The organism is Bartonella sp. MR168JLCBS, from assembly GCF_042194175.1.
Map to the genome: position 1 here is coordinate 115,343 of NZ_JBHIMP010000003.1, position 45,127 is coordinate 160,469.

Sequence of the window (45,127 nt, forward strand, 5' to 3'; positions counted from 1 at the left end):
TCTCAACGCTTCCAAGCCCATTTCGCGACGTCATTTATGAAGGGTATAATGGTAAACCCATTGAGTACCACCATCTTTATGCTTATGAAGGGGGCAAGTGTCGGCATTCATCACACACTTTGCTAGCTCTCAATATTGTGACAGCCTTTGGTATGTGAGATGATTTATAAGAGACGTTTTTAGTCCTTTCTTATACAGTTCTTATCCACACGGCTCTTCCTGCTTGCAACATGCAATCGGTTTGGAATGAGAGAATCTTACGATATTCGGGTTTCTTATTCAATATGCGAAATGATGAATTATGTTTATAATCAATCTATTGTTCGACTACAGAATTTATAAAATATTTTTTATTTGTCTATGATGCAATATCAGATATTTTTTCTGCCAAATTGTTTGCTCAATTAATGATTTTCAAAGCAAAGTTTGGTGTGAACACTTTAAGAAAGATCTCTCATCTTTTTTGCTTTAGGGAGAGTTTTAATATAGATGTCAGCATTTATCATACCAGTTGCCTGTCTTGAGGCATTTTTTACAGTTTCGTTTATAAAAGAGTATGAAATAGATAGCCTACAGATAAGATGAAACTCTGAAAAAGACTTTCTATGAGGTTGAGATAAGCAAAAAAATGGTAAATATTTAAAAACAATAAATGCCTAAAGTAAAAAAAGAGCAGGCAAGTTGCATGTGATCTTGTTTCAATTCGTGGATTATTGGAAGTCTTGTTTATGTGCGATACAAGTTTATTTGTAATATAAGCATCCTTTTTATGAAAAAAACAAATACATAGTCTTCACATTTGGTCATGCTAAGGATGAAGGTAAAAACATTATTTGTATAAATTTAAATAGAACGATTGCATTTGACTGTTCTTGATATTGAAAACATTCATAAGTGACATTTTTAGTTTTTTAACGGTTTCACATACTTGCTCGTTTGTAATGTATAGAGGGATGATTTTTGTTGCTTGAATATACAATGGTTTAAGATGAGAGCATTTGAATTTAATATAAAAGGATAATTTTTCATTAGACAAGAGCACATGCTTTCCACGGCGAGAACGCAGATATTTTTGAAAAATTTATAAAGAAGAGCAAATGTGACAAGAGAAAATCATTTGTGCATTGGCATAGTTCAATTCTTATTTATTAAGAGATCAAGCAATTCAGGATGTTTTCATTGGCTTTTTGTTTTTTTTATGAGTGTATCATTTTTGCTACAGATATCTGAAGTTTGGGCTCTATATGAAATGATGTGTTCAAATAAATATTCAGCTATGGAGAGAAAATATGAATATGAAATGGTTAATAACAGCTTCTGCTTTCGCTTTTGTTTCAGTTTCAGCGGCGCAAGCAGCAGATGTTATTGTTCCCCCAAGTCCAACACCTGTTGCTCCCGTTATTGTTGCTCCAACTTTTTCTTGGACAGGTTTCTACCTTGGTGGGCAACTTGGTGGTTTTTCGGGTAAAACGAAAATGGATATTCTCAGTAACGGAAAAAAGATTCCAGCGCCTGATGACCTTTTGCCTAAACTATCTGGTTTCATGGGTGGTCTTTACGCAGGTTCCAACGTTGATCTCGGCAATGGCCTTATTCTAGGTGTTGATACAGATATCATGTGGTCTAATAAAGATGACACGAAGACAGGAAACACATATGTTATTCTTCCAAATCACATAAATTATATTAAGAAGATATTAACAGAATCTGGAATTAGTATTGGTAAAGATGCGCTGGAACCTGGTGCTAAACGAACCCACAGTTTCACTTTTAAAGAAAAGTGGGCTGGTGCGACACGTGTACGTATTGGTTTTGCAGCTGAACGCATTATGCCTTATGTTGCTGGTGGTATCGCCTATACACAGCTTCAAGATAGTGCATCTATTTCAATAACAGGGAAAAATTCAGATAAAGTAATAGCTTCTGGTACCTTGTCTGATGAAACAAAGACCCTTGTTGGTTACACCCTTGGTGCTGGTGTTGATTTAGCAATGACCAATAACGTTATTGTTCGTGCGGAATATCGTTACTCTGATTTTGGTAAAAAGAAATTCTCAAATGATAAATATGAGACATCTTACAAAACCAATGATTTCCGTGTTGGTGTTGCTTACAAATTTTAACAGATGGTAAGTTAAATAACAGAGGCGCTGTCTTTGACAGCGCCTCTGTTATTCTCTGTTGCTATATTATCACGCAATACATAATTTATTGTGGATGTGGAAAGATATTATTCAGATTTTCTTAAAAAATCATAAACAATAATTACATTTAAAATCAATAAGTTATATATATATATATCTTTAGGTTTTTCGTGCAAAACGAAGCTATGGAGTGGTTTTGTCTTGGGCGATTTCTCCATTTTCTGTGACTGTATCATTTTTACTACAGCTTTTCTTTCTGTAATCTTGTAGCACTGTGCTCATAAATAAATTAGGAGCAAAGTTTATGAATATAAAATCTTTAGTAACAACTTCTGTTATCGCTATGGCAGCAGCTTCTGCAGCACAAGCTGCTGATGTTATCATCCCTCGTGAAACAGCCCCAGCAGTCATCTCAGCAGCCCCTTCATTTTCTTGGACAGGCTTTTATATCGGTGGTCAAGTTGGTAACTTTTCAGGTAAAGTTGATGTAGTTGATTCAGAAACAAAAAAGAAAATTACAGATAAAGACTGGACACCTAAGCCTTCTGGTTTCATGGGTGGTATCTATGTAGGTTCCAACGTAGATCTTGGTAATGGCCTCATTCTAGGTGTTGAAACCGATGCAGTCTGGGCAGATCGCGAAGATTCAAAAACGCATTCAGCAGTTATTGGGGATGCAAAGCTTCAAGCTTTTAAAAATGAGCTTACAGCTGCTGAAGCTACATTTGCTTCAGGAAAAAATATTGATAATGTCACGAAGGATGCCAAACGTGTAAAGGGCACCTCTATAAAAGAAAAGTGGTCTGGTGCTACACGTGTTCGCATTGGTTTTGCAGCAGTTGACCGCATTTTGCCTTATTTCGCTGGTGGTATTGCTTATACGCAGCTGCAGGTAGTCAATTCTCTTAAGGCGGAAGGAGCTGATGGTGCCGAAATCGCTTCTGCTAAATTGCGTGATCTATCAAAAACAATGGTTGGTTTCACTGCAGGTGGTGGTATTGACTTTGCAATGACAGACAATGTTCTGTTGCGTGCAGAATATCGTTACTCAGACTACGGTAAAAAAGCATTTGTAAAGGATGGGGATAAAATAGCTTATAAAACCAATGATTTCCGTGTTGGTGTTGCATACAAATTCTAATTTCGTAAAAAACGAAATAAACTTCCAAGAGGCTCTGTCAAAGACAGGGCCTCTATTATTTTCTGTTGTTATATTATTACTCACTCCATATTTATTGGAGATATAAAAATATTTTCATAAATGACAGACAAGAATTACATTCAAAATCGATAAATTAACTTACGAATTCTCGTACGGAGTGAAGTTAATAGCGTTGTAAAGTCATGCAGCGATTTTGTTTTGAGTGCATCCTCCATTTTCTGTGACTGTATCATTTTTACTACAGCTTTTCTTTCTGTAATCTTGTAGCACTGTGCTCATAAATAAATTAGGAGCAAAGTTTATGAATATAAAATCTTTAGTAACAACTTCTGTTATCGCTATAGCAGCAGCTTCTGCAGCACAAGCTGCTGATGTTATCATCCCTCATGAAACAGCCCCAGCAGTCATCGCAGCCCCTTCATTTTCTTGGACAGGCTTTTATATCGGTGGTCAGATTGGTGGTTTTTCAAGTAAAATTGACTTAAAAGATAAAGATACTTCAGTTTTTAAAGACTTATCACCTAAGCTTTCAGGTTTGATTGGCGGTTTTTATGCAGGATCTAACTTTGATCTTGGAAATGGCATTATACTAGGTGTTGAAACAGATATGATCTGGTCTGGCAAAAAGGATGTGCGAGTAGCTTCTGAAACTGTAACTCCTCCAGCTAGTGGAACTGAAACTCCTCCAGCTAGTGGAACTGAAACTCCTCCAGCTAGTGGAACTGAAACTCCTCCAGCTAGTGGAACTGAAACTCCTCCAGCTAGTGGAACTGAAACTGTAAAGAGTTTAAGTATTAGAAATGCAGGTGCACAAGAAGTTGTAGATGTATCAGAAGGTGTTGGTTTTAAACAGAAATGGGCTGGTGCTACGCGAGTACGTATTGGTTTTGCTGCTGCTGACCACATTATGCCTTATGTTGCTGGAGGTGTTGCCTATACACAGCTAGAGGCTGCTCATGGAGAAGTGAAGGTAGGTGATAAAACTTTTGTTTCAGGTTCATCTGATGAAACAGCAACAATGGTTGGTTTCACTATTGGTGGCGGTCTTGATTTTGCTGTGACTGATAATGTCCTGTTGCGTGCAGAATACCGTTACTCGGACTATGGTAAAAAGAAATTTTTTGCAAAAGAAAAAGAATATAATTTCAGAACCAATGACTTCCGTGTTGGTGTAGCTTACAAATTCTAATTTCGTCAACAACGAAATAAGCTTCCAAGAGGCTCTGTCAAAGACAGGGCCTCTATTATTTTCTGTTGTTATATTCCCATATTTATTGGGGGATGAAAAGATATTATTCAGATTTCTTTAAAAAGATTTTCATAAACAACAAGCAATAATTACGCGCTAAATCAATGACTTATACGTACTTGTAACTTACAATTTCTTGCAAAAAGTGAAGTTATGAAATGACTTTATCTTGCGTCATCTTTCGTTTCTTATGATTGTATCATTTTACTACAGCGTTTCTTTCTCTAATCATATAGCACCCTGCTCATAAATAAATGAGGAGAAAAGTTTACGAATATAAAATCTTTAGTCACAATTTCTATTATCGCTATCAGCAGCTTCTGCAGCACAAGCTGCTGATATTATCGTTCCTCGTGAAACAGCCCCAGCAGTTGTTATCACAGCCCCTTCATTTTCTTGGACAGATTTTTATTTCGGTGGTCAAGTTGGCAACTTTTCAAGTCAAAATTGATGTATTTTATTTAGAGACAAAAGAAAAAACTTCAGATAAAGATGGACTACCTAAGCCTTGAGGTTTCATAGGTGGTATTTATTTAGGTTCCAACATAGAACTTGGAAATGTCCTCAATTCTAGGTGTTGAAACCGATGCAGTCTGGATAGACCGAGGAGAAACGAAGACGGTCTCAAAGATTCTTGCGATTGATGAATTTAATGATTTTAATGATGAATTTGAAGATGCTGGTGTTGCATTGGTGTTGTTGTATTGGATGAAAATAAAAAGTTTCAAAAAGGTGACACAGCAGTGTGTCGCATTGGTTTAAAAGCAAAAAGGTCTGGTGAAACACGGGTTCGTGTAGGCTTTTTCGTCGCTGACCGCATTATGCCTTATGTTGCCGATGGTATTGCCTATGCGCAAATACAAGGTGTCGATAAAGTTTCAGAAACAAAAAAGTCGGGCAAAATGGTAAATAAAGTAAAGAAGTTTCTGCTACGATATTTGATAAAACAAAAACGATGGTAGGTTTCACCCTTGGTGGTGGTATAGATTTCTCTATGACAAATCATATTCTGCTTCGTGCGGAATACTGCTACTCAGACTTTGGTAAGAAGGAATTTAAAAAGGGTTACCCTAAACTAGGCTACAAAACCAATGACTTTCATGTAGGTGTAGCTTACAAGTTCTAATTTCATCAAAAGTGCGATTATGAATAAAAAGTATTAATAAAAAATTAAATTTTCAAGAGATCTTGACTTTGACAAAACTGCTGTTTTCTGGGCTTTTATTTATATGACTGTGACATTTTTACTACAGCTTTTCTATCTATAATCTTGTAAGGTCATTTTATAGTTAATTTAGGAGCAAAATTATGAATACAAAATATTTAATAGCAACTTCTGTTGCCGCTTTAATTTCAGCTTCTGCAGCACAAGCTGCTGATGTGATGATCCCTCATGAAGTCGCACCAGCAGTTATCGCAGCAGCACCTTCATTTTCTTGGACGGGTTTTTATCTTGGTGGTCAAGTTGGCAACTTTTCGAGTAAAACTAAAGTAACTATTCCAGGAGCAGATAAAGAGCTTTTCAAAAAAGATAACACACCTAGTCCTTCTGGTTTCATGGGTGGTATTTATGCCGGATCTAACGTAGACCTCGGAAATGGTCTCATTCTCGGTGTTGAAACCGATGCAGTTTGGGCAGACCGTGAAGAATCAAAAAAAGCCCGTGAATTGACGCTTACTGAAAAAGATGCAGCAAATTTTAATGATGCCCTTGAAAAAGCTAAGGTTGAATTAAAAGATCAGCAACAGTTTGAAAACGGTGACAAGGTAACAGAAACGCACAGTTACAAAGAAAAATGGTCTGGTGCGACACGCGTCCGTATCGGTTTTGCTGCTGTTGACCGGATTATGCCTTATGTTGCTGGTGGTATTGCCTATGCGCAGGTACAGGGCATTCAATCCGTTGCAGGAAAAGGAAAGAGAGCTAAAGTTGAGCAGAAAGCTGACGGGGATGAAAATGTGCCAGCTAAGCAAAGCATAGATTTGACTGGTGGTACTTGGGCTGATGACACGAAGACAATGCTTGGTTTCACTATTGGTGGTGGAGTTGACTTTGCAATGACAGACAACGTTCTTTTACGTGCAGAATACCGTTACTCCGATTTTGGTAAAAAGAAGTTTGCAAACGATACACGTGAATTCAATTACAAAACCAATGACTTCCGTGTAGGTGTTGCTTACAAATTCTAATTTCGTAAAAATGAAATTAGAAGCATAAAAAATACTAAGGCCTCGTTTAACGGGGCCTTTATTTTATTAGCTCTCTATTCTATATCTCTTAATCCCTTCTATTTTTATTTGTATCATTTTGTGCTATAAGACTTTAAAGAAAAAAGTTTTATATTATAGAGGGCGAATTGGTGGTATATATGGATTTTATAGCTACTGATTACATAAAATCTTATATCACGGCTATCATTTTACGCCTAAGAGAAAAGTATTCAATTAATCTCAGAAATAGGAAAAGATCATAACCAGTGACTAACTTTATTCTGCATATGCCAGATTAGAGCGAGCATATTGCGTATATCTGTTGGAGTAAGCTTTGGGAAATACAGTCTCATTGGGGAAGAATATGAAGATGTAAAGATAGAAACCAGTTTTCAACTTTATCATCTTCTTTTAATTTAGCTTTACGATTTTCAAAAGTATTTAGGGCAATGTCTTCTAAATAATGAAAATGAAGATGACGCATTGTCTTACGTTTTTGTTTATTGCATTCTTTTTATGGGATCACACTCCTCATGCAAAACAGAACGCCCCAAACGGAATACACTTGTTGTTGTGTATTCACACATTTGTTTTAAAGAAATATTTTCAAAGTACATAAAGCCCACTTCATGTCAGTATCCGTGAGTGATATAAGACGGTAAAACCTCCCAATGAAATAATATAAAATCTATAGAGCACCACTATCTTTACACTCTTAATAAAAAGAGCCAGCTAGCATCATCATACAACTTTGCCAGCCACCAATGTTGTGGACAGACCTTGGCTGTTAAAAGCGTTCATAAGAGGCATTTAAAATTCTTTTAATGTTTTTATCCGCAGACTGTTTCCGCTATCGAGAGATATGGTTTTGATTAATAAAACATGGAACAGGTTTTAAATGATAGAATCCTACAGTATTAGTTTTTTCATTCAATATGAAAACAATAAATTATCCTTATAAATTAAACCGATGTGTCATGATGAAGATATTTACGCAAAGAATCTAAAAGTTTTTTTGTGAGTGTTTGAATAAGTCCTTTGTTTTTCTTAATTTTAGATACAAAATACTATCGCTAAAGCACCAAAAGTAGATCATGTTGATAAATAGATGAAACTTTGATGGCGCTTGGTTTTAAAAAAGGCAACATTTGATTTCACTGTTTGCACAGGCATTGATTTTGCAATAACAGATGATAGTTTATTACATGCAGAATACGGTTATTCAGATTTCGGTAAAAAGAAATTTATAAAGAATATTATCATTAACAGTTATGCAAAAATTTAATGAAAATGAATCCAACTTTAAGACACATAATTCTAGTGTGATTTAGTTTACAAATTTTCATTGAATGCAAAATTAAAAGTTTAAGAAGCTTTATTTTCAAAAAATCTTTATTTTGTTGTGAGTGTGTTATTTTTGCTACAGATCTTTCAAAAAAGATGCTCTATATACATTTCATTTTGGATATTTGGAGAGATTTTATGAATACAAAACGTTTAATAACAGCATCTATTTTTTCTTTAATTTCAACGTCTACAGCGCTAGCTGCTGATGTTATGATTCCTCATCAACCAGCACCATCGACATCTTCTACTATTGTTGCTCCTACTTTTTCATGGACAGGTCTTTATTTAGGTGTCCAAGCTGGTGGTTTTTCGAGCAAATCTGATATGGCTCTTGTTGATCAAGAAAAGAATTTGCCACTAGATAAAGAGTTCTCTCCTAAACTTTCAGGTTTTGTAGGTGGTTTTTATGCAGGTTCTAATATTGATCTCGGTGATAACTTTATTTTTGGTGTCGATACGGATTTAATGATATCTGGTAAAAAACACACAAAGACAATTACCATAGGTGCAGCTGATAACACTACAGTAGAAAATGCAGTCGTAAGATCCCGCAGATCCACAAAACCACAAACGTCTCCAACTTCGCAAGCAGGAGCAGGAACAGGAACACAACAAAAAAACGCCCAAGGATCATCCGCAGGTGCAGGAGGTAAAACAGGAGGGACTCCAGCAGCAGGATCCTCGTCAGAAAAATCTGCTAAACCGCAAGCCGATCAAGTACCAGCTAAGCCAGCTGCAGGTCAACAACCACAAGCAGGAGCAGGAAAATCAAGTCAATCAGTGACAACTGGAAATTCTGGCAATACTAATCCAACATTATCATCACAAACACCATCTTCACCCCCAGCCTCACAAGCAGGAACAGGAGCACAAACACAAACACAAAAAACCGACTCAGCAGTATCTGCAGGTGCAGGAACTGCAACAGGAGGGGCTCCAGCAGCAGGATCCTCGTCAGAAAAATCTGCTGTAACGCAGTCCAGTTCAGCACCAGCTAAATCAGCAAGTGCAGCTCAACAGTCACAATCAGCAGCAGGACAATCAAATCAATCAGCAGCAGAAAGAACAGTACCGAGCGGAGGGACACTTGTACTCGCGAGATCAGGATCATCCTCTGAACCAGCAAAAGCTTCCAATGGAACAAGCGGAGCCCAAGGTCATCATAGTACTCATCATGGTAGCGGAAATGCTAATCCGCATGGTGCATCTCATGGAGGTGGGCATGGCTCTGGCGCTCATGCGCATGGTGCTGGTTCACATGCTTCTCGTTCTCATGGTGGACAGAATATGGCTGGACACGGTGCACAAAGTACACAAGCGGTGGATAAGAACAATTCCAGTGCATATGGTATAGAACAAATGAAAAAGCTGGCTTCTGAACTTGGTCTTGATCAAGAGGATGAAGTTGAAACTTTAAATCATACTTTCAAACAAAATTGGGGTGGTGCTACACGGGTACGTATTGGTTTTGCTGCTGATCGCTTTATGCCTTATCTTGCTGGCGGTATTGCTTATGGGCAGTTCCAAGACACTGTATCAATATCCGTTAAGGATGAGGATGGAAGAGTCGTTTCTTCTAAGAACTTAGCTGATGAAACAAAAACCATGATTGGTTACACACTTGGTGGTGGCGTTGATTTCTCGCTTCTGGATAATGTGATTGTACGTGCAGAATATCGTTACTCTGATTTTGGTAAAAAGAAATTTGCAAAGGAAAAACTTGAAGTTAACTACAAAACCAATGATTTCCGTGTTGGTGTAGCTTATAAATTCTAATTTTTAAAAGAGTAAATTTCTAAAAGGCTCCACTATTAGTGGAGCCTTTATTTTTTAAAAGATCAATTTTTGGTTTCTTTTCTTGTGAATTTCATGATAAAGCCCATAGAGTGTGATGATATATTTTCCTGATCGCTGCTTAATATGAATGATAAGCTCGGCTTTCCCTATAGATAAAAACCAGAGTTGCAGGGTTCAGGGAAGTTATGCAAAAATGAAATCGTAAAAGTGGACAGGAATATTTCACAATGACTGTGAAAAATGAAACAATAGATTATTCAAAAACTCTTTATCTCCCACAGACAAATTTTCCTATGCGTGCAGGGCTTCCGCAAAAAGAGCTTGAATTGATGGCGCGTTGGGAAAATATGGGGCTTTATGCGCAATTGCGCCAACAAGCAAAAGATCGTCCATTTTATATTCTTCATGATGGTCCACCTTATGCAAATGGTCATATTCATATCGGGCATGCTTTAAACAAAGTTCTAAAGGATGTGGTTGTCCGTTCATTCCAAATGCGCGGTTTTAATGCAAATTATGTACCTGGTTGGGATTGCCATGGGCTTCCAATTGAATGGAAAATTGAAGAAAAATATCGAGCACAAGGAAAAAATAAGGATGAGGTACCTCTTCACGAGTTTCGTCAAGAATGCCGTGAATTTGCACAGCATTGGGTAACCGTTCAAAGTGAAGAATTTAAACGCCTTGGTGTCGTGGGAGATTTTAACACGCCTTATACTACAATGGCTTTTCATGCAGAAGCACGCATTGCCAGTGAATTGATAAAATTTGCTATGTCAGATCAGATTTATCGTGGTTCCAAGCCGGTGATGTGGTCTGTTGTAGAGCGTACGGCTTTGGCAGAGGCTGAGATTGAATATCATGATCATGAATCAGAGGTGCTTTGGGTTAAGTTTCCTGTTTTTAAAGCAAATTCTGATGATTTATATGGTGCTTATGTCGTCATTTGGACAACAACACCGTGGACAATTCCTGCTAACCGTGCAGTGAGTTATTCTTCGCAGATTTCTTATGGTATTTACGAAGTTGAAAGTACTGAAAATGATTTTGGTCCTCAAGCTGGGGAAAAACTTCTCTTTGCTGATGCGTTAGCTATGAGTTGTGCAGAAAAAGCCAAACTTGTTTTGAAGCGTTTGCGTGTTATTTCTGCTGAAGAATTGAAAGCTCTTGTTCTTTCTCATCCACTCAAAGGTTTGGCTGGGGGGTATAACTTTAAAATTCCATTGTTTGATGGTTCGCACGTAACAGAGAGTGCTGGTACAGGTTTTGTTCATACAGCGCCAAGCCATGGGCGTGAGGACTTTGAAATTTGGAATGATTATAAGTCCTTACTGGAGCAAACGGGGATTGATTCATCTATACCGTTTCCTGTTGATGATGCAGGGTTCTATACGAAAGATGTTCCAGGTTTGGGACCAGATCGTGAAGGAGGACCTGCACGTATTATAGATGATAATGGAAAAATGGGTGATGCTAATAAAGAGGTCATTAACGCTTTAATTAAAGCAGATCGATTGTTTGCACGGGGGCGTTTAAAGCATTCCTATCCCCATAGTTGGCGTTCAAAAAAACCCGTTATTTTTCGCAATACACCGCAATGGTTTATTTCAATGGATAAAGATTTTGGGGATGGTTCAACTTTACGTAGTCGGGCTTTGGAAGCTGTTTCAAAAACGCGTTTTGTGCCGTCTTCTGGGCAAAACCGCCTAGCTTCTATGATAGAAGATCGTCCTGATTGGGTTCTTTCTCGTCAGCGTTCTTGGGGTGTTCCTATTTGTATTTTTGCGAATGAGGATGGTGTTATTCTAAAAGATGAAGGTGTGAACGAGCGTATTTTACGGGCTTTTGAAGCAGAAGGGGCAGATGCATGGTTTGCTGAAGGAGCACGTGAACGTTTTTTAGGTGAGCGTGCACATGAGCCTTGGGTACAGGTTTATGATATTTTGGATGTTTGGTTTGATTCTGGAGCAAGCCATAGCTTTGTGTTAGAAGATCGGGCTGATTTGAAATGGCCTGCTGATGTTTATTTTGAAGGTTCAGATCAACATCGCGGATGGTTCCAATCTTCTCTTTTGGAAAGCTGTGGTACGCGTGCTTGCTCTCCCTATAAGGCAGTGATCACACATGGTTTTACTTTGGATGAGAATGGTAAGAAAATGTCTAAATCTTTAGGCAATACGGTTGTTCCACAAGAGATCATTAAAACATCTGGAGCTGATATTTTTCGTCTCTGGGTTATGACAACTGATTATTGGGAAGATCAGCGTTTAGGCAAAAAAATCCTTCAAACAAATGTGGATTCATATCGTAAACTACGCAATGCAATTCGTTGGATGCTTGGAACTTTAGCGTATGATGATGGAGAAGAAATATCTTATGGCGCACTGCCGGATCTTGAAAAATTTATATTGCATAGGCTTTTTGAACTTGATCAGTTGATTAATCGCGCTTACGATGAATTTGATTTTAAAAAGATTATGCGTGCATTATTGGATTTTTCAATCATTGAGTTATCGGCATTTTATTTTGATATCCGCAAGGATTCTCTTTATTGTGATGCGCCTTCATCAAAAAAACGCAAGTCTTCCTTGCAGGTTGTCCGTGAGATTTTTGAGCGTATGGTAACATGGCTTGCTCCAATGTTGCCTTTTACTATGGAGGAAGCTTGGTTAGAGCGTTACCCAGAAAGCCAATCGGTGCATTTAGAACAATTTCGCTCTGTACCAGAAGAATGGCAAAATCAATCTTTGTCTGAGCGTTGGAAAAAAATTCGGCAGGTCCGTAAAGTTGTTACAGGTGCTTTAGAGCTTGAACGCGTTGATAAGCGTATTGGATCCTCGTTAGAAGCCGCTCCTGTTGTTTTTATTTCCAATCCGGCTTTACGAGAAGCATTAGAAAATGTGGATATGGCGGAGATCTGTATTACCAGTGAACTCACAATTACGCAGGATACAATACCTTCCGATGCTTTTACTTTGAATGATGTTGAAGGTGTTGGTGTATATCCAGAGAAGGCATTAGGAAAAAAATGTGCTCGATCATGGCGTTATACACAAGATGTTGGGAGTGATCCTGCTTATCCGGATGTATCTGCTCGTGATGCAGCTGCTTTGCGGGAATTGCAGATTCTTGGCAAGATTTAAAATTTTAGATCAAAGGAAAGAAATGCAAGTAAATTTCTCATATTGATGAATATAGTTTTTTGTGGTACGAGAAAGATTCCGTTGTTTTATCTGCAGGGGGGAAATTTGTGTATGGAACGTTCTCTCATAAATAACGGGAATGTTAATTAGCCATATACTTAGGAAATGGAATAGGCAGTGAGAAAACGTGAAATAAAAATATTTCCAATAGGAATTTTAGGGATGTGCTTTGTTTTAACGGGATGCAATTTATCCGCTCCTACCTATGGTACCGATAAACCAGTTTCAATCCAGTTTTTTGAAGATGTTGCTAATATTACTTCATTAACACCAACAAATAACAGCAGCCAGATTGTTATGAAACCTCATCCAAAGCTTGTAATACCAAGCCCTGGTTCGCGCAGATTTTTGCCGGTGCCACAACAAGATAGATCTGTCAATGAAATAGCAGCATCGAAGAAGCATCAAGGAAATACGTCTTTTCCTCACAAAGGATCGTCAGTTAATGGCGCTGGTTCAGAAAACCCTTCACAGTTGAATGCGAAGCAACGACAGGAATATTTACGTCGTCAGAGAGCACAAGTTGGAAGTTCAAAATACCGTCGCTATCTCACTGAACCACCTTTAAGTTATCGCCAACCGGCAAAAACCGCACCTATTGGTCGATAGGGAAAAGACAAAATATTTAAAGTAAAGAATTTTTCTAATTACTTATGATACCAAGCTCTCATTCTCGCGCAGTTATAATGCTGTTGTAGGAGGGGTGTTATTCTCATGAAATAGCAATATGACAACAGCATCGAGAGAGTCCTTATGCGTTTCCTAACACGAAACATTTCTCAAGCTCATTTTACAACATCGCTCATGTGGATAGTATAACGTAAAATCTATTGTGCTCCAATATCTTTATGCTTAGGAAGGAGAAAACTGATACTATCATTTTATTTTCCAAACTCCAATGTTGCGACAATTCTTGCATTTGAGAGCCTTCATAAGAGACATTTTTAGTCTTTTCTAAAACGTTCTTTATCCAGAAGATAATCCCGCTTATGATGTGCAAGAAAGTAACTTTTATTGCTTCAATGTAATTTGAAATGAGAGTATATCTACGATATTTTGGACTTTATATTTTATATACAAAATAATGAATTATTCTTATGAGTGAATGTATTATCTAATAGAAGCAATATTCAGCATTAAAAAAGAGAAAAAATGCTTCGAAATGGCTTTTGCTATATATATATCAGAGGAATTAATAGTCTTTTTTTGAGAAATAGGATAGTTTTTAAAGAGTGAAAATTATGGAAGAAGAATTGTTTTTAGTATCGCTTTTGTATAAAAAAATCTTTAAGTAATTGAGCAGCTTCTTTTTCTTTAAAACCAGAATAAATCTCAGGTTTGTGATGACAGGTTGGTTGCTGATAAAAACGAGGACCATTTTCTATAGCCCCCCCTTTGGGATCATTTGTTGCGTAATAGAGACGTCGTATGCGTGCAAATGAAATGGCAGCAGCACACATAGCACAAGGCTCAAGTGTTACATAAAGATCGCAATCAGGAAGCCTTTCGCTTTGCAATGTTTCGCAAGCCATACGGATTGCGCGCATTTCTGCGTGTCCTGTAGGGTCATATGCAGATTTTATAAAGTTACCAGCGCGTGCAATGATAGCTTTTCCACGTGTAATGACAGCGCCTACGGGAACTTCATCTTTTTTTGCAGCCCATTGCGCTTCTAAAAGGGCTATTTCCATGGGCGTCAAAGTCATCATATTCTTTCTACTGAAGGTATAGAAAATCTAAAGGTTATCTCGATAAGAAATGTGATGGAATGAATAATTTATTACGCTTTTATAATGAAAGGAATACCTCTATTTTTTAAAGTGTTTAAAACAAACGTGCAAGTCAACAAATACATTATTGTCGTTAAAGGATAGAAAATGATAAATGATTATGCTACTTCCTCTTTCAGGATAAGCGGTATGGTGCATGTGAATAATTTTCTGAACATACTGGCAAAGATTGGTTTGAAACGCAAATGAATGAAAATAATGAGAGTGAACGAATTGCTAAAAGGTTAGCGCGTGCTGGTGTTGCTTCGCGTCGAGATGCAGAAATGATGATTGTTGCAGGTCGCATTTCTGTAAATGGTACGGTCGTGACAACGCCTGCTTTTAATGTTAGCCGCTCTGATGTTATTAAAGTTGATGGCAAACCTTTACCTCCTATAGAACGAACGCGTTTATGGCTTTACCATAAGCCAGCAGGCCTTGTCACCACGAACCGTGATCCTGAAGGCAGACCTACAGTATTTAGTAATTTACCAAAAGGAATGCCGCGTGTTCTTTCTGTTGGAAGGCTTGACATTAACACGGAAGGGCTTTTGCTTTTAACTAATGATGGTGGCTTAGCGCGTGTATTAGAGCTTCCTGTAACAGGATGGGTCCGCAAATATCGCGTCCGTGCTCATGGAAGAGTAAAGAAGAGCGCGCTGGATAACCTTAAAAATGGTATTGCGATTAATGGCATTTTTTATGGTTCGATTGAAGCATCAATTGAACGTGAACAAGGATCTAATATATGGCTTTCTGTCGCTTTGCGTGAAGGAAAAAATCGTGAAATAAAGAATGTTTTAGGGGCGTTGGGATTATCAGTTAATCGATTAATACGTGTATCTTATGGTCCATTTCATCTCTCTGATTTAGAAGAAGGAGCCGTGCAAGAGTTAAAAGGGCGGATGTTACGAGATCAGTTGGGGGAGCGTTTGATTATGCAAGCCAATGCAGATTTTGATGCTCCTATTCTTAAGCCATTTTCAAATTCTGCAGTTGTTGCAGAAAAGCAAAGCCAAAAAGATCTTTCTGTTGCAAATGATGGTTGGGTTTTCTCAAGTGAAAGGGCGATACGGCGCCGACCAAGAGATGATTCTGTTGAACATAGTCGTGCACGATTAAGTGCAAAGTCTCATGAGAATGTAAAGAAGGAAAAAAGTGAGGAAGGAAAAGCAGAGCGTTTTCTACCGCGTTCTCGCCGTGCTAATGTTTGGATGGCTCCTGGTGCACGTCCGCAGAGTACACGTAGAAAGCCTTCTTATAGTGAGGAGAAATCGCATGATCATAAGAGCGATTTGGATGGTAGAAAATCCTTTCATCGAGGCAAGGAAAAACTAAAAGAAAGTCCGTCACACAAAGAGAAGAGGGGAAGTTTTGTTCAAAAACGTGGCAAAACATCTTATGACGAGACGCATCCCTCTGGTAAGAAAGATCGCTTTTTCAAGGATAAAGAGAAAATGATAAAAAGTGGACATGAGGAGCATTCTTTTGAGAGAAAGAAAAAGGTAAAATCGTTTGGTGATGCTATGAAAAAATCTAAACCACATAGGGATGGTGCAAAAACTTCGAAGCGATTTGGAGGTTCACGTGCGGATCATAGGCGGTAAATTTGCTGGGCGTGTTTTGTTTTCGCCTGTTAATCAGTCGATTCGCCCAACGAGTGATCGTACACGTGAAAGCCTTTTTAATATTCTTTCTAGCCGTGAAGAACAATTTTGGACCAATAAACGTATTCTTGATCTTTTTGCTGGTACTGGTGCTTTAGGCATCGAAGCACTTTCACGTGGAGCAAAGGCGGCTGTTTTTGTTGAAAACTCGGTTGAGGGACGTGGGTTGCTTCAAAAAAATATAGAAGCCTTTGAATTACAGTCGATAGGACGGATTTTGCGTCGTGATGCGACAAAACTTGGCAATATTGGCACAATGCTTCCATTTGATGTTATCTGCGCTGATCCTCCCTATAGCCGTTGTTTAGGTGAACGTGCTTTCGTAGAAGCTTTGCGAGGAGGGTGGGCAAAAGCTGATACACTCTTCATACTTGAAGAAAAGAAAGATACAATGATTCATTTACCCGACGTCTTTTATCTAGACGATGAGCGTTTTTATGGTGAGACAGCAATACGTCTCTATAAATTACGATCGCTTACATTTTGAGAAAGTTCTTGTTTTTATCCGGTAGGATGAAAAAATGCTTCTTTACAGTTTTCTTCATTTTATATGGTTTTTAAAAGGTTACGGAGAAAGTAAATAAAAGATTCTAATGTTAAAGGAATTGATGAATTTTGATTTCATTATGTTTTTTGTCTGAATCTCTCATTTTTTTGAAGTTTTTTATAGCCCCAAGAGCGAGTCTTTTACAATATACGCCCTTTAATATAGAGGGGCCATCTGTTCTTCTGTCTAGCCAAAAATTGCTTTGAGGTGTAATGCTATTGGACCTAAATTAGCAGTATGTATTGCTGCTAATTTTTGTAAGTTATATGCTGATTTGTTAATTTCAGCTACATTAAAAGTGAAAAGCATTATCAAAGCTTTAGTGTATTATTAGCTTTACTACCGATGAATGTTTTTTCTCCAATAGGATACATATTTCACGACAACAGTTATGATACCTTTTTGTCTAATTTCTTTCGGCTGAACATTAATCATCAACATCTCATTAGCAGCTGAAAGCTTTCAACTATGCAGTCTGCATTTATATCCTAAATAGTACGTAACTTTTATCTTTATTATTGTATGAACTTAAAACAGATATTTTCTATTTAAGGTAGACAATAGTGTTCATTTATACTGAATATTTGTGTGTTTATTTTATTAATATCGCTTGTTGAGTTAATCATTATATATTAAGTAAATCTGAAAGTATTAAGTGTGTTATCGTTATTACATTTTTAAGAATAATTTTTATATTATTCTTAAGCAATAAAACTAAATGATTTCTAAAACAGGGAAGATTATCATGTTTAAATGGATATATAGCGAAGAAATTAACACAGAAGCGAGTGCTGAGCAAATTTGGGCTATATGGGAAGATGTGGCATCATGGCCTTGCTGGGATAGTGAACTTGAGTGGGTAGAACTTTCTGGTCCTTTCAAAAAAGGGGCTACAGGACGCATGAAACCTAAAAAGGGACCTACAGTAACTTTTACACTTGATAAAGTTATAAAAAATGTTTTCTTTTCTGATTATGCTAAACTGCCTCTTACTCACATAAGTTTTGATCATGAATATATTTGTTCAAAAAAATCTGATTCTTCAAATAACAAAATTCGCCATACTGTAACCATGTCTGGTTTACTTTCTCCTTTCTTTGGAATGGTTATTGGGTCAAAAATTAAGTTACACCTTCGTGATGCAATGATTGAAATGAGCAGACGTGCTCTTATTGAAAACAAAATCATCTCGTAAGGGGGTGCATTTATAAAGAAGTTAATACCTTTACAAAGGCGCAGAAATCTTAGCCTTGTTAGAATGAAATCAGTTATGAGTGTATAGCAAATCGATGAGCTATGGTGTGGTTTTTCATTAGTCGTTGAAATCGAGTCAAATCATCTGAGAAAATTAATTTTGCATCAAAGATCTTATAAGAGTCATTGAATTTTATTCAATATATAAAAGCTTATGAGGTGCGCATTTTTACTGAAAATAAAGAAAGTTGTAGAAGCTTCTGCTCTTGTGAATCTGTAGGTCGATATTGTCATGATATTTGCCAGTTTCTAGTATTGCGATAGTTTTTGATTTGAGAGCCTTGATAAAAGGCATTTTGACTTCTTCTTAAATAGTTTTTATCAACATTACCTCTATTCATGATGTGAGAGCGAATAGTTGTGATTTCCTCAACATAAATAAGTTTAAAATGGAGAAAATTTAATGATATTTGATTCTTTTATGCAAATTACAAAACGATCAATTATAATTATAAATCAAAGTGTTTTTTTGATTAAAAGATGATGACGTTCTAAAGAGTACAGCTTTAAAAGGCTCTAAAGGATAAATAAGCTCACTCTTAATTTCCGTAAAATTAATTTCGTATCATTGTATATATTTGGTTTAAATGTTTAAAAAAGCGATTTTTTTAAATGCGTACATATATCCTAGTTTCTGCAAATATTTTTGTATCTGTTAAAACAATTATGAGCGATAAACTTGTCAAAATTAATTGGAAGAATACGCTTATTACAAATTGAATTGAAAGATAGATACAATGTTGAGTTTTATATAAAAGCTTTATTGATTATCGTTTTATGACAGTATTACACTTCTTTATTTTTTAATGGAGGGGAAAGAGTATAGTTCTTAAATCAAAATCTATCTAGTATCTTAGAATTTTTGTTTCAGGAAAAAGAAGTCGGTCAAATTATGCCTGTTTAATAACAAAATAATCGATTAAGGATGACGCATGAAAAAATGAGATGCTCTCGATTAGACGCATTAGAAACGAGAGAGAATGTTATGATTATAACTTATTTCTGATAAATATAAAAAATGAGTTCTTTGTGATACCACGTCCATGAGGGTAAAGAAGTTTATGACTGCTCATTTTGTTGAAACCATAATGAAAGGAAAAATTTTTTATTCCGTTTATGTTTTTTGTTTACAAGATTGCCATCTTATTATGAGAGAGTTTATAGAAGCAAAGAAGTATACACAAATATAAGGCATTTTCTTGATTCTTGCTTGGAAATTAAAGAATGCTATAGGAATAAAGGAAGTTGTTTGACTATCCAGAGGACATAAGGTTTGTGACTTAAGTCGTTTTATGCTTTTCGAATTTTTGAGGATTTTGACTTAAATTCAAGTGTTATTGCTAGGTCGTTTGTTGATTGCCAAGTTTTCGGTTGATTTGATTATCAGTACAGATTGGGTTATCTAAAATGATAAGGGGCAATGAGAAATCTTGAAACTAAAGAAATTTTACGACATATTGCGTCTTTTCATAAAGAAGCTAAAAAGGAAATTATTCGATGCATTAAAAGAAAAAATGCATGAAATGTGCGTAATTTTATGAATAAACATACAAGAGTTATATTCTGATTTATATAAAATTGTCAGAGTGCTTATCAATGTAAATAATAAAATATTTCAGGGAGTCTATAATGACTGACAAAAACCAGATTGAGAAAGCTGTTTCACTGGTTGAAGCAGCAAGGCGTTCTGGGGCAGATGCTGCTGATGCCGTTATTGTTCATGCTCATTCTACCAGTGTATCAGTTCGTTTTGGGAAAGTCGAATCAACAGAAGCAGCAGAGAGCAATGATTTTACTCTAAGGGTTTTTGTTGGAAAAAAAGTAGCAAGTGTTTCTGCTAATTTAGCGTCTTATCCGCAAGAACTTGCGGAACGTGCTGTTGCGATGGCTAAAGCTTCTCCCGATAGTTTATTTGAAGGTTTGGCAGATAAAGAGTGTTTGGTTAAGTCTCCTAAAGATCTTGATCTTTTTGATGATTTTGTGCCAAGCAGTCATTTTTTAACAGAAGATGCTTTAAAAACAGAGGCAGCAGCTCTTGATGTTAAAGGTGTAAGTAATTCTGGTGGCGCTGCAACAGCTTATGGTCGGAGTGGGTTTATTCTTGTGACCAGCGATGGTTTTTGTGGAGCCTATCGCTCCAGTTGCTTTTCACGTTCTTGTAGTGCTCTTGCAGGTGAAGGCACACAAATGGAGCGGGATTATGATTATACAACAGCCTTACATTTTTCTGATTTAGAGGCAGCAGAAACTGTTGGAAAGAATGCAGGGTTTGGTGCTGTCCGACGTTTGGGTGCAGTTCGTGCGGCGACTGGGGGCGTTGATGTTATTTTTAATCCGCGTACGGCTCGCGGAATTGCAGGGCATATCGCATCTATGGTCAATGGAGCCTCTGTAGCTCGTAAAACAAGTCTTTTACAGAATTTCCTAGGCAAGGAAGTGATGAAGCCTAATGTTAATGTAACCGATCAACCTTTGCGATTACGTGGAAATGCTTCTCATCCTTTTGATGGAGAAGGGGTAGAGGGGCAAACACTCAATATTATTGAAAATGGTATTTTAAAAAATTGGCTTCTTTCATCATCTACAGCACGTGAATTGGGACTTAAAACAAATGGACACGGTGTGCGTTCGGCATCATTAGTGCAGCCGACAAGTACAAATTTTGCAATTGAACCGGGTTTAGTATCGCCTTGCGATATGATAAAAGATTTGCGAAATGGATTTTATGTGACCGAATTATTCGGTCACGGCATTGATTTTATTACTGGTCAGTATAGTCGTGGGGCTTCCGGTTTTTGGATTGAAAATGGTGAAATTGCTTATCCGGTGAGTGAAGTAACGCTAGGTTCTGATTTGCTTCATATGTTAGCACATTTAACACCTGCCAATGATATTGATCGGCGTTATGGTACGGCGGCTCCAACATTGTTAATTGAAGGGATGACACTTGCAGGAAAATAACACGCATCATTCTTCTGATTTAAATCTTTTGCGGGATGTTTGTCGAGAGGCAGGAGATTTAGCAATGCGGTATTTTGGATGCACGTTGGATGTTTGGATTAAAGAGGGGAATTCACCGGTCAGTGAGGCAGATTTTGCTGTTGATCATTTTTTGAAAGAGAAGCTTCTTGGAGCGCGTCCAAATTATGGATGGATTTCAGAAGAAACAAAAGATAATCGAGAACAACAAGATTATGAACGCTCCTTTGTGGTTGATCCTATTGATGGAACACGAGGTTTTCTTTCTGGCAGTCCTTATTGGTGTATTTCGGTTGCCATTATTGAGAATGGGCGTCCTATTGTGGGCGTTCTACAATGTCCGGCTCAAGGAGATATTTATGCAGCTGTAACGGGTGGAGGGGCAACATTAAATGGGATAAAACTTCCTCGTTTAGCCTCGGGGGGGTATCGAAAATATAAAATTTCGCTTGATAAATCGCTCGCAAAAAAATTACCAGATGATTTTCTCAATCGAGTTATTCTTTACCATTATCTTCCTTCTCTTGCTTATCGTATTGTTCTTGTTGCTCAAGATGAAATTGATATCGTATTAGTTCGTCCAAATTGTCATGAATGGGATATTGCCGCTGCTGATCTTATTTTGCAGGAGTGTGGAGGGTGTTTTTTATCGCTTGATGCCCCTTTACTATCTTATGGAATTGAACCTTACCAATATGGACTTTTAATTGCTGGTAAAAATAATTGCTGTCAAGATATGATAGATGTTGTTCGTCAAACAAAGTTAGTTTAATCACGTAAAAGCGCGCTAAAATAATCTAAATGATATGGAGGCACATATGACTGAAACCAACGAAAAAAAACAATATTTATATCTTGTATTTGGTGGGGAATTAAAAAATCTTAACAGTAATCAATTTAAGAATCCTGATGATTTAGATGTGGTTGGTATTTTCTCGGATTATCAATCCGCTCAAGAAGCATGGCAGGCAAAAGCACAAAGCAGTGTAGATAATGCATTACAACGTTATTGCATTGTAGATTTGCATCAGTTTCTTGATGCTGAGTTAGGCGATGCAGAGTAAAGCTTGAATATTTGGTCATTATAGCCTGTAGATTGCTTCACGCTTTTGTTTAATCGTCCTTTCCATAGGTACGTTCTTCGGGTAAAATAGAATGCCGTAAAAAAAGAATATGCTTGTTGTTTAAAATTCATATGTTTTCTTAATGAAACATCTTTCAAGGCACCCAAGCACATTCCATAATGGTGTCCGTGCAAGTTATAAAATCCATTGTTGCACCACCATCTTTACGCTTAATAAAAATGCAAGACAGTTCTATTAACCTATTTACAACAGCAATATTATCATGACGAGCTATCACTCGAAGTTTATGATTATATTGTGAATAGTCACTCTGCTTTTGAATGGAGTATGAAACATTAATGCGTTCAGATTAATAAAAAGAGTAGCATTATTAATGATACCAATTACTACTCCGTTGAGATTATTAGCACTCCCTACTTATCCATTGGAATTTTTCCAACAAGTTATCACTATAAGCTTAGAAACCATGAAAGTCGTTAGAAACTTACCAAAATTAGAAACTTAGAAAAACTGAATAGATTGATGAAGTTAACTTACCTCATAAGTTTTTTTGAGTACTCGTTTAAAACTACAATCTATAAATTAATCATTTTGTGTTGATTATACACAATCTTAAAAGGAATAATACACCATGCGATCTCCTGAAAAGAGAGGATTTAAAATTTTGAAAACTCTTATTTAAATTGCTTTAAGACTTTTAAGAAATTTTCTATTAAACAAGATTAGATTTTTCTGGATTACCTTTAAGAGATTATATCACAATTTAAAATGAGAACTTTATACCGTTCAAAAGTTTTTTTAAGATTAGTTTTACATATTCATTTTATTGAAATGAAATCATAGAGATTAGGCTTTTTTAAAACATATTTTATTTGTTGGATTTATATAGGTTATAATATTTATATGGATTATTTTTTGAAAAATTGATAATACATAATATATGTAAAAATAAGTTTTTTCTCTAAAATACCAACGTGCAAAATTCAAAGTTTTACTAAAATCATAAGAAGTATTTATTCAGTGAGCTGAAAAAAATTGATACAATCTATGTTATAGGTTGTATGATATTTATCATTTATATTTTCAAAATTATAATCGACTGAAATGTAGCTTTGTTATTTTTTGAGTAAGATTTTTTATAGGGTGCAGAATGAAGTGATAAAATCCATATAAGTGACAAAGTTTCATTAAAAGAGATTTAAATAACGTGTATAGGTTATCTTTATAGGAAAATTTTAAAAAAAATATGGCGATAAAATTACGTTTTTTGTCCTTTATGTATTGAATTTTCTCATGGGTGAAGCGTTTTTTATTCAAGATATGGATGATATTAAAAAAATATGGATGTAACTAATAGTGTGAATTTTTTAACAAAATAAGCATATAGATATCTTAAAATAGCTGGAAGAGGTGATTTTAAATGGTAGAATTAAAGGCACATACGGCTCTTTTAAGCTATCGGATGATTGGTTTTTGCTTATGTCCTGTTATTCCTTTTTATTTGTTCTTCCGTGCTATTCGTGGAAAAGAAGAGTGGTGTCGCAAAAAAGAGCGTTTAGGTAAAAGTTCTCATGTACGCCCCCAAGGTTCGTTAGTTTGGTTGCATGCAGCAAGTGTTGGAGAAACACTTGCACTTGTCCCACTTATAAATTATATTTTATCATTGAAAATCAATGTGTTAATGACGACAGGGACTGTGACATCTTCTACTCTTGTGAAAAAACATTTTGGTAATAGGTTGATTCATCAATATGCTCCTTTGGATTTAGATTTTGCAGTGCGCCGTTTTATTAGTCATTGGAAGCCTGATCTCGCCTTGATTTGTGAATCAGAAATTTGGCCTCTTCGTATTAAAGAACTTGCAAAAATGCGTATTCCGCAGATTTTGGTTAATGCCCATATGTCTGAACGTTCTTTTAAAGCTTGGCAAAAACGACGCGTTCTTGCCAAACATATTTTTAAGGATATTGATTTGGCGATTGGTCAAAACGAAAGAGATGTAGCTTATTACCATACACTTGGCGTAAAATCTGTTACGTTTTCTGGGAATCTCAAGGCTGATGTTGTTCTGGTTGAAAATCAAGCATTGCTTGCACGTTATCGTAATGCAATCGGCAATCGCCCAGTTTGGGCAGCTGTTTCAACGCATGAAGGGGAAGAGGAGATTGCTTTTGAGGTCCATAAGATTGTTAAAAATTATTTGCCAGATTTATTAACAATTATTGTGCCTCGTCATCCTGAACGTTCAGAAGATCTTATCAGAAAATGCGATAATAAGGGGTTGCGTTTTATTCGGAGGAGTAGAGATGCTGTTCCAAACATGAATACCGATATTTTATGGGGAGATACAATTGGAGAAATGGGGCTTTTTCTTCGCTTATCGAAAGTTTCTTTCGTTGGTAAGTCGTTATGTGGAAATGGTGGACACAATCCATTGGAATTGGCTTTGCTTGGTTCTGCTATTTTGACAGGGCCCCATGTTTCAAATTTTCAAGAGATGTTCGAACAATTTTTAACGCATGATGCAGCATATATAGTTCAAGATACAAAACAGCTTGCTATTCAGGTGTATAAGCTTTTAACAAATGAAACATTGCGACAAGAAATGGTTGATAAGGCTCATGAAGTGGCGACAGATATGGCAGGTGCACTTGAGCGCACATTAAAGACTTTAGATCCATTTTTACAACCCCTTGTAATACAAACGGGTTTACGTCAGCGTCAGGGTAGATATGCATATTAGCGCCCCCCATTTTTGGTGGAAAAATAAAAGCTTTTTGCGTTTTGTATTAGCTCCAGTTTCATGGGGGTATGGTTATTTTTCAAGTCGTTTTATGACAAGACAGCCTTCCGTGATTGATTTGCCAGTTTTGTGTATTGGAAATTTTACATGTGGCGGTGCGGGTAAAACGCCGGTTGTTATTGCTTTTAGCAAAGTGGCTAAAGAACTTGGTTTCGTACCTGGTATTGTATCACGTGGTTATGGTGGATCAGTTAAAGGGGTACATCTTGTAAATGAGAAATATGATACTCCACACAATGTTGGAGATGAGGCACTTTTACTTGCACAGCATGCTTTTGTAGCTGTATCACCTAATCGTTATGCAGCGGCACAACGGCTTAAGCAAGAGGGATGTAATCTTATTTTAATGGATGACGGATTTCAAAGTCGCCGTCTTTATATGGATTATACGTTACTCGTTGTTGATGCGATGCGCGGTTTTGGTAATGGAGCTGTCTTTCCAGCAGGACCTTTGCGCGTACCATTAAAAACGCAGTTTTCTTTTATGGATAGTGTTTTATTGATTGGTCATTCCGATGCGCCTGATAATGTTTCTTTTCTTGTTTCTCGTACTGGAAAGCCTTTATATCGTGCTCATCTTAAAGCCATTGCCTCTGATGAGGTTTCAGGAAAATCATTTTTGGCATTTGCCGGTATTGGCAATCCAGATAAATTTTTTAAATCTATTAAAGAATTATCTGGTCATGTGGTGCAAACTTACATGTATCCAGACCACTATTTTTTCACAGATAAAAATTTAAAAAGCCTTATACAAAAGGCTAAAATGCACAATTTATGGCTAGCAACAACAGCTAAAGATTATATCCGTATACAGACAATTCACACGCAAAAAGATTTGAAAAATCTTATTGTCTTTGATGTGAATGTTGATTTTGTTCAAAAAGATTTCTGTCGTATGGTCCTTGAGGAGGTCATGAGCCGCTTTAGAAAACGTTCCCTTGAATTTTTTTGTCTAAAAGGTAAAGGCTAAATTTATAGCTTTCGAGGGTTTATTTTTCTTTTGTTTTTAACAATTGCTTGAGATATGGGTTGCACTCAAGTTCGCGCTGATAGGAGATTTCACAACTAGCATATGCTTCTTGACGGTGATGATTCCAATATTTTAAATCATCTATAGGGATTTTTTGTCCGCTAACAGCACAAATGGTATAGGAACCATATTCTATAATGTCATATCCATTATTAGAATAATGAATTTTTGCTTCGCGTTCACTATCGGAAAACATTATAATTCCTTTTACTGATACAAGAGATTCAAGAAAAGTGCCATAAGATATATTATAAAGTCGAGAGTTAATTTAAAAATATTTTTCTTGTCAAAATAGTTAAGAGTTTATTTTCTGCCAAATAGCCGTTCTATATCTGCCAATTTGAGTTCAATATAAGTAGGGCGTCCATGATTACATGTACTTGTATTGGGTATTGCCTCCATTTGTCGTAACAGTGTGTTCATTTCTTCGGGGCGTAAAAGGCGCCCTGACCGTATTGAACCGTGACAAGCCATCGTTGCTGCAACATAATCAAGCATTGCTTTTAAATTGTTTGTTGTATCATACTCAGCGGCTTCATCTGCAAGATCTTTAATAAGGGCTTGGACGTTGATTTCTCCTAACATGGAAGGTGTTTCACGCACAACAATTGCTCCTGGTCCAAATGGTTCTATTCCTAATCCAAATTTTTGCAAAGCATCTTTATGCGTTAAAAGGCATGTTGCATCCTCTTCAGAGAGTTCTACAATTTCAGGAATAAGTAATAACTGTGAAGGAAGCGGTTTGGAATAAAGTGCATTTTTGAGTGCTTCATAAACCAATCGTTCGTGAGCTGCATGCTGATCGACAATGATCAAACTATCTTGTGTTTGGGCGATAATATAGTTTTTATGGATTTGTGCTCTGGCCGCTCCTAATGGATAAGATAACTCTTCTGATGAAGATGTAGTGTTTGGAATGTATGTATCCCCACTTGGTATATTTAAGCCCTCCATAATAGGAGTAGCATCTTCTTTTAAACCAAAAGAACTAGTAATATCCAATGGTTTGTGAACCATTGAAGCAGCGGCAAAATGATGAGGTTGTGGGCTATAAGAAGAGGACTGGTGCGTGTTCTTAAAATTGCCTAACGGTTGTTGTGCCAATGGTTTTTGTATTTGAAATGCAGCTAGCGTTGCTTCAGAACGGGTTGAAGTAGGACGAATACCAGATTGCTGTAATGCTTCACGAATAGCTCCAACGATCAAACCACGAATTAATCCTGGATCACGGAATCGTACATCAGCTTTGGCTGGATGTACATTAACATCTACCTCAGCAGGTGGGAGATCAATAAAAAGAATAGCGACAGGATAACGATCTCGTGTCATCACATCAGCATAAGCGCCTCGGATAGCGCCCCATAGAAATTTATCACGCACGGGACGCCCATTAACATAAGCAAATTGATGAAGGCTGTTATTTCGGTTGAAGGATGGCAAACAGGCAAAACCCGTTAAGCGCACTGCTTCGCGTTCAGCATTCAGTGCGATGCTATTAGGGGCGAATTCTTTTCCTATAATTTGCGTAATACGTTGCAATTGTCCTCGAATATTATTTTCTGTAGCGGACAGTTCCATAGATGTTCTATCTAGTCCTGAAAGAGAAAAGCGGATATGTGGAAATGCGATAGCAATCCGCTTAATCATATCGCTAATAGCATTTGTTTCAGCCCGATCGGTTTTCATAAATTTTAATCGTGCCGGCGTGACAAAGAAAAGATCACGAACTTCAACAATTGTTCCAAGGTTTGCAGCAGCTGGTTTGGGTCCTACAATTTTTCCTGCAGTAACGGAAATTTCAGCAGCGCTCTCAGCATCTTTTGTTCGTGAAATGAGTTTAAGTTTAGCAACAGAACCAATAGAGGGGAGGGCTTCTCCTCTAAACCCAAGGAAGCAGATATTGTGTACGTCATCGGTAATCTTTGAGGTACAATGGCGAGAAACTGCTAAAGTTAACTGATCTGCAGGAATTCCATAACCATTATCACTCACCTTTATAAAATTTTTTCCACCATTTGCTGTAATAATTTCGATGCGTGTTGCACCAGCATCAATAGCGTTTTCAACAAGTTCTTTGACAACATTTGCTGGTCGTTCAATAACTTCACCAGCGGCGATTTGATTAATAATATTTTCGCTAAGATGGCGTATAATCATAATAAATTCTAACAGGAATCTTAAGGCTTCTATAAAAAATTATGATAACATCATTTGCGCGACATTCAAGAATAAGAGAGTATGGAAGGTATTATTTTTACAATACCTCCTATTTTATTTTATGTTAACAAATCGGTTGGAAAAAACAGAAAAAATAGTTTTTATCACCTTAAAATAGCTTGCACCAATTTATCATCTAGGTCAAAAAAGAAGCAATGTAAAAAGGGAAGGCAATATATATGGCGCGTATAAGCGGTATTTTAGCAGATAGTGATATACAAGCTTTGATTGAGAATAACTTTCTCAAGGCTCAGTATCCATTTGATAGATCTCAAATACAACCAGCAAGCCTTGATCTTCGTTTAGGGGAGAAAGCTTATCGTATACGTGCTTCTTTTATGCCGGGCCCTAATACAAAAGTTTTGGATAAGCTTGAACGGTTAAAGTTGCATGAGTTTGACTTACGAGACGGAGCCGTTTTGGAAACGGGGTGTGTTTATATTGTTCCTCTTTTGGAAAATTTAGCTTTACCAGAATTTTTATCTGCTGTTGCCAATCCCAAAAGTTCTACAGGCCGATTAGATATTTTTACGCGTGTCATTACGGATAATGCTCAGGAGTTTGATAAAATTTGTGCTGGTTATCATGGTCCACTTTATTTGGAAATTAGTCCACGCACATTTCCAATTTTGGTGCATAAAGGCTCACATTTATCACAGCTTCGGTTTAGAAAAGGGCAAAGTTATTTAAATGAAGTTGAGTTACACACTTTGCAAAAGCAAGAAACACTGATATCGGAGGATATTCCTAATATTAGCGCTGGTGGTATTGGTCTTTCCATTAATTTAAAGGGAGACGAAAACGGCCTTATAGGTTATCGTGGTAAACATCATACAAGTGTTATTGATATTGATAAACGTGCTGTTGCCCACGTTTTAGATTTTTGGGAACCTCTTTTTGATCGTGGTCAAAGGGAGTTGGTTCTTGATCCTGATGAATTTTATATTTTAGTTTCACGAGAGTCTGTTCATGTGCCTCCGCTTTATGCTGCAGAAATGACTCCTTTTGATCCTTTAGTTGGTGAGTTTAGGGTGCATTATGCAGGCTTTTTTGATCCAGGATTTGGGCATATGGAAGCGGGTGGAAAAGGAGCAAGAGCGGTTTTAGAAGTGCGGAGCCATGAAGTTCCTTTTATCTTAGAGCATGGTCAAATGATTGGCCGTTTGGTCTATGAGCATATGCTTAATCGACCATCAACCCTTTATGGACATGATGTTGGATCACATTATCAAGCACAGGGTTTAAAGTTGTCCAAGCATTTTAAATGAGTTGGAAACTACGAATTTTGATAACATGTATGCAGAAAGTGTATTTTGGATAAAAGAAAATTTTGTTCTTCGCAAAATTGGCGCCATTCATTCTATTTTTAGTGTCCAAAGTTATTGCATCCCTTGCATTTGAGAGGCATTTTTACTTCTTTTTTTCAAGAGGTTTTATCTATACGAACTTCGTTTATGATGTGCAAAAGAATAGTTTTGATTATTTCATCATGAAAAAATCTAAAATGAAAGAATTTTACTATATTCAATATGTTATTCGTATTTATTGATTATAATAAATCAATAAGTTACTAAAATTCAATATAACAGTAACGTATTTGTTTTTCAAAGTAAACATGCGAGATTGGATGCTTCTATTGCTCCATTTTTCTAGAGCTTGAATGACCAGTATATTTTATTTCGTATAAAAATTATCCTTAAGAGCCAATAAAGAAGTTTTGCACTACAGTTTAGTAACAATTTTTTAATAAACATTGTTCTACTTTTAGTAACTCATTTATAGCTTCAAGATATAAAATATTGCTAGAAAATTATTCAATTCAATATGGAAAGCTTCTACTAGTATGAACATTAAAAATTTTTTTATGCTTTATGTGAATTAGGCACTGTATATTTTTATAAACTTTCATGAATAAGTAACAGGTCTCAGTTTTGAGTATTGATATAAGAAGATTTCTGGATGTATGCGACAGCTTTATTTCCAGTATTAATAAAGTATTTTTTTATCTTTTGGGGGAGATTATGGTTTATACTTAATGACTACAGGATCTATATTCTTATAACCGATAATTTAAGGATCTTTGGAGGGAGAAACGACTTTAAATTATAACTAATTAAGCTGCGGAGCAATCGCTTTCGAAGAGGTATTCGTTTAAAGAAAGTATAATATTTCAATTGTACATGAACAATATATGAGAGGATACGTTATTAATGATACCCCATACTGTGAGATTTTAAATTTGGATAGGAGAAATAAAGACATTGTTTTTATCAATTAGTTTTTTTAGAAAGTTGCAATCTCTGTTGCTTCTATCTATTCAATAGAGCGTTTTGGAAGAATATCGAGTAGGAAGGTACACGGGTTCGCTTTTATGCGTTTTAGTATGTCTTCTCTTTTTATTTAGGAACAATGGTGCCATCAATGATTATTTCTTCAACACTTGATTATCGTAAGGCGGCAAAGCGTCGTCTTCCTCCCTTTCTTTTTCACTATATTGATGGTGGGGCTTATGCTGAAGAAACGATGCGACGTAACTGTACAGATCTTCAAGCTCTTGCACTGCGTCAAAGGATTCTAAGGCAAGTTGGTGAAGTTGATCTTTCAATCAAGCTTTTTGAACAGACACTTGATTTACCGATTGTACTTGCACCTGTTGGGCTAACGGGCATGTATACACGTCGTGGAGAGGTAGAAGCGGCGCGTGCCGCAGCGGCAAAAGGGATTCCTTTTACTCTATCCTCTGTTTCAGTTTGTCCCATTGCGGAAGTGCAAGAAGCAGTTGGAGGTGCATTTTGGTTTCAACTTTATGTTCTCAAAGATCGCGGTTTCATGCGTGATGCACTAGAACGGGCTTGGTTAGCTGGTGTACGCACGTTGGTTTTTACAGTTGATATGCCAGTTCCTGGTGCACGTTATCGTGATTCGCATTCGGGGATGTCTGGTCCTTATGCTGGATTACGTCGTTTTTTACAAGCGTTTACTCATCCATATTGGGCTTGGAACGTTGGTGTTATGGGGCGCCCCCATGATCTTGGAAATGTCTCCACTTATCTCAAAAAGAAAATTGCATTGGATGATTACGTTGGTTGGCTTGGTGCAAATTTTGATCCATCAATTGGTTGGCATGATTTACAATGGATTCGCGATTTTTGGAAAGGAAAAATGATTTTGAAAGGTATTCTTGATCCAGAAGATGCACGAGAAGCAGTAAAGTTTGGTGCGGATGGTATTGTTGTTTCTAATCACGGCGGACGTCAGCTTGATGGTGTATTATCAACAACACGAGCGTTGCCTGCAATTGCGGATGCTGTAAAGGATCATTTGACTATTTTAGCGGACTCAGGTGTTCGTTCTGGTCTTGATGTTGTACGCATGATAGCACAAGGTGCGGATGCTGTTATGATTGGCCGTGCTTTTGTTTATGCGCTTGCAGCAGCAGGTAAGAAAGGTGTTATGCATCTCCTTGATCTTTTTGCCAATGAAATGCGGGTAGCTATGACACTGACCGGTACTCAGACAATCAAAGATATTACACGCAAGAGTTTAGTAAATATAGATGTTTTTAAGCAATGAAAGCAATATGTTATACTGCTTTCAGAAAAAGAAAGTCTTTTTATAGAGGAGCATAATTATATATTTTACAAATATGTTGACAGTTAAAGTTAAATAGAAAAGATCAAAAAGCTCCTCTATAAAATCACAGAAAATACTCAGTAATTACAATAATATTAACGCAAAAATCTTAATAATAATAAACACAAAAAAAATACTAATAACATTGCATACATCTTTTACTTACTTTATTAAAAGCTCATTCTATGGATAAAAAGGAACAAGCGCTGATATTAAAGGTAAAACAACTGTTGATATAGAAAAAATAGATATAAATAATGCTGTGAGCATTTTTCCCTCCTATATATAAAAATATAACATGTTAATTACTTCTTTCCCACATTAGCATAAAACGTAAATTTATAAGCTTCATTTAGTTTTATTTTAATATAGAATAATATTAATTATTGTATATAAATAAAATTATTAAAAATGTCAATATGTATTTATTGAAAGCTATAATTATAATAAAAAATGGATCTAATAAATAATATTTCTATAATCTATATATTATTTATATTAATTTTATTGGATAATATATTATATGGGTATGATATTGTTTTTATGGAGTACATTTTTAAGCAATGAAAAAAATACCCATACAATCTTTAAAAAAGCTCGTTTACTGAGAGCAAGACTGCGTGAATTAATGTGCTTTTCTTTCTTATTTTCTTGCATCCTCAATGAGTTATGATGTTTTTGAACTGGCGAACATATTAGGAAGCAGTTGAATATTTTTTGTATAGTATGTCATTGCTAACACTGTTTATGCTTTCTCTATTGATTGCATAATTTATTAAAAATCCAGTTTGTTTTTATTGCAGATAGGGTCGTTAGGTATTCCTAATGATACAAATTGGCATAGAATGTTTTGTTCTATAAGCGATTTAACAATTGCATCTCTAGGCTTCTCCATTGATACTATGCTCTTCACAGACAATAACAGATTGGTGAGATTGGCATAACTCTAGCACAGATATATTATCTCAAAGTTGAATTGTTGGCACACTTGTAAACGTTGGGATAACTTTATGTTTTTTGAAGCTCTACAGCAATATCAAGACAAATCTGAACAGGTTCTTCAGTAGCAAGTAAGAGAACACCTTTCCCTTTTTAAACAGAAGTTTTTCTGATATCAATTTTTAAAGCATTTTTATGAATATTCATAACAGCGTGTTTTTCAAATCTATATAAACGGGTACAGGATTACTCAGAGTGGAAAAAATTACAGTTTCCATTTGATCGAATTACTCTCATAAGTAATTGGATAATATTTACTTTATCGCTGAATAAAAAAGAAAAGTTTTCTTTCTTTAAATAGAGGATGTGTTGTCATCTAGCCAATAGGGATAGTTTGCGAGAAATTTGTTCGATGCAAGACAACTTAACATTGCAGCTACTTTTTATCATTTGAAGCTGTGAAAAGAAGGCTAAGATAGATGAAAGAATGTAAAAAATAATGGATACATTTTAAGATAAAAAATTATAATTCTGTTAATTCCACAACAGTTGCTGCTGATATTGGTAACAAAAGAAATTTGACTAAAAAAATTATCAAAATTATTGAGGATATTTCTCATAGCATGTAGACTAAATCTTTTGTTGGTATGGCTGGGATTTTCTTTGAGAAGAAATTGATTCTATCCCCTGAAATCAGCAATAATCTCTCAGGTGATGTCGTAAACTTTTTGGGGATGTTACAACGCTACTATCGTCCTTTTATGAAAAATGCTAGCATTTCAGATGAGTAGCTGTGAGGAGTTTCAACGTTTAATACAGCAAGAGCCAGCAACTCTCACGGATTTAGAACAGGCTTCAAGGTTTTTATATTTACAGCGATTAAGTTTTAGAGGGAAGGTAAATCGTACGATGAGAGTTGAAATCCGTCGTAGCGCGTGGGTTTAAGTCTTTCCAATTTGAAGGCGTGCTAAAACTTATTTGCCTCTGTTTAGCAGGTGTTAGCATTGAACATTTAAACTGGTCCGATTTTATTGTGCGTTATGATCATCTAAAAACTTGTTTTATCTTTCACCACTTTATTGTGGTTCTGAAGGTTATTCCAGAAAAGCTTTTTATAAGCGGGAGAATTATCAGCCGATGTCTAAGCTGCTTGCATAAATAAAAGGGAGGTTTCTTTTGTCTTTAAACAATATGCTAGAAATTCAAAAAACTTTAGTTAACTTCATAAAAGAGATGACATCATCTTATACAGATTGCTCTTCAAATAATACAATTTCTGGTAAGGAATGAGGCATCACCAATTTTGATTTCTAAAAAAGAAACAATACGCATTAAAGAGTCTTTAAATTTGTAGACTTTTTGAGAATCCTTTCAGAATCTTTTGAAAAAAGTGAACTGATAGAAGATTTGCTATCAAAATATAGAAACTTTTCTAGCAAGTTACGAATAAATCTAAAAATATATATTAAATATAAAAAACAGAGTGACATGCTTGTAGACTGGGCTTTAGAAACAAGAATCAAAATGTATAAAGATGCATAGAGGCAAGATTGGTACAGATCATTTTTATGATTCAATAAAAAATAAAAACTAAAGAAAAAATTCTATATCAAAAATTTAAGGTGGTTTAAAAGGTGGACGGGCAATGCATAGAAGGATGAACGAGAAGGTGAATTAGGTGAGGGCGATTTATAGATTATCAGCATCTTTTGTAAAAGTATCTTCCTAAGGTAAATATTGTGATGAAGTAAGATTGTGGTTGAATGTTCGAAAAGATAATACGCACTCTTAATTTTTCCGTTATACACATCACAATAAACGCCGTGAAAGGCACGTTACAAACTTTCTCTAAAAGCAGCATATGAGTTTGCAAGATATTACAGTGATATTTTAAAAGAAGGTAATGGTCCCATTTTATTTCAGGAACAAGTTATCTTACAACAGCAAAGCAATATTTTTCAAGAAATTGCAAAAACGGCTTTTGAAAGCAAAAAAGCAGAGTTGAAAAATGAAGGTAAAAACGGTTGCTGGTTTTCTCCACTAGAGTTTCATGTTATTTCCCACATAGGGAATTTACTACAGAAAAATTAACAGCCAATATCACTCACAATGTTTTTGCGCCACTTTAGCATGAAAAAGCAGATACCGTGCGAAACTATTTATCTTATCTTCAACATCATTATTACGATTAGAAAGCTGAAACAACGTCATTCACAAATCACATAAAAGCTGTCCATTATTCATTATACAATCCCGTGGATTGTTTTTCTTAAGCATGCCAAATCCTATTTTGTTGAAGACAGAACGTTGTGTATCATTAGTTCTTTGAACGACGATAGCAGTGCAATCCGTAAAATCTTTTCTCATCTTCTTTTGGTAGGATAACAAAGATGCTCTTAGAATACATCAATAGACTCAATCACTTTATACAAATATAACCTTGTTGAATTCTTTCGCTTCAACTCAGACATCTCCGTCACTCTAATTAAATCCAATCGACCACCAGAGTGTTTTTATCCTTTAAGTTCTTTTACTTTTAATCTGAATATATCGACCTCTTTCAAATCTTTTCATTGATTAATGTTTCAGAGGAATTGTATCTTTAGCACTTTATTTTCCGTTTATGTCTCCAACCACATAGACCTGCACCTTGTTCATTATGTTTTAAATATCTCTCGCCAAATTTGGATTAATCACATTGATATCTTGTCGATTCAAATAAATTGGCAGCCATCCAATACAAGAAGTTCGTTCATTCGTCGCGCAGCCAGTTAGAAAGCTTAGTACGCATAGCAGCATCACTTTTCTTATTAATCTTCATTTTCTACCTTAAGCCGTGTTGTCCTATCTTGAAAGCTTCCTTTGTTTGCTTTTGCTTCTCAACTTGTTTCCCAAGAAAAAAGGCTTTCACTAAAGCTATAAGAAAAGTTGCTATGGTCACTGACGTCATTGTTAGATATTTTTTTATCCATAAGATCATAGGCGGTGTTCTTGAAAGCGTTTAGCAATGTATACCATAGCTGTACAAGCAGCTAAAACCATAATGCCTGCTAAAACCCATTGAACAGGACCATTTCCTGAAAAAAGCCCTCCAAGCCCTGAAAAAGAACCTATGATTGGTGCAAGAGCTTCTACTTTGCAAATACCTGTCACACCTTCTGATTCTACTACATGATAATTTGGGGCAACATGAGATCCTTTCGCCCATAATCCTGCTTCGGCTGCTCGGCGATTGACAAGACCTTGGATACGTTTTCCTCCTACTCTTGTCCATTTTTGCAATTCAGTTGGTACCACTTCATATGCACCTTTATTGAGCTTTTTTAAAAGTGTAGAATTGCAAAAGGCTGTTATTCCTACGTTATAGCAAAATGATACTAATGCCGCGAATTGTTCATTGTTTAAAGGAACGGTAACGGCTTTTTCAACAACGAGTTCACACTCTCTCAAATCCTGACAAAGGATTTTTTCAGCTTCTTTTTCCGTAATTTGCATGTCTTTGTGGACGCTTGGAGCACCAGCAGCATTTGTATGTCCATAACCAATTGTCCATACACCACCAGAATATTCATAAGCCGATAAACGTAAGCCTTCCAATTGCTTAATCAATGCAAGCCCTTCTTTTGATATTTTTCGCATTATTCTTACCTATAAAAAAACTACACAAAGCAGGATATGAATCGAAAACTTACATCTACTCATTTTTAAGAACAGAACAGCGAAAGGGCATAATAAATTCAAAATCTCCATAGTGAGTTATGTTAAAACCCATATCGTTTTTTGAACAAATATTATGCTAAACACCATTCATTTTGCAGCAATTGATCTCCATCTCAATATAATAACTTTATAATAAATCCATTTATAATCAGATAGATTTTACTCATAAATTCTTACAGTTGATCCAGAATGATTTAGAAGAACTTTACTTAAAAAAACTTCAATAATCCTGATGAAAAAAAGCATTTTTTAACAAAAAAATAAGAGATATAATAAGTAATGAAATAATAGGTATTGATTTTCAAGTAATTGCATAACCCATAACTTACACCATAGAATTATTTTCATAAAAACAAAAAAACATTACAGTTGAATATTATAGATCTACAAATTATCTTAGAATCAATACGATATACACATAACGTATTATACATATTTAATCAAAAAATCTATAGTGAATTTAACTGTTATTTATTTTTTCCTCTAATTGCTTAATTTTCTTAAAAAATATCTTTATGAAGGATTTTAAATAAAATGTTATATAAAAACATAATCGATATTTTCTCCCTCTCTAGTAGTCTGTTTCCAACTAAAACAATATAGTAGTGGAGCATATTCAATATATGGACCAATGATATTGGATAGTGTTGTAAAGAATATTGTATTGTAATAAACTTGAATGATGATTTCGGTTTCATATATTTTTCCATATGAATAATGCTTTCGTCTTTTTCATATGAAGTGTTTTATGGGGCATTCGGGGACAATGGTATCATCTTTGTCTAGTGTTGTATTGGCTACGTTTCCAGAAGCGTCTTAAACAAATCAATCAAGCTATTGAAATCTTTTTAGAGGCAATAGTACAAGAGATACAAAAGATTTTAACAAAAAGCCGCTTGAAGATATGGGAGGTTCTCTCCTCCTAGCATCTCCGCCCATTTACATAACATAAAAAAGAGAAAGGTAATGAGATGATATTTGATGATGGCGATAGATATGTAACAACCCGTGAATGTGTACAGCTTTTTAGTGTATCCACAACAACGATTCGCAATTGGGTGCTTCAGGGGTTGTTTCCGGAGCCATATAAGCTAGGGAGAGCGGTGAGGTGGAGAAAGAAAGAGATCTTAGCCTTTACTCCAAAGAAATAAGAACAAATTAGGTAAAATTATATAAACTGTAGAAGGTGGTCTTCAAACAGATAATTAAATAAAAATCCATATGTTCTAATATGAAAAAGAGAAAATGCGGTGCCGCATGCCGGATTCGAACCAGCGACCCCATCATTACGAATGATGTGCTCTACCAACTGAGCTAATGCGGCATAGGTTTGTAAATCAATGAGACAAAACTAATTTGAGGGTAATAGCTAAAAGTACGTATAAAAGCAAGAATGCATTTTTTCAATAATTTATAAAATATGATAATAATTTGCAGGAGAAGTATGTAAAAGTCAGAGGACAGTATTCTTTGATCTTAATACTATAAATGCTTTCCAATTTACGATAGCACTCAAATTAAGAAGCTGGGAATGTAGATCCTTAGGATGGAAAATGGTGTCAAGATAACTTAGTAAAGATAAAAACATTTCTGATTCTTAAGAAAGAAATTTGTTGAATAAGTGATTAGGAAAATAAAGATCATTATAAACCCTTTATAATGTGCAAATAAGATGAGTAGAATTAGTTGAAAAGTTACTTCTCATTTTTAGGGGAAGAAAAAGGGGGAGGATTAATAAAATTAATCACGTTTTTTTATTTAAGATGGAGTAAGAATCATGTCGGATGAAGATCGGCTGATAGAACTAGAAATAAAGCTAGCTTACCAAGAAAAATTCATTGAGGAACTTTCTCGAGTGGTAACGAATCAATGGAAAAGTTTGGATGAGATATCTAAAAAAGTTGATGTTTTAGCGAGACGATTTTCAGATTTAAAAGAACAGAGTGTTACTGAAGCTGTTATTTTACCATTTTCTCAATAGGGAGAAGGTGCTTAAAAATTTTTCTACTAATAGTCTCTTGGATTTTTTTAGATGTAATAGGGTGGATATCACAATGGGAGGAAGGTGCAAAATGTTCTTTATTACAATTGCAATTATTTACAGATTAGTTTTTATTTAACGCATTTTGTTAGATTTGTAGAATAATTTTTATAAGCTTCTTCATTAATTTCAAGAAGTTCCAATTTTATAAGGAGTGCTGATATTAGAAGACGTTTTTTATATGTGATTTCTAGTACTAAAATTAAGAAAAGTTTTTGTAGAGTATAAAAAGCATCCATAAAAATATATGAACTTCAATATGTTAAGTTTTTTCTGTACAGAGTTTTCTATAGATGGGAGTTAGATTTATTCGCTAATTTTTTTAAAGTGATACAAATGAAGTGATGTTATCGTTATCTATAGAAATCATAAGTGAGCGCGTATATTTATAATAAAGCGTTTTAATCCATTCTGATGATCAAGTTATTTTCAGTTGTTTTAATCGGGTGAGGTGCTCTAAGCGATATCGGTTGTGTATAGTACAAAGAGCTCTAGAAGTCTTTTTCAAGATTAAATATATTCTTCGTTATATGTATATGATATTTTGTGAAAAGGTTTTTGTTTTTCGTAATTTAAGATACAAAATACTATTGCTAAAGCACCAAAGATAAACCATGCTGGTAAATAAGTGAGAGTAATGCAAATTGAAGACAGAAAATCAGGCATTACTTTGCATAGAGATTGATTAAGGTGGTAGACATCTGTTTGCAGAAGGTTTATTAAAATTTTATTAAAGGGGGTTGTTGTCCAATGTGATGTGATTACAGAGTGTGCGTTATCAATGACCAATGCTATAATGGTTAGTGTAACGAAAATGAAGGACATTAATTTAAATAAATAGTGGAGCATATTTTTTCTTAAAACTTCAACGGGGCATATGTATAATGCACAAAAAAATAAGGAGTTGCATTATGATAAGAAAATAGGTTTACGTTTGTTTTGTGTTTTTTGAAAAAGGTGCCTAATTTTTCGATAAAAGTTGAGGTTAGGTTCAACAAAAGTAATGAGGCATGATGTTTGAAAAAAAGCACAATGAATTGAAGCGTAGCCTTCAAAATCGCCATATTCAAATGATTGCTTTGGGTGGCGTTATTGGGACGGGACTTTTTTATGGATCAACCGAGGCAATTCAATTAGCTGGTCCCTCAGTCATTTTATCTTATCTTGTCGGCGGGCTTATTATGTATTTCATTATGCGAATGCTTGGTGAAATGTCAGTAGAAGAACCGTCTTCAGGAGCATTTAGTTTTTTTGCTTATAAATATTGGGGGAGATTAGCTGGTTTCATAACAGGTTGGAATTATTGGTTTCTTTATATTCTTGTGAGCATGGCTGAACTTACAGTGATAGGGTTTTACCTTGATCATTGGATTTTGATTGATCACTGGAAGGCATCTTTCGTTGTTCTTTTATTTGTTACATTCATTAACTTGTTTAATGTTCGTTTTTATGGAGAATTTGAATTTGCTTGCGCTTTGATCAAAGTGGCTGCTGTTATTGGTATGATTATTTTGGGAATTTTTCTCATTGTCACTGGACTAGGGGAAAATCAAGCGAATATTCATTATCTTTGGGACCATGGCGGTTTCTTCCCTTATGGAGCAGTAGGGGTTGTTTTAGCGACTTCTGTAGTAATGTTTTCTTTTGGAGGAACAGAGCTTATTGGTATTGCTGCTGGAGAGGCATCTGATCCACAAAAAACAATTCCAGCGGCTATCCGTCAAGTTATGTGGAGAATTATAATTTTTTATATTGGTTCTATCAGCGTTATTATGATAATCAGCCCTTGGAATATGATTGGAAAAAATGGTAGTCCTTTTGTTACAATTTTCGAGACTATAGGAATTCCTGCTGCTGGTCATATTTTGAATTTTGTGGTGATTATGGCTGCTATTTCTGTTTACAATAGTGGCATTTATTCTAATGGACGTATGCTTTATAGTTTAGCTGTACAAAAAAATGCACCACATATTTTTAGTAAACTGAGTGCTGCTCGTGTTCCTTATATTGCTATCCTTTTTTCATCATTCTGTACGGTGTTGATTGTCGTTGTTAATGCTCTTGTTCCTGATAATAGTTTCATGCGGATCATGGCTCTTGCAACTGCAGCAGCAGTGATTACTTGGGCTATTATTGTTATTGTTCATTTGAAATTTCGCAATGCACATAAGAACAAAAAAGGCGACTTTACTTATGCGTTTGGTTTATATCCTTACGCTAACTATCTTTGTCTCTGCTTTCTTGCTTTATTATTTTGCATTATGTTTATCAGTGGTTTTGGGCAAAATGGATTGATGACTCGACTTTTTGATATGATAGGAATAAGCGTGCCTTTTCTTGAAACATATATTCCTGTACAGATGCCTGATATGAGTTTGGCAGTCATTATTATTCCTCTATGGTGCTTATTATTACTTTTAGGTTATAAACTGAAACGATAGAGAAAGAAGAGCTAATAAAAGGGATTGATTGGAATAAATCTTGGGGACTATAAAATTTGATGAGGTAACACAAGTTTTTGGTGATTTGTGTGTTTTAAAAAATATTACTGTACAGCTTACCGAAAAACGAATTGCTGTTATAGGTGCGAATGGTTCTGGAAAAAGTACATTTGTTCGTCTTATTAATGGACTCCAATTACCATCTCACGGTTTTGTAAGCGTTGATGGGCTTGATACCAAGCGCGATGCAAAAGCAGTAAAGCGTAAAGTTGGATTTGTATTTCAGAATCCCGATAATCAGATTGTTTTACCATTAGTTGAAGAGGACTTATCATTTGGTCTCAAAAATTTAAAGCTTAGTAAAGATGAAATTAAGGAGCGTGTAGATGAAATTTTACAGCGCTATGAACTTCAAGACTTCAGAAATCACGCTGTCCATTTATTAAGTGGTGGGCAAAAACAACTCGTTGCTATTTCCGGTGTAGTTGCAATGAAACCAGACTACATTATTTTTGATGAGCCGACGACATTACTTGATTTGCGAAATAAGCATCGCGTTACGCAAGTGATAGAAGAATTACCACAAACGGCAATAGTTGTATCGCATGATTTGGAGTTTTTGAAAAAGTTTGATAGAGTGCTGGTTTTTGATAAGGGGGAGATAGCAATTGATGATGTACCTTTTGTTGCTATCAAGGAGTATATAAGAAGAATGTCATGATCGGTTTATATATTCCAAGGGATACGTTTATTCATAGGTTAAGTCCTGGAGTTAAGTTATTATTTCTTGCGGCGTGTGGAACTTTTATAATAATGGTTTCTTCCATAGCGCTTCTTGGGTTATTTTTGTTGTTGGTCATCTTATTCTATAGAGCCGCCAAGGTCCCTTTCAAAACTGCGATAAAGCAATTTAAATCGATGGGATTGCTTTTAGTTCTTTTATTTGTATTTCAAACTATTTTTAGCGGTTGGCTTACGGGGGTTGAGGTCATATTACGTCTTGTTATCCTCTTTTCTTTATCATCACTTATTTCATTCACAACAAAAGTTTCAGATATGGTGGATGCAATTGAAGTCGGGCTTCAGCCTTTTTGCTGTTTTGGTATAAATCCATCAAAAGTGAGTATGGTTATCTCTATGGCGATCAGGTTTATTCCTCTTTTGAGTGAAAAGTTTAATGAGGTACATGAAGCACAGCAAGCACGGGGACTTAATACTAACATTGTCGCTCTTGCGATACCTTTAATTATACGAACCATAAGAATGGCTTCAGAAGTGGCTGAAGCATTGGAAGCGCGTTCTTATGATGCTGATGCCATTGATACAGCATCTCATAATAATCAAAGTTTTTTATAGTGAAAGAAGAATCAAATGAATACAAAAGATTTAGTTTATATTGCTTTATTTGCCGCTATTTATGCTATTTTGGGCCTTTTCCCTTCTATTTATCTTCCTTTTCTTCTAGGGGTACCTATTACAGCTCAATCGATGGGACCGATGCTAGCAGGGTCTATTCTTGGGGCAAAAAGGGGTGCTTTAGCGTCACTCCTTTTTCTTGTTCTTGTTGCGATTGGATTACCTCTGTTGCCTGGTGGTCGCGGTGGGATCAGTGTCTTTTCAGGGATTGCAAGTGGTTACTTAATAGGTTTTCCATTTGCTGCATTTTTTATTGGTTTAATGGTAGAATTGTTTTGGAAGCGGTTAAATTTTATAACATTATTTGTGATAAATATTGTTGGTGGCATTGGGATAGTTTATTCTTTTGGTGTTCCATGGACAGCGTATATGACCAAAGTCTCTTTACTGAAGGTTTTAATGGCTTCATCAGGTTTTTTGATAGGCGATTGTTTAAAAGTGTTGATTGCATCCTTTGTTGCACTCGCGATTAAAAGATCTGTTCCTCTCATTCATTCAAAGCATAATAAGAACAAGCTAAAATAAATGTATTATTTTGTTATGCTGTTATTATATGATATTCATGTATCACAATAAGTTTACTGAATTTAACCATAGTAATCTATGATGTAATTAAACATTGTAGAATCTAATGTGATTTATATAAGTGATATTATTAAAATAAATTATTATAGTATTTTTCTCTATATCTAAGGCATTTAAAGTGTACTTTTATAAATCTGATACTTTTTATTAATTATACAACTTATTAATTATAAAACAATAACAAAAGTTTTTTCATAGTGAAGGAATAATTCAGTGAATACAAAAGATTTAGTTTATATTGCTTTATTTGCCGCTATTTACGCTGTTTTGAGTCTTTTTCCTCCTATTTATCTTCCTTTTTCGCTGGGTGTCCCTATTACAGCTCAGTCTATGGCTCCGATGTTAGCAGGCTCTATACTTGGAGCGAAAAGGGGAGCTTTAGCATCACTTCTTTTCCTTGTTCTTATTGCGATTGGGTTACCTCTATTGCCTGGTGGTCGTGGTGGAATTAGTGTTTTTTCAGGAGTTACGAGTGGTTATCTGATTAGTTTTCCATTTGCTGCATTTTTTATTGGTTTAATGGTAGAATTGTTTTGGAAGCGGTTAAATTTTATAACATTATTTGTGATAAATACTGTGGGCGGCATTGGGATAGTTTATTCTTTTGGAATACCATGGGTATCTTATATGACTCAGGTTCCTTTGCTGACGGTTTTAATAAGTTCATTAGGTTTTTTGGCTGGTGGTTTCTTGAAAGTGCTGATTGCATCCTTTGTAGCGTTGACCATTAAAAAAATCGCTCCTCTCATTCATTCTTAAAAAGGGGTAGTTCTGTACTGAAGAACAATTTTTGCCAAATGTATGTGGATTAAAAAGTACCACGGAATACCATTCTGTTTTATTTACTTTTTATTGGTATTTTTATCTGTATAGCTCTCAAAGGTAGCCATACGAAAGTTGAATATTTCGGCACCAAAATTTATTTTTTGCTTTCAGGAGCAGACCCCTAAATAGTCAATTAATATCATTTTATTCAACATGCTTGTAAGTTTTATTCGATTTGCATATTATATGCATAACGCCTTAGGATTATTTATTATTTTTTTATATTTTTAGTTAATTAATCACTAATTTTTAAAGTATTAAATTATATTAATTGTACAAAAACATCGATAATTCAGTGTTCATTTAAAACTCTTGATGTACATAATACCCTTATAAATGTGTTAATATAAGGTATAAAAATAAGATTTGAATGGGATGAAGCTAAAACAAAAAATAATCTTAGAAAGCACCGTGTAAGTTTTGAAATGGCTGCATGTGTTTTTTCGGACTCATTCTCCATAGCTAAACAAGATCGTATTGAAAACGGAGAGTATGGTTAGCAAGCTTTAGGGCTCATGGATGGTTTTTTTATTATTATTCGTAGCGCATACTGTCTATGACGATAAAGATGGCATAGAGGGAATCCGTATTATTTCAGCACGGCGAGCCAACTTGAAAGAAAGGAAACGTTATAAAGAAGAAAGTTCGTTATGAAATTGAGGTAGGTAACTTATCACCTTTGACAGATAAACAGAGAGTTGAAGTTGATAAACTGGCTGTAATGCCGGACAGTACAATTGATCATAGAGAGATTTCGTCACTCAATGATGTGTTCTGGAAAAACGCCGTTCTCAATCCGTTCTATAAACCAACGAAAACTGTTGCTAACTGTGCGTGTGGATTCAGACATGCTAGCGTGGCTTAAAAGTCAAGGAAAAGCAAAATAAACCTCATTAGCAGAATTTTTTAGACACTAATTCCTCTAACTGTTGGCAAATTTTAAGCCTATTTTACTCTGCCTGCACGGTCATCTCAAGATTGTTGTTGTTGAAGGTGTGATGGAAGATATCACTCTGGATGGGCATAAAGTTGAGAGGAGACTTCAAGGAGAAATCACCACGGC

At 35.6% G+C, this 45,127-nt stretch carries 31 protein-coding genes, 1 tRNA gene and 4 pseudogenes (1 of these 36 only partly in view); 30 read left to right on the forward strand and 6 right to left on the reverse strand.

The window, feature by feature from the left end; all coding sequences use genetic code 11:
• Positions 1-90: pseudogene (locus tag ACFIK8_RS03705) on the reverse strand (integrase); its annotated part reaches 54 nt to the left of the window's first position; the annotation flags it as partial.
• 1,199 nt (positions 91-1,289) lie between these two features.
• On the opposite strand from ACFIK8_RS03705, the gene ACFIK8_RS03710 reads away from it, so the two are divergent.
• The 8 genes and pseudogenes from ACFIK8_RS03710 (at position 1,290) to ACFIK8_RS03745 (ending at position 13,722) form a co-directional block, all read left to right on the forward strand.
• Complete coding sequence (locus tag ACFIK8_RS03710) at positions 1,290-2,123, forward strand: outer membrane protein (RefSeq protein WP_375668974.1); 834 nt, start codon at positions 1,290-1,292, stop codon at positions 2,121-2,123.
• Positions 2,124-2,448: 325 nt separating this feature from the next.
• Positions 2,449-3,285: a porin gene (locus tag ACFIK8_RS03715; RefSeq protein ID WP_375668975.1), complete on the forward strand. Its 837-nt coding sequence runs from the start codon at positions 2,449-2,451 to the stop codon at positions 3,283-3,285.
• Positions 3,286-3,607: 322 nt separating this feature from the next.
• The gene (locus ACFIK8_RS03720; RefSeq protein ID WP_375668976.1) at positions 3,608-4,495 is read left to right on the forward strand and encodes a porin; all 888 of its coding nucleotides are present in this window, start codon (positions 3,608-3,610) and stop codon (positions 4,493-4,495) included.
• A gap of 336 nt (positions 4,496-4,831) precedes the next feature.
• Positions 4,832-5,681: pseudogene (locus ACFIK8_RS03725) on the forward strand (outer membrane protein).
• 182 nt (positions 5,682-5,863) lie between these two features.
• Positions 5,864-6,745: an outer membrane protein gene (locus ACFIK8_RS03730; RefSeq protein ID WP_375668977.1), complete on the forward strand. Its 882-nt coding sequence runs from the start codon at positions 5,864-5,866 to the stop codon at positions 6,743-6,745.
• Positions 6,746-8,248: 1,503 nt separating this feature from the next.
• On the forward strand, positions 8,249-9,889 hold the full coding sequence (locus ACFIK8_RS03735; protein WP_375668978.1) for a porin: 1,641 nt from the start codon (positions 8,249-8,251) through the stop codon (positions 9,887-9,889).
• A 248-nt stretch (positions 9,890-10,137) separates the two neighbouring features.
• Positions 10,138-13,053, forward strand: coding sequence for an isoleucine--tRNA ligase (gene ileS, locus ACFIK8_RS03740; RefSeq protein WP_375635954.1), 2,916 nt, complete (start codon positions 10,138-10,140; stop codon positions 13,051-13,053).
• Positions 13,054-13,230: 177 nt separating this feature from the next.
• Positions 13,231-13,722, forward strand: a complete 492-nt coding sequence (locus tag ACFIK8_RS03745; protein ID WP_375668979.1) for a hypothetical protein — start codon at positions 13,231-13,233, stop codon at positions 13,720-13,722.
• A gap of 650 nt (positions 13,723-14,372) precedes the next feature.
• Here ACFIK8_RS03745 and ACFIK8_RS03750 read toward each other — a convergent pair.
• Entirely contained in the window at positions 14,373-14,819 is a 447-nt protein-coding gene (locus ACFIK8_RS03750; protein ID WP_375636040.1) for a nucleoside deaminase, read from the reverse strand.
• Positions 14,820-15,088: 269 nt separating this feature from the next.
• Here ACFIK8_RS03750 and ACFIK8_RS03755 point away from each other — a divergent pair, with 269 nt between their 5' ends.
• From ACFIK8_RS03755 to lpxK, 9 genes and pseudogenes are all read left to right on the forward strand, one after another.
• Complete coding sequence (locus tag ACFIK8_RS03755; RefSeq protein WP_375635952.1) at positions 15,089-16,489, forward strand: pseudouridine synthase; 1,401 nt, start codon at positions 15,089-15,091, stop codon at positions 16,487-16,489.
• Complete coding sequence (gene rsmD, locus ACFIK8_RS03760) at positions 16,470-17,036, forward strand: 16S rRNA (guanine(966)-N(2))-methyltransferase RsmD (protein ID WP_273787828.1); 567 nt, start codon at positions 16,470-16,472, stop codon at positions 17,034-17,036. Before ACFIK8_RS03755 ends, rsmD begins: the two co-directional genes overlap by 20 nt.
• 805 nt (positions 17,037-17,841) lie before the next feature.
• Positions 17,842-18,291 carry a hypothetical protein gene (locus tag ACFIK8_RS03765; protein ID WP_375668980.1) on the forward strand — a complete coding sequence of 150 codons (450 nt, stop codon included), beginning with the start codon at positions 17,842-17,844 and terminating at the stop codon, positions 18,289-18,291.
• 1,688 nt (positions 18,292-19,979) lie between these two features.
• Positions 19,980-21,311, forward strand: coding sequence for a TldD/PmbA family protein (locus ACFIK8_RS03770; RefSeq protein WP_375644615.1), 1,332 nt, complete (start codon positions 19,980-19,982; stop codon positions 21,309-21,311).
• Positions 21,298-22,101, forward strand: coding sequence for a 3'(2'),5'-bisphosphate nucleotidase CysQ (locus ACFIK8_RS03775; RefSeq protein WP_375668981.1), 804 nt, complete (start codon positions 21,298-21,300; stop codon positions 22,099-22,101). Before ACFIK8_RS03770 ends, ACFIK8_RS03775 begins: the two co-directional genes overlap by 14 nt.
• A gap of 46 nt (positions 22,102-22,147) precedes the next feature.
• On the forward strand, positions 22,148-22,393 hold the full coding sequence (locus ACFIK8_RS03780) for a DUF4170 domain-containing protein (RefSeq protein WP_375635948.1): 246 nt from the start codon (positions 22,148-22,150) through the stop codon (positions 22,391-22,393).
• Between the two features lie 262 nt (positions 22,394-22,655).
• Positions 22,656-22,919 (forward strand): annotated as a pseudogene (locus tag ACFIK8_RS03785) (type ISP restriction/modification enzyme); the annotation flags it as partial.
• 915 nt (positions 22,920-23,834) lie between these two features.
• On the forward strand, positions 23,835-25,157 hold the full coding sequence (gene waaA / locus ACFIK8_RS03790; RefSeq protein WP_375635947.1) for a lipid IV(A) 3-deoxy-D-manno-octulosonic acid transferase: 1,323 nt from the start codon (positions 23,835-23,837) through the stop codon (positions 25,155-25,157).
• Positions 25,147-26,187 (forward strand): tetraacyldisaccharide 4'-kinase, encoded by a 1,041-nt coding sequence (gene lpxK / locus ACFIK8_RS03795; protein WP_375635946.1) that lies wholly within the window; start codon positions 25,147-25,149, stop codon positions 26,185-26,187. The genes waaA and lpxK overlap by 11 nt, the downstream gene beginning before the upstream one ends.
• A gap of 19 nt (positions 26,188-26,206) precedes the next feature.
• Here the strand turns inward: lpxK and ACFIK8_RS03800 are convergent, their stop codons facing one another.
• The gene (locus tag ACFIK8_RS03800; protein WP_012754677.1) at positions 26,207-26,443 is read right to left on the reverse strand and encodes a DUF2093 domain-containing protein; all 237 of its coding nucleotides are present in this window, start codon (positions 26,441-26,443) and stop codon (positions 26,207-26,209) included.
• A 107-nt stretch (positions 26,444-26,550) separates the two neighbouring features.
• On the reverse strand, positions 26,551-28,404 hold the full coding sequence (mutL, locus tag ACFIK8_RS03805) for a DNA mismatch repair endonuclease MutL (RefSeq protein WP_375668982.1): 1,854 nt from the start codon (positions 28,402-28,404) through the stop codon (positions 26,551-26,553).
• Between the two features lie 239 nt (positions 28,405-28,643).
• On the opposite strand from mutL, the gene ACFIK8_RS03810 reads away from it, so the two are divergent.
• The 4 genes and pseudogenes from ACFIK8_RS03810 to ACFIK8_RS03825 all read left to right on the forward strand — a co-directional run.
• Positions 28,644-29,732, forward strand: a complete 1,089-nt coding sequence (locus tag ACFIK8_RS03810) for a 2'-deoxycytidine 5'-triphosphate deaminase (RefSeq protein ID WP_375635944.1) — start codon at positions 28,644-28,646, stop codon at positions 29,730-29,732.
• A 1,153-nt stretch (positions 29,733-30,885) separates the two neighbouring features.
• Positions 30,886-32,037 carry an FMN-dependent L-lactate dehydrogenase LldD gene (gene lldD, locus ACFIK8_RS03815; RefSeq protein ID WP_375647112.1) on the forward strand — a complete coding sequence of 384 codons (1,152 nt, stop codon included), beginning with the start codon at positions 30,886-30,888 and terminating at the stop codon, positions 32,035-32,037.
• Between the two features lie 1,782 nt (positions 32,038-33,819).
• Positions 33,820-33,981, forward strand: a complete 162-nt coding sequence (locus ACFIK8_RS03820) for a hypothetical protein (RefSeq protein ID WP_375635943.1) — start codon at positions 33,820-33,822, stop codon at positions 33,979-33,981.
• Between the two features lie 733 nt (positions 33,982-34,714).
• Positions 34,715-35,162 (forward strand): annotated as a pseudogene (locus tag ACFIK8_RS03825) (integrase); the annotation flags it as partial.
• A gap of 850 nt (positions 35,163-36,012) precedes the next feature.
• On the opposite strand, the gene ACFIK8_RS03830 reads toward ACFIK8_RS03825, so the two are convergent.
• Positions 36,013-36,675 (reverse strand): lysozyme, encoded by a 663-nt coding sequence (locus tag ACFIK8_RS03830; protein ID WP_012754682.1) that lies wholly within the window; start codon positions 36,673-36,675, stop codon positions 36,013-36,015.
• Positions 36,676-37,727: 1,052 nt separating this feature from the next.
• Here ACFIK8_RS03830 and ACFIK8_RS03835 point away from each other — a divergent pair.
• Positions 37,728-37,907 carry a helix-turn-helix transcriptional regulator gene (locus ACFIK8_RS03835; protein ID WP_375635942.1) on the forward strand — a complete coding sequence of 60 codons (180 nt, stop codon included), beginning with the start codon at positions 37,728-37,730 and terminating at the stop codon, positions 37,905-37,907.
• A gap of 100 nt (positions 37,908-38,007) precedes the next feature.
• Here ACFIK8_RS03835 and ACFIK8_RS03840 read toward each other — a convergent pair.
• Positions 38,008-38,080, reverse strand: a tRNA-Thr gene (locus ACFIK8_RS03840).
• 453 nt (positions 38,081-38,533) lie between these two features.
• On the opposite strand from ACFIK8_RS03840, the gene ACFIK8_RS03845 reads away from it, so the two are divergent.
• The 8 genes from ACFIK8_RS03845 to ACFIK8_RS03880 all read left to right on the forward strand — a co-directional run bounded on the left by ACFIK8_RS03845 (position 38,534) and on the right by ACFIK8_RS03880 (position 44,718).
• Positions 38,534-38,737 (forward strand): SlyX family protein, encoded by a 204-nt coding sequence (locus tag ACFIK8_RS03845; protein WP_012754685.1) that lies wholly within the window; start codon positions 38,534-38,536, stop codon positions 38,735-38,737.
• 1,073 nt (positions 38,738-39,810) lie between these two features.
• A complete protein-coding gene (locus tag ACFIK8_RS03850; protein WP_375636039.1) occupies positions 39,811-41,238 on the forward strand; it encodes an amino acid permease in 1,428 nt (475 codons plus the stop codon).
• A 40-nt stretch (positions 41,239-41,278) separates the two neighbouring features.
• Positions 41,279-41,959, forward strand: coding sequence for an energy-coupling factor ABC transporter ATP-binding protein (locus ACFIK8_RS03855; RefSeq protein ID WP_375635941.1), 681 nt, complete (start codon positions 41,279-41,281; stop codon positions 41,957-41,959).
• Complete coding sequence (locus ACFIK8_RS03860; protein ID WP_375668983.1) at positions 41,956-42,594, forward strand: energy-coupling factor transporter transmembrane component T family protein; 639 nt, start codon at positions 41,956-41,958, stop codon at positions 42,592-42,594. Before ACFIK8_RS03855 ends, ACFIK8_RS03860 begins: the two co-directional genes overlap by 4 nt.
• A 15-nt stretch (positions 42,595-42,609) precedes the next feature.
• Positions 42,610-43,179: a biotin transporter BioY gene (locus ACFIK8_RS03865; RefSeq protein WP_375668984.1), complete on the forward strand. Its 570-nt coding sequence runs from the start codon at positions 42,610-42,612 to the stop codon at positions 43,177-43,179.
• 273 nt (positions 43,180-43,452) lie between these two features.
• Positions 43,453-43,998, forward strand: coding sequence for a biotin transporter BioY (locus tag ACFIK8_RS03870; RefSeq protein ID WP_375668985.1), 546 nt, complete (start codon positions 43,453-43,455; stop codon positions 43,996-43,998).
• A 491-nt stretch (positions 43,999-44,489) separates the two neighbouring features.
• Positions 44,490-44,564 carry a hypothetical protein gene (locus tag ACFIK8_RS03875; RefSeq protein WP_375628330.1) on the forward strand — a complete coding sequence of 25 codons (75 nt, stop codon included), beginning with the start codon at positions 44,490-44,492 and terminating at the stop codon, positions 44,562-44,564.
• A gap of 19 nt (positions 44,565-44,583) precedes the next feature.
• Positions 44,584-44,718 (forward strand): hypothetical protein, encoded by a 135-nt coding sequence (locus ACFIK8_RS03880; RefSeq protein WP_375668986.1) that lies wholly within the window; start codon positions 44,584-44,586, stop codon positions 44,716-44,718.
• The last annotated feature ends 409 nt before the right edge of the window (positions 44,719-45,127 follow it).

What these genes read in the sequence shown, in the direction of transcription:
- ACFIK8_RS03710 (WP_375668974.1), top strand. Translation starts at nt 1,290, where the DNA reads ATGAATATGAAATGGTTAATAACAGCTTCTGCTTTCGCTTTTGTTTCA.
- ACFIK8_RS03715 (WP_375668975.1), top strand. Translation starts at nt 2,449, where the DNA reads ATGAATATAAAATCTTTAGTAACAACTTCTGTTATCGCTATGGCAGCA.
- ACFIK8_RS03720 (WP_375668976.1), top strand. Translation starts at nt 3,608, where the DNA reads ATGAATATAAAATCTTTAGTAACAACTTCTGTTATCGCTATAGCAGCA.
- ACFIK8_RS03730 (WP_375668977.1), top strand. Translation starts at nt 5,864, where the DNA reads ATGAATACAAAATATTTAATAGCAACTTCTGTTGCCGCTTTAATTTCA.
- ACFIK8_RS03735 (WP_375668978.1), top strand. Translation starts at nt 8,249, where the DNA reads ATGAATACAAAACGTTTAATAACAGCATCTATTTTTTCTTTAATTTCA.
- ileS (WP_375635954.1), top strand. Translation starts at nt 10,138, where the DNA reads ATGACTGTGAAAAATGAAACAATAGATTATTCAAAAACTCTTTATCTC.
- ACFIK8_RS03750 (WP_375636040.1), bottom strand. Translation starts at nt 14,819, where the DNA reads ATGACTTTGACGCCCATGGAAATAGCCCTTTTAGAAGCGCAATGGGCT.
- ACFIK8_RS03755 (WP_375635952.1), top strand. Translation starts at nt 15,089, where the DNA reads ATGAATGAAAATAATGAGAGTGAACGAATTGCTAAAAGGTTAGCGCGT.
- ACFIK8_RS03765 (WP_375668980.1), top strand. Translation starts at nt 17,842, where the DNA reads ATGTTTAAATGGATATATAGCGAAGAAATTAACACAGAAGCGAGTGCT.
- ACFIK8_RS03770 (WP_375644615.1), top strand. Translation starts at nt 19,980, where the DNA reads ATGACTGACAAAAACCAGATTGAGAAAGCTGTTTCACTGGTTGAAGCA.
- ACFIK8_RS03780 (WP_375635948.1), top strand. Translation starts at nt 22,148, where the DNA reads ATGACTGAAACCAACGAAAAAAAACAATATTTATATCTTGTATTTGGT.
- waaA (WP_375635947.1), top strand. Translation starts at nt 23,835, where the DNA reads ATGGTAGAATTAAAGGCACATACGGCTCTTTTAAGCTATCGGATGATT.
- lpxK (WP_375635946.1), top strand. Translation starts at nt 25,147, where the DNA reads ATGCATATTAGCGCCCCCCATTTTTGGTGGAAAAATAAAAGCTTTTTG.
- ACFIK8_RS03800 (WP_012754677.1), bottom strand. Translation starts at nt 26,443, where the DNA reads ATGTTTTCCGATAGTGAACGCGAAGCAAAAATTCATTATTCTAATAAT.
- mutL (WP_375668982.1), bottom strand. Translation starts at nt 28,404, where the DNA reads ATGATTATACGCCATCTTAGCGAAAATATTATTAATCAAATCGCCGCT.
- ACFIK8_RS03810 (WP_375635944.1), top strand. Translation starts at nt 28,644, where the DNA reads ATGGCGCGTATAAGCGGTATTTTAGCAGATAGTGATATACAAGCTTTG.
- lldD (WP_375647112.1), top strand. Translation starts at nt 30,886, where the DNA reads ATGATTATTTCTTCAACACTTGATTATCGTAAGGCGGCAAAGCGTCGT.
- ACFIK8_RS03820 (WP_375635943.1), top strand. Translation starts at nt 33,820, where the DNA reads ATGAGTAGCTGTGAGGAGTTTCAACGTTTAATACAGCAAGAGCCAGCA.
- ACFIK8_RS03830 (WP_012754682.1), bottom strand. Translation starts at nt 36,675, where the DNA reads ATGCGAAAAATATCAAAAGAAGGGCTTGCATTGATTAAGCAATTGGAA.
- ACFIK8_RS03835 (WP_375635942.1), top strand. Translation starts at nt 37,728, where the DNA reads ATGATATTTGATGATGGCGATAGATATGTAACAACCCGTGAATGTGTA.
- ACFIK8_RS03845 (WP_012754685.1), top strand. Translation starts at nt 38,534, where the DNA reads ATGTCGGATGAAGATCGGCTGATAGAACTAGAAATAAAGCTAGCTTAC.
- ACFIK8_RS03850 (WP_375636039.1), top strand. Translation starts at nt 39,811, where the DNA reads ATGTTTGAAAAAAAGCACAATGAATTGAAGCGTAGCCTTCAAAATCGC.
- ACFIK8_RS03860 (WP_375668983.1), top strand. Translation starts at nt 41,956, where the DNA reads ATGATCGGTTTATATATTCCAAGGGATACGTTTATTCATAGGTTAAGT.
- ACFIK8_RS03865 (WP_375668984.1), top strand. Translation starts at nt 42,610, where the DNA reads ATGAATACAAAAGATTTAGTTTATATTGCTTTATTTGCCGCTATTTAT.
- ACFIK8_RS03880 (WP_375668986.1), top strand. Translation starts at nt 44,584, where the DNA reads ATGGTTTTTTTATTATTATTCGTAGCGCATACTGTCTATGACGATAAA.